Origin of the sequence: Photorhabdus luminescens subsp. luminescens, from assembly GCF_001083805.1 — a bacterium.
Lineage (GTDB): Bacteria > Pseudomonadota > Gammaproteobacteria > Enterobacterales > Enterobacteriaceae > Photorhabdus > Photorhabdus luminescens.
Map to the genome: position 1 here is coordinate 115344 of NZ_JXSK01000008.1, position 57671 is coordinate 173014.

Sequence of the window (57671 nt, forward strand, 5' to 3'; positions counted from 1 at the left end):
GTTCCCAAACGGCTATCACGCATAATCTCTAACATTTTTTCCCGCTTACGGGCAGAAAACACGCCATCACAGGTATCTGCTAAACCATCAAGATGGAGCGCTCCCGTTAATAACGCCAGCGCTAATACGTAACCCAACGCCGCCAAGGGCGCGCCACACCAAGGCGCCAGCAAGGTAAAAACCACCGCCGCAAGCATACCGATAATCAATCCAACCAATGGGAAACTCGCTATACCACGCACGTACTGATCTATGTCTAATCCCTGTGTCCAGCGCGATGGTACCGGGATGCGAGTCATAAATTGTAAGCTGGCAAGAAACAAGCGCAGATTCATTTAATTTTTACCTCAATTCCCGATACCATCAAAAATACTTCACTGGCAGCCGCCGCCAGCCGCTGGTTAACCCTTCCGGCAATATCGCGGAAATGGCGGGCCAGACGGTTCTCCGGCACAATGCCCATTCCCAGTTCGTTAGTGACCAGATATACCGGGGAAGTCATGCAAGTACAAGCCGCTAATAGATCGCTAATTTGCTGCTGAATTCCCACCTCCAAGACAGCAAAATCCATGTGTTCAGGTAGCGTCTCCCCAGCTTGCTCAAATAATAGGTTGGTAATTAAGGTAGTGATACATTCCAAGATAACCGCTTCTCCCGGTCGGGTTTGTGTCGTGATAACGGCACCGAGATCACGATAGCCCTCCCATGTGCGCCAATGGGCTGGCCGATTTTCACGGTGCAGTTGTATACGTTCAGCCATTTCACTGTCTGTCACCACGGCAGTCGCAATATACAATACTTGCTCACTCGCTTGTGCCGCTAGTTTCTCCGCCAGCACACTTTTACCACTACGGGCGCCGCCAGTGATCAAGATCACGGAGCCGAACCTTGTCGATGGGTTTTCATACACTGATAAATCCGTTCTATATCCAGATGTTCGCGCATCGCTTTCGCCAGAAGGTCAAACTGAGTCTGTTTGTAGTGGGTATAATCCAGTGTTTCCCCTTGATAAGCCGCTAATCCTTTGCGCTGACGTAGAGCATTAAGCAGAGCGCGAGTAAAATGAGCGCTATCAAATAAGCCATGAATATAACTGCCTATCACATTGCCCTCTCGATTAACCGCACCATCACACCAGCTACCCGACTGGCCATTACGCTCAGTAATACAGGCAAACGGTATTGCATCTTCCCCCAGTAATGAATTGCCCATATGAATTTCATAACCTCGTATAGGCTGCTCAATGCAATCTGATAGCAAACCCGGCAATGCCGACAAGCACTTACCCTTTACTCTGGTTGTCACTTTTTCATCGGCAAATCGGGTTTCCATATCCAGCAATCCAAGGCCATCCATCTGTTCAATGCCCGATTCCACGCCATCAATGATCCGTTTCCCCAACATTTGATAACCACCGCAGATACCGATAATCGGAACACCAGCCTGATGTGCCGTTAACAAGGCATCCGCTAACCCGTTCTGCCTCAGCCATTGCAAATCTCCCAATGTGTTTTTGCTACCGGGCAAGATAATCAGATCAGACGGCTGCAACGCGGATGGTTGAGTCACATAACGCAAGCGAACATCCGGTTGCACCGCCAGCGCGTTAAAGTCAGTAAAATTAGCAATATGAGGCAAACGAATCACCGCAATATCCAGCGCCTTTTCTGTTGCGCCATCATATTTGCCGGTTTGTAGCGCGACACCGTCTTCATCTTCCAGATCAATATTCAACCAAGGCATGACGCCTAATACAGGCACGCCAGTCAAGGCTTCAATCTGTTCAATACCCGGCTGGAGCAGGCTGACGTCACCTCGGAATTTATTGATGATCACCCCTTTTACCCGCGCTTTCTCCTCCGGGCGTAGCAGTGCTAATGTGCCATAAATAGCGGCAAATACACCGCCGCGATCAATATCCGCGACCAACAACACAGGTGCGTCAACCATCTCCGCCATTCCCATGTTGACAATATCTCGATCCCGCAGATTGATCTCCGCCGGGCTGCCAGCGCCTTCCAGCACAATGACGTCATATTCACCAGCCAAACTGTGAAAAACCTCACAAATTTGCTGCTGTAAACTGGGCTTGTATTGGTGATATTCCACCGCATTCATGCTACAGGCTACTTTTCCCATCAACACAACTTGCGCCTTACGCTCGCTGGTGGGTTTAAGCAATACCGGGTTCATCCGCACATCAGGCTCGATACCTGCCGCCTCTGCCTGAAAAATCTGCGCCCTTCCCATCTCTTCACCGTTAATAGTGATACCAGAATTCAGCGCCATATTCTGTGATTTAAACGGCGCACAGCGATAACCATCCTGAACAAAGATACGGCACAATCCCGCAACCAATACACTTTTCCCAACATCAGATGCCGTACCCTGCAACATTAAAGACAAGCCCATCACGCTATCTCCTTTTATTGGTGTAGCAGAGCAAAAAGCTGCTCCTCAGTTTTTACAACCGCGATTCCATTCGCCATGCAGCTTTAGCTGCCTTTCAAGCACTTATTTCTCAGTATGCCACTGTTTATTCACCAAAATGGTGGAGAAATAAGGTAATTTCTGATCGACGTCCACCTGATCCAAACGGCGCCAGCACTGCTCACTTGGCAATGTCGCATCCGCCATTAATAGGGCATGTTCAAATAAATTCAGGCGCTCCAACAATGTACTCACTGTGGCAAAACGGTTATAAACTTTCATCAGCACCACGCAATCATGCGTTTGCAGCGCCTGTTCCAGCTCAGCTTCCGGCGCAGTGCAAGACATTATCGCCATTGATTGCTGTTCCATCGCCAGTGGTAATACGGTACGCGCGGCAATCGCGGCAAAAGAGGTGATACCCGGGACAATTTCCAGCCACTCTTGCTGACCAATTCGCGCCAGCAAAAAGACCCACGTACTAAACAGCATGGCATCACCCAACGTGATAAAACCCACTTGCTGCCCTTTTGCTACTTCATCTTGCAACTGTTGCGCCACTTCATCCCATACCGCCTGTTTTTCTTCGCCATTACTGTTCATTGGAAAATGGCAGGTACGAATTTCCGTGTGGGGTAACAGGTATTCACGCACGATGGAAAGCGCCAGACTATCTCCTCCTTTACGTCCAGAGGGTGCATAAAGCACATCAAGACGAGCAAGTATTCGAGCTGCACGAACAGTAACCAAGTCACTAGCGCCCGGACCGACGCCTATCGCATAAAGTCTTCCATTCATCACACCACCTCCTGCGGATCTGCCTGTAACGCGTCTGCCAAGTGTTGAACGAACATTTCACGGATCAGCGGATTTTCACCTAATCCCTGTAACCAGGATTGGGTTTTGATCCCAACAGCTTCCAGTTGAGAACGCCACGAATCCGGCTCGTCCGATGCCATATCGTTAATCGCATGATCGCCAGCCACCATCATTAATGGCATCAAATGTACCTTACGTACTGCCTGCCGCCGTAAGCGAATGATGATATTGTCGATTTCCGGGTAACTTTCCACCGCGCCGACCAACGCCGGGAAATTATGAGAATTCATCAGGTGATCAAGGCACGCATAGGCAGAAAAGGCATGGTGACTGGCGCCATGCCCCATAAACACCACGCGCTCATCCTCATCTAATGGCGGCATCTGACTTTTCAGGGCGATAAGTAGCTGTTGATAATCAGCAAAACTGTTGAGCAACGGCGTACCGACAACCAGACGCTGGAAACGATCACTAAAGGAACGCACTTCGTTGACAATCTTTTCATATTCGTCGCCGTTGATGACATGCAGGGATTGAATAGCCACATCCTGATAACCCTCGTTGGCTAAACGCTCCAACGCCTGACGTGGGTTATCCACCTGTAGGCCATCACGTCTTTTTAGTTTACGGATGATCATTTCTGAGGTGAATGCACGATACAGATCGCGATCACGGTAAGCCGCTGCCAGTTGTTGTTCACAGACATCAATATTTTTTTGTCGAGTTTGATGGTAGCTGGTACCAAAGCTGATGATTAATAGTGCTTTTTTCATTTTATTGCCCTCATTATTCCTGCCAACTGGCTAGGTGTTGGACAAACTCATCCAGCGAACTAATCTGCACTCCTTCATCTCCCTGTAAAGTCTGTGTCGGACGACACACCACAATACAGGGAATATTAAGCGCCAGACAGGGAGCGACTTTCTGTTGATATCCTCCCTCGGCTCCAGACTCTTTTGTGATCACCACATCAGGGTGACAAAATTCATACACCGCATGATTGAATTCAGCCGTAAATGGCCCACGCAACGCGATAATATGATCGACTCCCAATCCTAATGCTTCACACTGAATCAACACCTCGGCGGTCGGCAATACCCGTACCAACAACGTTTTTCCCGGTAGTAAACGCTGATACAGCTCCAGTTGCTTGCTGCCGGTGGTGAGCAAGATCCGTTGCCCTAACGTCCGGGCAACGTCGCAAGCCGCCTCTATGCTATTCACTTTGTACAACAGTGGATGGCTCAGTAAGTCAATTTCACTGGGACGCTGATAACGCGTAAGCCGCAGTGACAAACGACGACAAGCTGTAATCACGTTGTGGCTTAATGCATTTGCGTAAGGGTGAGAAGCATCAATCACCCAACGTACCTTATGCCGATCAAAGTAATCCACCATCGCCTCGGCATCCATTCGCCCCACCACCACGTCTCCCTGAATATCACCCGCCAGTTGTCTCCCTGCATCTGTAGCAACAGAGAGTCGGTAACGCGCTCCTGCTGCGTCTAATGCCTGACAGAGCAACCGCGCATCACTGGTACCGCCGAAAACATGGATTGCCGGATGGCTCATAATTCATACCCCCGTGGCGTGATCATTAATCCATCACGGCAATAGGTCGTTTGATTGCCAACGATCACCAAACTGGTCATATCCACCGGGGAGAAATCCATCTCGCCGAATGTGGTGATCCATTTATCCTGTTTTTTACGTCCCGCCGCTTTTACTACGCCAACCGGCGTCTGTGCTGCTTTCCACGGCCGCATAAGTTCAAATGCTTTGGCAAGATGCCCTTCCCGGCCACGGCTACGTGGGTTATAGAAACAAATAACAAAATCGGCTTGCGCGGCGGCAATAACACGCTTCTCAATCATCGGCCACGGCGTTAGCAGATCACTTAAACTGATATGACAAAAATCATGCATCAACGGCGCGCCCAACAACGACGCCGCAGCAATACTGGCGGTGATCCCGGCGACCAACCTAACTTCAAGATCACACTGTTGCTGGCAAACCAATTCCAGCACTAAACCGGCCATGCCATAGATTCCCGCATCACCGCTGCTGATCAACGCGACTTTACGGCCGGACAACGCTAAATCGATCGCCTTCTGGCAGCGTTCAATCTCCTTGCACATACCGGTCTTAATCACTTCTTTATCCATCGTCAGATACTTAACTAAATGGGTGTAGGTTTTATAGCCGACAATAATTTCAGCTTCGCGGATCGCCTCAATGGCCTCCTGCGTCATCATGGATTCATTGCCTGGCCCAATGCCGATTACGGTTAACATGATTGTGATACCCCCAAAGTGATAGTGACGCCCTGCTGACGCAAGGTCCGACCAACCAATTTTCCTTCGCTCATCAACCAAGCGACGGGTTGTGAAACACTGCCAACCCCTACCGTCTGGCGTACAAAATCGGATGCAGGAAAACGTTGCTCATGAAGACTTAATTCATTAACACTGAACAACTCAAACGGTACACGCCAACGCTGTGCAAGCTGATTTAGCGCTGGTTCATCCTTTTTAATCACAACACTGCCGATGGCACGCAACGCCATCAGATCGAAATGGTTTTCCGCCATCTGTTGCTGCAATAGCTCAATCACGGTTTGCAATGGCGTATCTCGGCGACAACCAATTCCGGCGACAACCCGTTTCGGCACCAGTTTGTAAACCGGTAGAGATAATTCCGGCAACGAATCTCGCAATGTGACACACACCAGCGCATCCAGCTCAGGTAACTCCTCCAGACACGCTACCGGGACAAAACCCCGGATATCACACTGCTCACGTTCGTTAAGTAGTGGCTCCTCCCACCACAGCCCCACTTTTTGACCACTGACCAACATTTGATTTATTACCTTCACCACGTGGCGAAAATCCTGCATATCGGCATCTAATTGAGTGGCAAGAGTGTCCAGCGCCGCCATCCCGTTAACATCCGTGGCGGTTGTAATCACCGGATCAGCGCCTAACAACTCAGCCAAATGGTGAGTCAATGCGTTAGCCCCACCCACATGACCGGATAACAGGCTAATAACATGCTGACCACCTTCATCAATCACCACCACGGCGGGATCATGCATTTTGTCGTTTATCAGTGGCGCAAGCATGCGTACCGTGATGCCAAGCGCCGCCACGACCACCAACGCCGAATAGCATTTAAATGCCTCGCGCAACGTGTCGCCAAAGCTGCCGTTAAAAGGCGTAAACCCCGGTTCCAATAACTTTTCGCTGGTAAAACAGGTCAGAGGAAGATGCGTTTTCAACCGACGTACCAATCTGACCCCTCCCGGCGTCAGACAGAACACCGCAATTGATTCATGCCCGGCGATATTCATGGCTAAACCCCGCATCGTAAAGCTTGGAATAGTGGTACTCCTCTCCCAAAAAAGCACCAACCAGAATCAACGCGGTTTTACGGATACCCGCTGCCTGTACTTTTTCAGCAATATCCGCCAGCGTACCGCGCACAGTAAGGCTTTCAGCCCAAGTCGCTTTGTATATCACCGCAACCGGCGTAGTCGCCGGATAGCCGCCAGCTTGAAGACGCGCAGCCACATGCCTCATCTTCTGTACAGAAAGATAAATCGCCATTGAAGTTTGATGAGCAGCAAAGGATTCCAACTGTTCGAGCGGCGGCACCGGTGTACGCCCTTCAATCCGGGTAATGATCAAACTTTGCGCTACTTCCGGTACGGTATACTCCACCCCTAATTGCGCTGCGGCCCCAAGGAAAGCACTGACACCCGGGATTGAGACAAAACCAATGCCCGCCTCGGTCAAAGCTTCCCCTTGTTCGCGTATGGAACCGTACAACGAGAGATCGCCGGTTTGCAGTCGCACCACCAATTTACCTGCATGTACGCCATCAACCATCAGTGCGACAATCTGTTCCAACGTCAGACCGGCGCTGTCATGACACTCAGCTTCTGGCGGGCAATAATCCAACAGTTCGGTATTAATCAATGAACCGGCATAAATCACCACCTGCGCCTGTTGCAGCAAACGGTAGCCTTTCAGGGTGATCAACTCCTTGTCACCCGGTCCGGCCCCGACAAACCACACTTTTCGGGGATCAAAATAGTCAGACATCGATCTTCTCCTTGTAACAGGAAATCAGATAAGTCGGATTATTCGGTTTGAAATAGTGACCACTACCAAGGGATGCCAGAGTAGAAGCTTGTAACTGGATGCATTCCAAATCACTGATCTGACAAGTCCGCAAATGTTCCAGCGCATCATTCAGGTTATTCAACAAAATGAAAGTCAGTACCAGACGGCCGCCGGGGTACATGTGATCCAGCGCCCAGTCGATCAAGGCGGTCAATTGCCCGCCGCTGCCGCCGATAAATACGGCATCAGCCATCACATCCAATGCTAACGGAGCTTCTCCTGCAATGATCTCCACATTATGACAACCTAGTCGTTGACGATTCTCCTCAATCAAGGCCAATGCCGCCGAGTTACGTTCAATGGCAGTGACGGTCAACGCCGGAAATCGTAATGCCGCCTCCAATGCCACACTGCCCGTCCCCGCTCCCACATCAATCAATTGGCTGGCATCACTGAGTTCCAGCCGCTCCAGCGCCAGTGCGCGTACGGGTTCTTTGGTCATTGGCACTTTCTGTCCGCGTAAAAATTCATCATCTCTCATTTAGGATCACCACCACATTCATGTCATAGTCAGTCGCCACCGCTTCCGGCCGCAGACGGTGAATACGCTCATTAGGCAAAGAGAGGTTTTCACCAATAATCAATGTACGGTTCAAGCCACGTTCAATAATGGCCTCCGCAATTGCCCGCGGACCGACGCGCCCATCAGTTACCATGCCTACTTTGTCGTGTTGCAAAAGCCAGCCAAAATCCGGGGTACGCCCGTGACTGCTGGTCAGATAGATATCGTTCATATCCAGCGCAGCTTTAGCGCATAGATATTGAATTGAACTGATACCCGGAATGATGCGCAGATCATCTGCGGTAAAATATTCCGACAATAATTTGCCAATGCCGTATAACAACGGGTCACCGGACGCTAATACCACAATCTGGCGTTTACTGTTGTTCTGTAGCCAAACAAGCAAACTGGCAAGATCAGCATCCAATACGCGTGTTTCGTGGGTGACGCCGCTAAATATCTCCAGGTGGCGTCTACCGCCAACCAATACCTCCGCCTCAGTGATATAGTGCTGTGCCTGCGGTATCAGATATGCAGTATCGCCGGGACCAATTCCCACTACGGTGATCATCGCATTGCCTCCAAAATGTCATTCAATGGACGACTGGCGCCAAGTATCTGATTATCAAAGGAGAACATGATGGCATCACAGCACGGTGGATTAACCGCAAAACGCAACATCTCACGCATTCGTTCACAAATACGTTCGGCAATCCGGTCATAAACCGCTTGCAAGCCATGTTCTGCAATCAGTTCCATCGCCGCTTCCGTGGTATCGCAGCGGCTCACCGCCAACAACAGTTCCTGCGACGCCCCCATCAATGCCAGATAAGCAATCAACGTTTCCATACGGCCATCAGCAATATGGCTGTGGGTATGGAAAATTCCGGCGGCCACTTTCACCAACTTGCCGGGATGCCCCACTAGCATGATATGGCGGAACCCAAGCCGTACCGCTTCCTGCAACATGTAACCGACGAAGTTACTCATGGTTACCACTAGTTGACCATCAAGCCCCAATTGTTCACGCACAAAACGCTCACCGTGATTGCCCGGCACCAAAATGACCTTTTCAGCCCCCGCCGAACGTTTCATTTCCAGCTCCAACGCCAACGAACGTTTCCAACTCTCTTCCGACATTGGCGTGACAATGCCGGTGGTGCCAATGATGGAAATACCGCCCAGTATCCCTAATCGCCCGTTGTAAGTTTTCTTTGCCCGCTCTTCACCCTCCGGTGCGAAAATTTCCACCTCCGCGCCCCGTAGAGGACCGATAGCTTCCCGTACCGCTGCTTCAATGGTTTGACGCGGCGTACGATTAATCGCAGAGCTGCCTACCGGCAATCCCACTCCTTTGCGGGTAACCGTGCCGACACCTTCCCCACCACGCAGATGGATCTCACCGTGGTCACACAAGGTGACACGGGCAAAAATCAGCATGCCATGAGTAGCATCCACATCGTCGCCACCATCTTTACGGATAGCGGCGGTCGCCTGCTGCCCTTCAATCAGTGGCTGTTCAACGTTAAGGCGCAATGTCACACCAGAAGGCGTCACAATAGAAACATGATCAATAACTTGCTGACGCAGCACCATTAATGCGGCAACCTTGGCGGCCGCGGTAGCACAGGAACCGGTGGTGTAACCTTTGCGATACTGCTTACCGTTATGCCAGATGCTGTCTAGTTGCGTGGCGTCACTCATAACGCCTCCCGCAATCGGTACAGAATGGCATTGATAATCGCCGCCGCGATATTACTTCCCCCTTTACGGCCTGCGGCGGCAATACAAGGCAATTCACTTTGCATCAAAGCCGCTTTCGATTCCGCCGCGCCGACAAAGCCAACAGGCACTCCAACTACCGCCAATGGCGAAGCCTGCCTTTCCAACAAACGGAACAGAGCGGTTGGAGCGTTACCAAACACGAAAATTTTGTCACCCTCTTCCGCTAATGCGACGTCCACCGCAGCCATAGAACGCGTGATGCTCTGTTCTTTCGCCATCGCTACCACGCGTGGATCACTGATATAACAGCGGCATTCACACCCCATCTGATGTAACAATGCTTTGTTGATACCGGACTGAGCCATTGTCGTATCGGTATATAAAGTGCATCCTCGACTTAATGCCTCTGTAATGCAGGCCAGCACACCCGGCGAGAACCATAAAATATCCAACCAGTCAAAATCTGCGGTGGTGTGGATCACTCGTTTAATTACCGCTTCTTGCATCTCATCAATAAAACGATAATCGGGGCGCTCACTGGCAATAATATCGCCAATGATTGCAAAGCTATTCTGTTCAATTTGCTGAGGTTTCTGGAGGTAGTTCATATTGTTGCCCTTTTCTAAGCCATTCCGACCAACAGTAAACGCAACAGCGCAAACAACAGTAAGGCCAGTTGCGAAGCTATCATCATCAAATGGATACTGCGCGGGATATCCGTCAGCGCGATTTTTCGGCGTTCATCGCCAATCCAAGGTTTATCTACTCGTTCACCAAAATAACAATTCGGACCACCAAGACGAATACCCAACGCTCCCGCCACCGTCGCTTCCGGCCAGCCACAGTTAGGACTGGTATGCTGATGACGATCACGCCAGCCAATACGCAACGCCTGGCGAAAATCAAGCCGGATGAACCAGGCAGCCGCACTCAATAACAGCCAACTCAACCGCGCCGGTAACCAATTCGCCAAATCATCCATGCGAGCAGAAACATACCCAATAGCGCGGTATTCCTGAGTTTTGTATCCCACCATTGAATCGAGGGTGTTAACTGCTTTATAAGCCATTGCCAACGGCGCACCACCAATCATCAGGAAAAACAGTGGAGCAATAACCCCATCAACACTGTTTTCCGCCACCGTCTCCACTACTGCGCGGGTGATTTGCGGTGTATCCAGTTGAGAAGTATCTCGCCCGACAATCCATGACAATTGCTGGCGACTCTCATCCAGGGAGCCCTGTCGTAATACGCTATGTACCTCTAGCGCGGCGTCACTCAGGCAACGACCAGCCAACAGGGTATAAATCATCCACACTTCAACCAACCAGCCGACCCAAGGATGAATGGAGTTCATCAGCCACAAACATCCCCAACTCACCAACCAAGTCAGCCCAACAACCACTATCCATAGCCCTGCTCCGCCAACTTTCAATGCCCGTTCACTGTGACAACAGCGCCGAACCGCCCGTTGTACCAGAGAGATCAGCTTACCAATCCAACGCACTGGATGAGGCCAATGTGGCGGATCGCCTAACCAGCTATCGAGCAAGAAAGCAGCAAACCAGGCAGCAAGTGTCACAATAGCCTCCTTGCAGACTTCAACCAGCGATCAAGCAGACTAGGACGCTGAGCAAAATGGATATGAAGATAACTGGCTAGCGTCTGTTGTACCTGATAGCCTCCGGCCCATTGCTGTATCGCCATCCCGTCACGCCATTTAGTACAGTCAAAGACTGAAGGCACTGAGCTGATAAAATCAGAATAATGAAACTCGTGACCCCGTAAAATCTCGCCTTCTGCGGCCAGCAAAGTGTCAAAACGGGCCTGTGCCTGACAGTAACCAAAGCGCATCAACCGCGTCCCCATATGACTTTCTCCCGGCAAAATACCAGCCATTTGGTGGCTCTTCCCCTCTCCGTCAGTCAACGATTTGCCAAGGTACATCAGGCCGCCGCATTCAGCATAAATGGGAACTTGACGATAATGAGCATCCTGTAAGGCTTCCCGCATGGCGCTATTAGCAGCCAACTTAGCAGCGTATATTTCTGGATAACCCCCACCGAGATAAATCATCTGACAATCGGGTAAACGGCGATCATGCAACGGACTAAAACGGTGAATACGCACTCCCACCCGTTCCAACATCTCCAGATTATCTGGGTAATAAAAGTTAAAGGCTTCATCATCTGCCAACGCTAACGTCAAGCCATCAGCTAATGCGGGATCAGGCAATGAGGGTGTCTCACCCTCTGGCAAAGTAGAACAATCACAAAGCGCCAACAGACGATCAAGATTGATATGCGCCTCCACCTGTTGCGCCAGCCGCTGCCAGCGAACATCATTGTCAACCTGCTCCTGGGCAGGAATAAGACCAAGATGACGAGACGGTAACGACACATCCTTCATCACGGGTAAACGTCCTAGCACCGGAACGCCACAATAATGTTCAATCGCATGACGAATAAGTTCGAAATGATTTTCAGAATTGACGCGATTAACAATGACGCCGGCAATCGTTAAAGAGGGATCAAAACGACAAAAACCCAGCACAGTTGCGGCAACAGAAGTCGATACTGCCTTACCATCCACCAACAAAATTACCGGGCATCCCAACTGCTTAGCCATTGCAGCACTACTGCAATAGTTTGGGTTAGTACCATAACCATCATACAACCCCATCACACCTTCAATGACCGCTACATCAGCATGACGCATATGCTCATTATAAAGACCATTAAGCGTCGCTGTCGGCAGCATAAATGCATCAAGATTACGAGATGCTACGCCACATACAGAACTGTGCCAGCCACTATCCAGATAATCCGGCCCCACTTTAAACGGCTGGACAGCCAACCCTCTCAGCATCAATGCCCGCAAAATGCCAAGGGTAACCGTAGTCTTACCACAGCCGCTGCCGGTACCTGCGATAACAAATGCCTTCCTGCCTGACCATTGCATAGAAAATTCCCGATATGTCGATCGGAAAAGGAGCGCCAATAAGACGTGCCAATACTGCGCACACCACTCGGATGACAACTCGCTTCCCACCGAAGGAGTTAATGTCTCGTGCCTGTCAGGTCGGTCTTCTGGCTTAGCGTCACCCTTCCCCGCCACCTTCCCAGTCTTTCCGACCAGTGGTATCAGCGGAGTTGTCAGCATCACAGCAGCGGGGGCTGCGGAGGATTTTCACCTCCTTCCCAACCACACTATTAAGGTGTGGTATTAACCCAACGGCGATTTATACCCGTCATCTTTCAAGTTGCCTCTTTGTTGGCTGCACTCACTCACCCCGGTCACATAGTTCCCTATGCTCCCGGGGATTCGCTCCCTTGCCGTCGCGATGCATCTTGAAATCCATAGGGTTTATTTATTTTTAACGTGGCCTACTTTTCAAGTTATTAAACCATTAGATAACTAATGATATATATTCACTTTTACCATAATAACCTTATTAAATTCGTTGAATTTAAATGCAGATTAAATATATTTTCCCATATCAATAAAGCGGTTAATTTTATTATTTTCGGCGATAAACTTATGCGCTTTATAACAAAAATCACCGTCAATCTGGTGATAAAGATAGTAGCAACACCACAACAGATTAATCGTTGATCATAATCAACTATCTATTCATATAATATAAGATTATGATATTGTTTATCGTAGAATCTCTACTCACACCACCGGTATAACTAAATCATAATGAGAGCTTTCCATGTTATTAGATACCGCTGTACCCCGCATTATTGGCGCCTGTTTTTATTACTCACCGAAATCAGAACAAGTCCGCCCGCTAATTCCATTATTTGTCGATATTGATAAATTATTTCCCTGGTCAAATAACCGCAACATAGAAAATCTGACCAAAAAACTCGCTACTTTCTCGGCTGAATCTCTACAATATGACTACTCCATCTTGTTCGAAGGACAAGGTGTTATGCCAGCGCCACCTTGGGGATCGGTTTATCTGGACAGAGAAAACTCGCTATCCGGTGAAAGCACGCTGGCTTACCGGGAATTTCTGGCAAAACAGAATATCGTCATGTCCAGTGAACAACGGGAACCCGAAGATCAATTTGGTCTGATGCTGCTGGCCTTAGTTTATATTTTGGAGCAAGGACATAAACCTGCCGCACGTATACTGTTAGAACAGCACTTATTACCGTGGGCCTACCGTTATCTGGAATTGGTTCAGACAACTAAGCTGGAAAATGATTTTTATTCCATTTTAGCGACTATTACTATTGACTATTTAAAAACCTTGCAAACTGAATTGAAACTCATTCCGGCAAGACCAGAATTATTTCGCTAACACTTTTATTATTCCACAACAAATGCTCCGGGTAATAAATTTAGTAACAACGAATAAATATACATTCTCCCGGAGTTTAACTCTCACTTAATCAATTCATCCTTTATAACCACGAATTTATACCAGAAAAACCTTTATAGCCAGCTCTCGTTCCATTGAACGTTATAGCCCTATTGCAGTATATAAAACTATTTATCTGATTTTTATGTTACTTATTATTGGCTATGGATAACAGGCACCCAATGGAATGATTTTATGCGCTAAAAAAACTGTCTATTAATTCATAAATTAATAAACATTAAATACTCATATAGAGGATTTATTGAAGCTTTAAAAACATTTCTTCAATTGAATGTCTGTTTCCATTACATGGAAAGATTAAAAATGTAAACAACATGAGGTAAAAACATGAGAAAAACCTTTTTAGCTACACTTATTACAGGGATTATGTCAACAAGCTGTTTCGTACAAGCACTTCCCGAAAATAAAAGTGAACATATTGCTGATCTGCAAGACAATATCGGCAACGAAGCTCCGCTATTAAAATCTACCGATCCGGGCGCTGATCGATTTAAACATGTGGGAAAACTAAGTGGTCGTGGTCTGTGTACCGCGACACTTATTGCCGGTTCAGAAACCCCTGATGCCAATCAACAAGCCCTTATTCTTTCCGCAGGCCATTGTTTTGATTCTTCATTTGATACTAATGAAGTCGTGATTGATCAACCTGTAGGTCCTGGTTGGACATACACACCAAATTACTTTATTGACTTAATCAATAAACATCAACCTGTTGGTATTGATAGGGTTTTATACGCAACCATGAAAGGCGGCGACCTTGCAGTTTTCAGACTTAAAGCAACTTATGGTGAGTTAGCGAATCGCGGAATACTGCCGGTGACTTTACACAAAGATTATAAACCATCAGTAAGTCAGCCGATTGAACTTGCCCACATTCCGGCCAATGGCATAGCGGGTGATAAACGCTATCTACGCTATTCGGCTTGCTCCATTACTGGAAAAACTCCTCTCGTGTATGAAGGTACATGGGTTTGGTCTCCGGCCGTTTCTGTTGATTGCGCCGGTGTTGCAGGAGGAACTTCTGGTTCACCGGTTATATTGAAAGATAACCCTCAGATAATTGGTGTATTAAATACCACCGTCGATCGAAATTACACGGGTTGTGGTGTTAATCGGCCTTGTGAGTTGGTTAAGGATAAAGGTTTTTCACGTGAAGGTGACAGTTATTATATTCCTGTTGATAAAATTGCACGTGCATTCACCCCTGATGGAAAACTGGATTTAAGTCAATTTGATGATGGCAAAGGGATCACTATTAACGCTGGCGGCCCACTAATTACTAAGAGCACAGTTAACAACAAACCTGCCACCTGGAATTTACATCTTGAAGAGCAAGGTTTTGATAATATTCGCTATAAAGGAGGACTTGCGAGTAATATTGATTGTTCAGATCCTAAAGGATACAGCAAACCTATTCCAGTCACGACACAACCGCTGGATAAACTTACCGTTCCTTCCAAAGAAGGGGTTTACGCTATGTGTGTCATTGGACAACATTCTGCAAATAAAAGCTGGCAGAGTACGTCTAACGCATCAATAAAATTACGTGAAATTGATGACACGCCTCCGACAATAAAACCAGCAACAAGATTAGTTTTTGAAACAGAAGATAGTTGGATTGTTGATCCTATTTTTAACCCCTATGAAATTGTTGACTTACGTGTAAAATCAGGTCCATTAAAATCCACAAAATGCGACGATGACACAGGTTACTCTATTTATAGAAGAATCCCGATTTCTCTTAAAAAGAAAGATTCCCCAGTACGCTTCTGTGTATATGGCTTAGATCAAGCGGGTAACAGAAGCCCAATATCTTTTAGTGATTTTAAAGTTAAAAAATAAATTTTTAAAATTGGCCAGCATTCGCTGGCCTTCTTTATTTTCACTGATAAATATCAATTCAATTAAAATCTCTCATTTTTAAGAGAGTTTAATATGATAAGCGTCACCTCTAATTATATTAAGACAACAAAAATATAGACGATATTTTTTATAATTGACGGAATTATTTTAAAGTTAAAAAAACCACTCGTTATTATTTACATAATAAATCACATCCGTAAAATATATATTCGCCAATATTTCACTAGGTTACATCCCAACATATATCAATAAGTTAATTTTCCACAAAAATAACTCAACATATAAAAATATGAATTATACTTATAATTATCGTTACGATATCAATAACGTTCAACAACACTTGCTTGAGTGTAAATAAAATAATGCTAATGGGATGAGCTCTTAATATCCTATATAAGCTATCTGATGGGTGAAAATTGACTCACAAAAATCACCTAATGAAGTTCCGAATAATCTCATCAAAGGAGTTTATTAATATGATCACTTTGAAAACTTTAATTGGTACAACTATTGTGATTTTAGCTTCGTCAACACAATTAGCTTTAGCTGCTGAGACAAGAGAAAACATTACCGATAAGGAGGCAACATTAGAAGTTTCAGAAGATAAAATTTCCAATCTATCAGCCACATATGCACTACAAATCAAAAACTCATCAGCGACAAAGAGTATTACCCTTGTTACACAATCATCTAATTGCATGTACGATAGTGGAGACGAAAAAATACGTTTAGAGGCAGGTCAAACTTATCTTGGAAACTTGAAGGATAATAATAACTGGGCAGATGGATGTACAAATGCAACTAAAACTGTAGATTGGAATGTTAGTTATATTAATGTCGCCAATACAGACACAAAAAATTGTACACTAACATTTCGGCATGGCCGTGGTCATGCAAATTCAGATGGATCTGGCCCAGAATGGTATACATTAATTAAAGGGTGTCCTGATATAGTTGAAAATGCTATTTGTGGAGGCCAGATTTGTTATAATAGCCAAGCCTACTGGGTAAGAAATCGAAGTGTAAATATAGAGTTTTCTGTCAAATAAATTTGGATGCGTTAGTTGCAACTTTACCCTAATAACAAATCTTCAGAATTGGAATACGCAAAGTAGAAAAAGACAATGACTGATATCGTTCATAGCCAATCCGTTTCCACCATAATTGGGGAAGATGCGTATCTTGCCAATATATGTGATCTGTTATGACTATTTATAGGTTGTTTTATATCCAATATTTGCTCATAATTTCATCGATCACAATTCTATTTCCCATAATCGCCATTCTGGTCATTTATTAATACACAGATATAGCCAGTTTTTACCTTTTCCATCCCCATTTAATGCCCTGGCACACTGCTTCAACATAGGGTTACTGTTAGTTTACTAATTCTATAAAACCTTGGTTTAGTGGAAACCGTGGCGTTGGCGAAAAGTGCGTATCCAAAATCAGGCGGTGTTGTAAATGGGAATGTGGATGCAACGGGATATGTTTCTGGTAAAGGAGTATATGAAGTACCGGGTATTCGGGTATATAGTGCTGTAAACAAACCGTCACCGGGGGAAATTGGGGCTTATACCACAGGTGAATGTGATGGACGATTTCAACTCAAGGGCAGTGGTCTTTTGTCAATAGATTCAGATAACGCAAGATTCAATGGGCATGTGTTGGCTTGGTTAGATGAAGTTGACAGAAAGTACCAACCACGTGGGAACTACCAACCAGCAGGGAATTATGCGGTGAGAGGGGAATGTTATACGAAATTGGATAGTGACAATCGGTATGTTCAAAGAAACCAGAATTATTTTACTAATTCTATTCGGGTCTGGTCAGGAGTGCCAGTATGGGCTGAAGATGGGGCGAGATTTGCTTGTTCAAAGCCGTTGAATGGTAGAACAGTGGCGTTAAGACATGATGCACCTAACCATAATGACATATACCATATAGTTATATTCCCACCAACCCTAGGTATGCGCATGCATATTAATACGAGCGCTGGCTATACAGTTTTGGTTTTAGTTGATGCTGACACTATTGTTGCACTAGATGGTGGTGGTTTTAAAATGCGTGAAATTTATGTATTGAGCTGACTTGGTATATATTGTTACCTGGAGAAATTATAACTTTAGGTAACATAATATTTAATTTGTACTAGCTCAGACCAGATCTGACAGTTACCGGTTATTTATACAGGTGTCTGTCAGATTAAATCCGGTTCAAATTTTTCTCTGCCCAGATTCGTTTACCATCAAATAATGTTTCCATCGGTGTACGCCCACAGCATATTTTCCCCTGATACGTCCGTTCATTATTGTAATTCTCCAGCCAGATATCAAGATCTGCCTGAAGAGCTTCGAGCTCTCCATAGAGTTTCTTACGGAACGTGACCTGATAAAACTCCTGTAAAATCGTTTTATGGAAGCGTTCACAGATACCATTCGTTTGCGGTGACATCGTCTTCGTTTTCGTGTAGTCAATATCATTAATTGCCAGATAAAGCGGGTAATCATGTTGCTCAATTCTACCACAGAACTCTGTTCCTCGGTCGGTCAGTATTCTCAACATTGGCAAACCCTGAGATGCATAAAACGGCAGAACCCGATCATTAAGTAGGTCTGCCGCCGTAATCGGCGTTTTGCTGGTATACAGCTTGCAGTGCGCTACTTTCGAGTACGTATCGACAAAAGTCTGCTGGTAAATTCGTCCTACGCCTTTCAGGTTGCCAACATAGAACGTGTTCTGCGACCCTAGGTAACCGGGATGGGCTGTTTCTATTTCACCATTGGCTTCGTCATCATGGGCTTTTCTTTCCAGCGCTGCAATTTGGGCCTCAACGTATAGTCTGGTTCGCAGTGGGGTATTAATTATGTATTATTATAGTGCAACAACTAACGCATTTTATCCAGTCGAATGGAAACAAGACTATATCAATGCCGGTTCATTTCCAAGCGATGCAGTGGAAGTCAATGAGGTTGTTTTCATTGAGTTTGCCAGCAGTATTCCTCCAGAGGGTAAATATCGAATAGCGGGTAAAAATGGTTTACCAGAATGGGCAGATATCCCTTCCCCCACGAAAGAAGAATTGCAGCAACAAACCAAATCGTACCATTACAAGATGCGATGGATTTAAATATGGCAAATGACGAGGAAAAAGTACAGTTAGTCGCTTGGAAAAAATACCAAATATCACTGAGCCGTATTGATGTCACATTAGCGCCAGACATAAACTGGCTTGGAAAACTATGATGAAATCAGGGGTATCACGCCCCTCTGACCGTTGACAAACCTCATTAAAAATAACTGGGTTTGGTCCTTTCATTGGCCCTAGTGTATCCATATCTCACTTTGTGGGTTTGGTCATTGCTGATGAAGCAACCATAGGAAAAAATTTTCATATCCGCCAAAACACTACAATTGGGATTGTCACTTCAACTCAACAAGGCCGAATCCACATAGGCGATAATGTCACCATTGGAGCTATGTCATTTATCAACAAAAAAATACCTGATAACAGTATCGTATATACACCTAAAAACAACAATCTCATCAGATATTCTGCTGACAGTAATCGATTGATTTGGTAGGCAGCACACAAAAACTACAGAGCAATAATCTTGAGTGCTGCCAAAACAAACTAAACAGATAATTAATTATTACTCGTAAATATCTATTGCTGACGTGAATACGCCTGTTTTGGATATGGTCAAGGTAGTACCCGTGCTATTCAACCTAATAGCAATCCACCCAGTTCCAGAAAGAGCAAAAATATCAATATTGGGTGCTGGTATTATAACAGTATAGTACCAATTTTGATTAGGATCGTAACAATACAAAGTCTTGCCCAATACATTGTGAGATAATCTAACCGTTCCGTTTGTAATAGGCCCACCTGACCACACTCGAACTCTATTACCCGAGCCTGATTTCAAATATCGACTATCACTCTCCCCTCTGGTATAACACTCCCCCCTCACCGCATAATTCCCGGCAGGCATGTAGTTCCCCAGAGGCTGAAAACGCTGATTGGCCTCTTCTTTGTTATAGGCCCCCACATCCCCGGCATTCAAACTGACATCCCCACTCAGCGCCTTGCCGTTAATCTTCCGACTACTCGGTACCGCACTTTTCGCCAACTCCACGGTTTCCACTAAACCAATGTTTTCTGTAGCCCATTAACTGACGGTAATCTTTGTCAAGGCAGCTTTTAAAAGCATTCAATGTGACTCAATATGGTAAAAATCGGGTGAATCTGGGTATCAATAAATAACCAAAATAATGATTGAGAAAGAAATATATTAACCATGATGGAATTACGAACAATAATTGAGTGATAAATGAACAAAAAATAGCATCACCTTGCAAAGTTTCATTACAACGCATCTCAAGTAGTCACTCTTTGTAGACCTACCGTAACGCTATATTTTGCAACATCACGTATTAGCGAAGTTCACTTGAGATAAATAAATTCACTTTGTGTGTATGCGTGCGTATGTTGATGTCAGGTTGGGAGGATATGAAATCAACTGACCTGATAAAAGAGCTGACTGCCGTTGGATGTGAATTTAAAAGGTATAACGGAGGTGACCACCAAATTTGGTGGTCACTTATAACCGGAAAAACATTCCCGGTTCCGCATCCCAAAAAAGATCTGCCTATCGGTATTGTCAAATCTATAAAAAATGGCGAGAGTTTAATCCCCGCCGACTTTGGAGGTCATCATGTTTTTCTCAGTAGGTGTTGAGTTGCCGAAAGATGAAAACACCGCGTATGGTCTAGTTATTCCTGCGCTGTGTACCGAAAATTATGGCTGTTTTTCTGCCGCTGATAATAAAGAAGACATTGCGATAATGGCGCATGAGGCTATCTTGCTAACAGTAGAAGATATGGTCGCGAATAATAGAGCAGTTGAACGTATTCAGGATGCTGGCTATCTGTTTTATGCGAAAAATGCAGAATATCAATATGTTGATAGCTGGTTTGTTATTGATGTTGATTTGTCTGAATTTTCTGGAAAGCAGCAGCGTATTAATATCTCACTGCCTGATACGCTCATTCAGCGTATTGATAAACGTGTCAAAGAAAGTCCGACACAATATCGAGACCGAAGTCACTTTTTAGCAGAAGCTGCAAGACATGAACTCAGCTAATACCAGGCGCACGGATGCGCCTAGTGTTAAAAAGCTCTTAATTGACGCCGTTTTTATAAATCCCTACGATATCGGTATGAATGTAAGGATGAAATCATAAGCTCTTCACCGTTTTAGTTGATATGTGATTCCTCCCGAAGGCCCATATTTAGTAAGGTGAAGCATTACACAACAACTAACTATTGGCGTCATGACCCAAAAACTAGCCATGATTCAACTTTGATAGTTTTTTCTAAATCACATAGTTCCATACCACCCCATTAACTTAATAAATGGGTTCGTAACGTTAATTGGGGTTCCATCACTCATATTAGATATTGTTCCATTAACAGAATAACTATGAACAACTGAGTTTCATTATTTCGTCTTTAAAGAACTGTTTTCAATTTACTGTTTTGGCTATTTCAACATCTAGTTCTAAGGATGATGCTTGCTGTAGAATAGAATATCTTCGTTCGATATCTGATTCTAAATTAATGATAAAAATTTTCATTCTTTCACCTAGCAATATTGGGAAGGAATCTGAATAAAATAAACCGTGAAATTTCAAACGTCTAATATCGAAATTGATTGAGATAATAAAGTATTTCTAATACTCCAAAATATCTTGATAACACTATTACACTACATTACAACTCAGGCACTAAGATTACTGGGAAATTAATATTGTTATTGTATTTATTCTTCCATATGAAAGGTTAAAACCACCGACTTTAGTCGGTCAGCTTTAGCTGAGATACTGTGTTGCATGGGAGGTGGAACATGGATTACAGATACGGTAGTCACACAGTATTTCAGATTGAATACCATTTTGTGTGGGTAACGAAATACAGGCACAAAGTGCTAATAGGTGAAGTAGCAATACGGGTGCGCGAGTTAGTTCGTCAGACATGTGAAGCATTTGAAATCAGGATATTAAAAGGAGTTGTGAGCAAAGATCATGTTCACATACTGGTGAGTAGTCCCCCGACATTATCTCCCTCAGAAATCATGAGGAGACTGAAGGGAAGGACAGCGAGTAAGTTGTTTGAAGAGTTTTCGCATCTAAAGAAACGCTACTGGGGTCAGCATTTTTGGGGCAGAGGCTATTTTTGTGCGACGGTGAGTCAGTTAACGGAAGAGATGATAAAGGTTTATCTGGAGCATCATTTTGAACCAAACTCGGATGATAACTTCAGGATGGACAATTGACGCATCGTTCAGCCGATGCGTATCCGGACTTTCAGTCCGTTAATCACTAACACACCGACTTTAGTCGGTGGTTGTTGAGTTGTCAGGAAAAGGTTATCTCTACAATGGTAATATATATTAATCACAACTTGGGTGATAATACCTACTTTAATGTAAGAAAACATAAATTTTCCCACTATTTGAAATCCTATTTATTTCTTGTTTTTAGAAATTTCCTTTTAAAACTAAATCTAATATTATGATCTAACATAAAACTTAATATTGAAAGGTCTTTTACTATCTTATGGATGGAATTAGAATATTCTTTTGACAGCTTATCTCCATATTTATAGATAAGATCTATAGCATGACAAGCTGTAAGGTTTCTGAATTTTCTGCCGAAAGTTTTATTTGTTATTAAGATAGCCTTTGCCATTATATTTACCTTATGTTCATTAATAGAATTAGACAAACTGCCTTCTCTTTTTACGTAGTTATAGTATTTCATCTTAGTATAATGAATATTATCACATCTAGCTAAAAATAAAGGAAATGACAAAGCATCTTCATAGCAAGAAACCTCGGGAAAATTATTTCCACGGAATAATTCCTTCTTAAAAAATTTCCCTATTGAATGCGCTTGAAATTTCTTATGAATTAAAAACTCTTTTATTGCTGTATCTCTATGAAGTTTTATTGATGATAGTAATATCGACCTTTCTATTATATCCGAATCTTTTCTTACCTCATTTAACCCACTGATAAATATGTCTGGCTTTTTATACGCTAAAAAGTCTAAAATTTCCCTCATTGAGAAATCAGATAAAAAATCATCGCCATCAACGAAAGTTATATACTCTCCATGACTTACTTCTACCGCATATTTTCTTACTTTACCCACATTTCTAAACTCTTTTCTTATGTAAATAAAAGATTCATTTTCCTCTAAAAATTCTTTTAAAATTGATGTGGTTGAATCAGAAGAACTGTCATCTATCAGCAAAATCTCATAATCATCAGAAGAGACTTTATATAGGCATTTCTTTATGCTCTCTAAGCATTTTCCTATTAAATCTTCTAAGTTATGTACTGCAACTATGATTGATAACTTTTTGTCAGAGTGTAAATTTGGATCTTGCATTATCATACCTCTTGTATTATTTAATAGGTGCTTTTAAATGTTAAGTGCTGATTTCACTCTTTTTAAATAATTTGAATCATATAAATTGGAAATCGCCATTTTTATTTTATCGCTGTCAGATAGTTTTTTTCCATCAACTATATCCTGTAATTTATTTATTAATTCAGAGGGGTTATCAACAGGATATAACTCACCATTCATTTCATTGATTATAATATCAGCGGGACCAGTTTTACAGTTAGAGCTTATACAATATATACCTTGGGAATTAGCTTCACCTAATACCATAGGGAACCCTTCAAAATTTGAAGTTAATAACAGTGTTGTAATCTCTTTAATTTCGCTGATAATATAGCGCCACGGCTCATTATGCCAACCGTGCCATATTATATTGCTAGTTATACTTAGACTATCTGCTACACTGCGTAATATTTTTTCATCGCGACCACTACCAACAATATTTAATTCCCAATTACCATAAACTTGTGATAATGCTTTAAACATGCCACTAATGTTCTTATCATCATCAGTTAATCTACCTACATATAGAAATTTAGTTATACTCCCACTTGGTCGAGGGATAGTTTCGCTTTTCAGAGAAACAGGATTAAAAATAGTAAAGATTTTATTTGGATTAACACCTCTATCAATAAATTGCTGAGTTATCCCTGAACTAATGGAAAGGTGATAATCAGCTTTTGTTGCATAAATACTTTTATACAATTGATCAAGAGAAGAGTGAACCCATGAAAATATAGGGGTTTTGGAAAAAATTAATTTTTTCGCTAGACTTGTTATGTAGCAACTTAGTGGATCTATAGCAATAATAATATCCGGATTTTCTCTTTTCATAAATCTAGAGAATAAAAAAGCAAAATGTACTCTGCGAGCCTTTGTATTATATATCTCAGAGCGTATGCGATGAAATGACATGCCATTTAACCATCCATCATCTATTTCAACACATCCTTGGCGAATATCATTGATAAAGAGGAAGCTGATATCGACTGATGTATTATCTTTCGATAATAGAGTAACTAATTTTTTGCATACAGTTTCCGTTCCTCCAAAGCCTGACATATCGTAGCCTACAAGAATAATTTTTTTCGCTTTCATAAGTTAATCCAACCTTACCTTCGTTACTTATTCAATCTCATCTAAAAATCGGGTTCGATACAAATCCTGTGTGTATTTTTCATAATATGAAAATTCATTCAGGAATTTTATCTTCTGGTAATGAGCTATATTTCATGACATTATTATTAAAGTCCAGAACATCATCTTGGTTTTTACATATTTCATTAGACAATATTTTACAATTTTCGGGGATTGTAGACTCTTTAATACCTGTCCACTCTGAAAATAGTGTCAAGAAATTCATTGAATTACGTTGAGCGTTAATAATATTACGAGATGTATCATCATAAGATGTAATAAACATAGGAACCTGATAATTTTGTTTATATTTATCATTATGAGCAAGCCTCATCTTCTTAGTATCTTTCTCAAAGAAAGATACTCCGTGATCAGCAAAATACATCAAAGACCAGTTCTTCTCATTTTTTTGTACTTCATCAGTAATTATTGATAGCAAGTTATCAGTGTTTTCAATACTCTGTATATAGCAAGAAACCTGTTCTGACTTAAAAAACACTTTGTATTCATAATTTGTTCTGATACAAGCGGGGGAATGAGACCCCATTAAATGGATAACAATTAGCTTTTTTTCTCTCTTATCCTCTAAGGCTTTTTTCACAATTGGCATAACATTTGTGTCAGGCATATTTCTGTTAAGGCCAGAACTGGATTCACCTTTTTTAATAAATAATGGAGAATCAGCTCTTGCTCCCATACTGGCAACCGGAGTATCAAATACCCCTATAGAGCCTTGATTTGATATCCAATAAGTATAAAAGCCAGCTTTTTTTGCTAATGTAACAATATTATTGCTTAAAATATTTTTACCATCTTTGACCATTGCTAGTGAGTTTGCCAATGATATCTGGGTTGATGGACCTGCTGAGATATAATTCGTAAAAAGTGCCCCATTAGTAGTGCTCATAAAAGGTGTATTATGTATCGGGAATCCATAGGCATTCATAAAATCTCTACGTACACTTTCTCCAATCACAACGATATAGGTGCTATATTTTGATTTTGCCGATACCGTTCCCCACGTATCCTTCTCACTTAGTATTTGTCGCATTTTTTTATATTCACTTTTTACCCTTATAAAGTTGATAGTGACATCTTTGACTACTCTAATTTCAGGAAGTCCAGAGTCAAGGATATTAAATTCCTCATCCTGTATAAAAGCTTTTAAAGGGTGGTGTATTACCGTAATTAATGCAAAAGAGAACAGAAAAACATTAACATTTTTATGTAAATTAATGCTTGCTTTTAGAGAGAATAAACAAAAGATCAGGATAAACACACTAAAAAGATAATGCTCAACTGGAATAGAAGAGATGAATTCACTAGCCTCTTGTTCGTTTGTATAGAATAACGAAAGAATTGAGTTGAAGTTTGGTGAGCCATATGTAAGCCCGATAGGAGCATAAACGAGAGTTGCTATACCAAGAACGATAAGCAGGGGCCTATAAACTATTGTGACTTTGTTTAACAATAGAAAAATAGAGAATATAGCGAACACATACGCTATTTTTAAACGATAACCTAAAGCTATGTGAGCTAAAAGGCAAAAGATTAAGAGTGCAACAACTGGTAATAATTTGATTAAGTGGTTTTTTGTAAGTTTCATATTTATCTATTATATAGTACATCGTGTAGTAGTAAAACACAGCTTAGCTTTCGGAAAGTAGGAAAAACGAAGGTTCACTTTCTTCATCCAACCGAATTTTCTATTGATACTATACTATGTATTTTTCGTCATGTGAATAAGAGAAATTTTAGTTAACATTTAAACCAGAATACTTTGCTTCCAATATAAAAAACCATATAACACAGAAATATCACTATAACCCTCAGTGTAGGAAAATATACATAATATGCCACATGATAATGAATCATAGTAGCAGGAGAAAGTAAACAAAATAATCCTTAAATATATGCATGGCTAATTTTACCGTATTTAATCCTATTGAATATTTTTAAAAACTGGTTTACCAATATTTTTTGTAGCCCATTAACTAACGGTAATCTCTTTGTCAAGGCAGCTTTTAAAAGTATTGAATGGGATCAAGTATGGTAAAAATTGGGCAGATCTAAGCTAAGTGTCAATAAATAACCAAAATAGTGATGAAGAAAGCCGTGATGGAATCACGAACAACAACTGAGTGATAAATATATAGCAATTGGCACCACCTTGCTTTATTTGCTCAGAAATTTCATCACAATGTATCTCAAGTAGTCGCTCTCTGTAGACCTACCATAACTCCATATTCTGCAAAATTACACATTAGCCAATTCTCTTACCCATAGTTCACTTAAGATAAATAAATTTACTTTGTATGTATGCGTGCGTATGTTGATGTGAGGTTAAGAGGATATATGAAATCATACTGACCTAATAAAAGAATTATCGCCGTTGGATGCGAACTTAAAAGGTTACGGAAGGCGTCACCAATAACCGAAGGCACTGCCGGTTCCGTATCCTAACAAAGATCTGCCTATCGACACTGCCAAATCTGTAATACCTTGTAGGTTATTATGTTTTTCTCTAGTAGATATTGAGTTGCCGAAAGATGGAAAACACTGCGGATGGTCTGATTATTCCTGCGTTATGTACTGAAAATAATAAAGAAGACATTGCGATAATGGCTAGTGAGACTATTTTATTAACAGTAGAAGATATAGCCTAAAATAGTGTGTAAATTAAACATACTCAGGATGTTGGCTATCTAATTTATACAAAAAAACACAGAATATCAATATGTTGATAGCTGGTTTGTTATCGACGTTGATTTGTCTGAATTTTCCGGAAAGTAGCAGTGTATTGATAATCGTGTCAAAGATAGTCCGGTACAATATGACCAGAGCAACTAAAGTAATTACAGGGTTGTTTGGTCCTTTATTGACACACATTACCTAAATTTCTGCTAATACATAGTATGTTTGCCGCCGAATAGCAGTGGCTTTATAACCATAAACAGTCTAATATGTCGCTGGAAACATTTGACATGTGTGGCATTTATCACCATGAAAGATGGAGATTACCATAATTATAATCCATTTTAGATTTATATAGAGGTAGCATCATTGAATATTCTAAACATAAAGACTTATTTTTCAGGGTGGTCAGAAGCTGGAGAGTCTGAATACCGTTATTGTTATAAAAAGTTTGGCGGCAATTTTTCAACACATCCTGATGTACTTGATTATTTGCACTCACACGCAGAATGTAGAGAACGATTCTTTGTGAGAACTAATGGAAATGATGAGCTCACGGGAGCCTTATGTGTATGGCACAATAGATATCTGGCTAATGATTATTTCACTTCCGAAATTACTAAACATCTCAATTTTCCTGTGCCAAAAGATGAATTAATTTTGCCTCTATCTACTGAGAAAAAAAGCTTACTTCCTTTTAAAGGTAAAATTGTATCAGAGATAAACGCAAGCTCTATTATGAATGTTACTTACAAATTGAATGCCCGGCGACAAATTTGTTTGGCAAAGAATCCAGAGATGATGTCATCCAGTACGAAGAATTCAAGAAAAAGAGAAGTTAGACGATTCCTTGAGCAAGGGGGAGCGATAATAGACCAATGTGAATATAGTGCCTCTGAATTAGTAGATATTTATTTTGAACTCTTCAAGATGCGCAGAGGTGTATATCCAGGTCAAAGAGAAGAAAACATAAAATTCATCCAAAAGTTTCGCAGTATGGTGTTTGGTAGTATCCTTTTTTATCAAGGGAAACCAGCAGCATTTCAGCTAATAATGAAATCAGATAATCCAAAATGGTCAACTTTCGATTACATAAATATTGGGTTAAATACAGAGTTAGCCAAATTATCTGTAGGGACTATAATAATGTGGCTGAATACGCAAAATGCGTGGGAAAAATGTAACGAAGAAAATAAGGCAATGCGTTTTTCATTTGGAAAACCTACCTACGAATATAAAGATCGCTGGTGTATCAGAGAAAGCATTGGTCGATTACTTTTCCCATAATAATTCTGCCCGTAAATAGGGCAGTAATTATTAATATCATATACTTCTATATCAACCCTAAACTCTCTATGATTAATTATCTGAGAGGATGGTAGCAACAGGCGCATCAATATTTACGGGCGAAAATCTGACGACTTTCCTAGCGATCATGAGCCAATTTAAAGGTTAATCCAAAAATTCAAATAAACCGGTTAGCTGTATGGCTTCTTCAACGGGAAAGCGCTAGGAATTATTCACAATCTGACCAATAACCTTACAGGAACACCAGTAGTATACGAGTTATCCCCAAGGTATAGAATTTTCTCTTTAATGATGGGCACAATACGAACAGCTGGATTTTTGGGCACGGTTTGCTATTAATTAGTCTTTTTTCTCCTTCAACTTCATAATCTCTTTTCCAGTGCAAAAAAGTATTCCGATAGATTCCTTAGTAACAGCAAGTCTTACTGATATTATTAGTATGAGCTAATATTTTGAGTTTTCTTCTAACTTTCTGTCCTTCTTTCTTGTTCATATTACCTTCAATTAACATATGGCGGTATCGCATAGTAACACTGACATTCTCATTTATTATTTTTTTCCAGGGAGATAAGGATTCGAAAAATAGATATCTGTTTTTAATTTTTTGCTGATAATTTCATTATTCGCAAATTCTAAACCATTATCATACGTTATTGTTTTAAACGGGTATACAATACGGTAACTGACAATCCTAAGATGTTGCCATAAGTTACTTCTATCCCTTTTGTCTTTATAAATCAAGCTATAAATGGTTTCATGATGTAAAGAAATTCTTTTATACTTCTTAAGATAATCAACAACTTGTTCCGAGCTTAAATCCTGCCAGATTAACTGTTTTATCCATTGCTTTATTTAGTCATTTTCATGATTTTCTTAACAAAATGATGGAGAAAAAGCATTTGAATATGGGACTGTTTTAAGTAATATTCTTTTATTTTCTAATTTCTTCTCGATTATCTGATAATGGTTTATAGACTTAAATTGAATGACTTGCAATTAAATGTTGCAATAAATATTTTTTTAATATAAAAATCCAGTATGTTTGTTTTTTTTAGTTTTTTATATGGTACAATTTGTTTTCCTGTGTTGGTAAATGGGAAAGATGTCTATAGTATAGCAACTGGCCATCCCCTAAACAATTGTTCTTACTTAATAGTTGAATCTAGACTATATATAAATTTTTCTATATTTAAAGTATTCAGGTTTAAAAAATTCAATCAAAACTATTCAGATAGTTTTGATTCACATGATGAAAAATATATTGTATAGTGATAATAGTAGAATTCATTAGATATAGAAATTGCGTCTTAGTCTCATGTGCTCTTTAAAAATTAAACAAGTTCAATGTGCTTTATGGGCCTCTTCCCACTGTCATTGGTATTGCAACTTCCATTACCATTGCTACTTTATCTATACGGTGCATCTATTGCCAGTATGTAAGGTAAACGCTGATTCTTCCTGATTTACGAAACCTGGTAAATACCATTGTAGGTAGTTCAGTTACCAGTATAATGTTTTTTTATGGGCAGAGATAACGAAAAGGTAAAAATCAATAGTAATATTTTAGCTCGTGAAAACAATAAAGAAGTGTTCCTTAAAGTATGTCTCAAATTATGGTTTTTCTTCAAAAGGGAAATATCAAAAATGAGATTATTATTTGACGCTCATTTAAGACAGTAATATAAGAGGATTATCATCTATGACGACTGAAACTAACGATACTTATGGTTGCTTTTCAAAGAAATTATCAATTGTGGTAGCTGCACATAATCTAGAATTATTGATTTTCAAATGTATAAGTACCATAAAACATGTTTTATCTGACTGTGATCCTGAAGAATATGAAGTTCTTCTGATAGATGACAGTTCTTCTGATTCAACTCCATCAATCTTAAAAGAATTCTCAGAAGAAAATGAATCTTTTATTTACATAAGAAAAGAGTTTAGGAATGTAGGTAAAGTAAGGAAATATGCAGTAGAAATAAGTCATGGAGAATATATAACTTTCGTTGATGGCGATGATTTTTTATCTGATTTCTCGATGAGAGAAATTTTAGACTTTTTGACATCAAAAAAACCAGATATATTTATCAGTGGGTTAAATGAGGTAAGAAAAGATTCGGACATAATAGAAAAATCAAAATTATTATCTCCTGTAGAAATTCATAGAGATACGGCAATAAAAGATTTTTTAATTCATAAGAAATTTCAGGCACATTCATGTGGGAAATTTTTTAAGAGAGAATTATTTCATGGAAATAATTTCCCAGAGATTTCTTGTTATGAAGACGCTCTATCATTCCCTCCAATTTTAGTTAAGTGCAATAATGTTTATTATACTGAGATGAAATACTATAACTACATAAAGAGAGAAGATAGTTTATCTAATTCTATTAGCCAAATTAAAATAAATACAATTGCAGAGGTCATTTTAATAACTGATAAAACTTTCGGTAGAAAATTCAGAAACCTTACAGCTTGTCATGCTATAGATCTTATCTATAAATATGGAGATAAGCTGTCAAAAGAATATTCTAATTCCATCCATAAGATAGTAAAAGACCTTTCAATATTAAGTTTTATGTTAGATCATAATATTAGATTTAGTTTTAAAAGGAAATTTCTAAAAATAAGAAATAAATAAAATTTCAAATGGTGGGAAAATTTACGTTTTCTTACATTAAAGTAGGTATTAGCATCCAAGTTATAATTAATAAATCAGGCTGTATAATTCCTCTACACATGGTTTTCTTCAACAAATTGTTATAAATAGAATTGTATGTTATGTAACTTCGTGTAGCACTATTTTTGAAAGTTATTTATATTACCACCGTAGAGATGGTGCTTTTCTGACGAATAAATACAATAATAATATTAATTTCCCAGTAATCTTATTAGTGCCTGAGCTGTAATGTAGGTGTAATAGTATTGTCAAGATATTTTTGAGTATTAGAGATGCTTTATTATTTCAATAAATTTCGATATTAACCATTTGAAATTTCACGGTTTATTTTATTCAGATTCCTTCCCAATATTGCTAGGTGAAAGAATGAAAATTTTTATCATTAATTTAGAATCAGATATCGAACGAAGATATTCTATTCTACAGCAAGCATCATCCTTAGAACTAGATGTTGAAATAGCCAAAACAGTAAATTGAAAACAGTTCTTTAAAGACGAAATAATGAAACTCAGTTGTTCATAGTTATTCTGTCAATGGAACCCAATTAACATTACGAACGCATTCATTAAGTTAATGGGGTGGTATGGAACTATGTGATTTAGAAAAAACTATCAAAGTTGAATCATGGCTAGTTTTTTAGTCATGACGCCAATAGTTAGTTGTTGTGTGATGCCTCATCTTTTTATTGCTAACCATTGGTTACATGACCGATTTTTTTATTTTTTCATTATTAGCACATATTGTTTTTTCTTGGATATGGAATACCCTTAACTTTCATCTGTCAGTTACTCTAATCTTTACTAAGAGTGGACCTGCGGACGGAATCACATATCCACTAAAACAGTACAGAGTCTATGATTAGAGTTTTATATTCATACCGATATCGTAGAGATTTACAAAAACGGCGTCAATTGAGTGTTTTTTAACATCAGGCGCATGAATGCGCCTGATGTTAGCTGAGTTCATGTCTTGCCGCTTCTGCTAAAAAGTGACTTCGGTCTCGATATTGTGCCGGACTTTCTTTGACACGATTATCAATACGTTGAATGAGCGTATCAGGCAGTGAGATATTAATACGCTGCTGCTTTCCGGAAAATTCAGACAAATCAACGTCGATAACAAACCAGCTATCAACATATTGATATTCTGTGTTTTTCGCATAAACCAGATAGCCAGCATCCTGAATATGTTCAACTGCTCTATTATTTGCGACCATATCTTCTACTGTTAGCAAGATAGCCTCACGCGCCATTATCGCAATGTCTTCTTTATTATCAGCGGCAGAAAAACAGCCATAATTTTCGGCACACAGCGCAGGAATAACTAGACCATACGCGGTGTTTTCATCTTTCGGCAACTCAACACCTACTGAGAAAAACATGATGGCCTCCAAAGTCGGCGGGGATTAAATCCCCGCCATTTTCTTTATAGATTTGACGGTGCCGATAGGCAGATCTTTTTTGGGATGCGGGACCGGGAATGTCTTTCCGGTTATAGGTGACCACCAAATTTGGTGGCTACCTCCGTTATGCCTTCTAAGTTCACATCCAACGGCAGTCAGCCCTTTTTTCAGGTCAGTTGATTATATATCCTCCCAACCTGACATCAACATATGCACGCATACATACAAAGTAAATTTGTTTATCTCAAGTGAACTACGGGTAAGAGAATTGGTTAATGTGTAATGTTGCAGAATATAGCGTTATGGTAGGTTTACAGAGAGTGACTACTTGAGATGCATTGTAATGAAACTTTGTAAGGTGATGCTATTTTTCTGTATATTTATCGCTCAATTATTGTTTGTAATTCCATCATGATTAATATATTTCTTTCTCAATCATCATTTTGGTTATTTATTGACACTCAGATCTGCCCGATTTTTACCATATTGGGTCCCATCGAATACTTTTAAAAGCTGCTTTCACAAAGATTGCTGTCAGTTAATGGGCTACAGAAAACATTGGTTTAGTGGAAACGGTGGAGTTGGCAAGAAATTCAGCGCAGCAAAGTTTTGTTGATGCTAATTTCGCGCGCGGAAATGTTGAAGTTGTTAATACCAAGGGCATATATCCGCGAATTAATTTTTTCTCGCCGCAGGGAAAAGAATATCGTGGATTCTTTGCTATCGAAGCAGATCTAACTAATGATAATGCTCAGTCTATTTATTTATATAAGCGAAACGCTGCGGGTAATAATATTTATCTTGTTAATTTTCCAAATAAAAACGGCACATTAGCAACACTTGATGATATTGTACCGGTAGGCGTTCCACTGCCGTATCCTCACCGATACACCCCCGTTGGCTATCTCACATGCAATGGACAGACGTTTGATAAATCAAAATATCCAAAATTAGCAGAAGCTTATCCATCAGGGCAACTGTTTGATTTAAGGGGCGAATTTATCCGTGGATGGGATGATAGCCGAGGTGTTGATCCGGGACGAATGCCAGGCACATGGCAGGGTGATGCAATCAGAAATATTACAGGTCGTCTTGATGTGCGCCTGGATGGCTCATTTTCAATAGTTGATGCGGTGTCTGGGAGTTTTACAAAAACACGTGATACGTCATCGGGCCTTTATTGTCTGCAAGAAGCAAATTACGCGAGAGGGGCTGATAACGTGACATTTGACGCATCACGTGTCGTCCCAACCGCTAACGAAAATAGACCCCGCAACGTCGCACTTAACTACATAGTGAGAGCAGCATAATGACAGAACAGAAATATTCTTTAGAACATGAAACCGCCGTGTTGGGCAAAGATGGTTTAGCGATTCAAGCTGGCTGGATAAAGGTTTATCACTCGAATCAGATAACGAGAGAATTTACCAATTCAGATATTGAATACGTGATGCTCGGTGTCAGTCTGTCAGCCGGTGCTTATCCCGACGCGCCCAAACTACCAGGTTCTCCTGACGAGGCTGTCTGCCGCAGTATTGATGGTAAGTGTTGGGAAATGTTGCCCGATTATCGCGGAAAAATCGCGTACGACACGTTAACACAAGCACAGATTGAAGTTACAGAAATCGGTGAATTGCCGGATACATTAACATTCAAAAAACCTGATACCGACTATGATAAGTGGAATGGTAAAGAGTGGGTAGTTGATAAAGACCTCTTAAAATCCCATCAAATCAACGAAGCAAAACAGAAGCAAGCAGCACTGTTACAACAAGCAAATGAAACACTCTCATTGCTACAAGACTCTGTTGACTTAGAAGTTGCTACAGACTCAGAGAAAGCCGCTCTGTTGGAGTGGAGAAAATACAGAGTATTACTCACTCGTGTAGATGTTCTGCAAGCACCTAATGTTCAGTGGCCGGAAGTGCCGAAGTAAACGAAAGCCGGGTGACCGGCTTAATTATAGTGCTTCACTGTTTAATCGTGTGATATTACGTTGCTCTCTACAACCAGACATTAACTGGCCTGAAAAACCATACTGATATGTATTTTTGTTATCGGGCTGCATAAGCAGCCCTTATTGTTGTCATTCTGGCATCTCAGGCCATTTAATATCAGGGACCAATGAAGTGTCAACACGGTTCAATAATACCAGATATTTTTTCCATTCAAGTAACAGAGCCTGTTCCTCTTCCGAAGCCAATTCAGTATCAACGGCATATTGAAGTAATGTAATGGTTTCATTAGATTGCGTGCACAGAGTATCGCGTAGTTGTTCTGCCTGCTCAATCTCGCTGCCCTTTATTGCTGCTTTGTCAGTCACCCACTTTGAACCATCCCATCGATCAAAATGAGTAGCAGGCTGTTTGAATGTCAGAGTTTCAGGCAATTCACCCAGCTCAGTAATTTCTTGCGGTAATCGAGTCTGTATGTTGTAAGCTGTTTTTCCACGGTAATCGGGAACAATTTCCCAGAGTTCTCCATCTGCTGTACGCCTGACTGCCATAGAGTCGGATTTAGGCAGTGTTGGCGCATCTGTGTAGGAACTTGCCGGTATGCCTACCCCCTTCATCAAATATTCTGGTGTTGCACCGATAAATTCCCTTGAATGAGGTGCGGCATGGTAGATTGTCAGCCAACCCGCTTTTTCTGCTAACCCGTCTTGACCTAATATTGCTGCTTCCGGTTCTAAAGAATATTTTTGTTCAGTCATTATGCTGCCCTTACTATGTAGTTAAATGCAATATTGCGGGGGCGGGTTTCGTTACCGACAGCACCGCTATTTGTAAATCCTTGATAATCACTACCGTTATTTGTGAACGGTAAAGTTTGCTGTGCATCATCACGATACGAGCCAGGATGGCCGGCTAAATTTGTTACACCAAATGCTCCTTGCGCTCGGCCACCGTGACCACCAAGGTGCTGATGCCACTGAACTTGTTGTGGTTGCCACGACAAAATCCCACGACCATGATCCACGCCACGACCATCATCCCAACCACGGATAAATTCACCGCGCAAATCGGGTAACCTGCCACTAGGATAGGCGACAGCTAATTTTGGATAGGTGTATTTATTAAATGATTGGCCGTTACACGTAAGATAACCTGATGGAGGATTTGGTTGCGGCCACGGGATGGGGGCACCAACTGGGATGTTATTAGCAACATCAATTAAGCGGCTAACTTCATCAAGCCAAGCTAATACATGACCACTAAAACGAACATTGTCGCTATCTATCGATAGAAGACCGCTGCCTTTGAGTTGAAACTGTCTATCACAGTCACCCGTCGTATACGCACCTAACTCACCCGGTGATGGTTTGTTTACAGCACTATAGACACGAATACTTGGGTATTCATACACACCTCTACCGGAAATAGACCCGGTGGCATCCACATTCCCATTTACAACACCCCCTGATTTTGGATACGCACTTTTCGCCAACTTGACGGTTTCCACTAAACCAAGGTTTTTTATAAACTCACTTTTACTAGGGATATCTGCGCCGTTTTGGTTTTTTGCCAACCTGCTGTTGGCATTATCTGTAGCCCTATTAGCTTCATCATGAGCATTTTTAGCTGCTACATTTGCGGTATTTGCAAAATCGTATGCTTCCTTAATTGCTTTTGGCGTCGCAGCTAAGGTTTCACTTGTACTATTTGTCGCACTACTCAGTTGTACAATCCCCTTCTGAGTCAATGAGGCATCAGAAACACCACTCAATTTGCTCTCAGCGATTTTTCTAACATCGTGAACCGCTTTCGGCGTCGCCGCCTGATCTTCTCTGTCAGAGTTTGTCGCGCTGTTGAGTTGCGATATGCCTTTCTGCGTCAATGAAGCATCAGGGATTTCTGTAGTAATTTTATGTTTTAATGCTAAATCCAATTGCGCTACGAGTTTTTCCAGGTCTCCATCATCCATAACGTCTTCACCGGTTTTTTCTGCAATGTATTTCCCTATCACCGCTGCAATAACCGAAGATTGGCGCCAAACTTTATTTAATCGTTCACTCCTCGCTATTCCTGATTTAAATCCCTCCTCAATAAAATCTGCACTTTCATATTCTTCTTGCGATAAAGTATTCGCGTTTTCACCAATGGCAAATGCTTTAAAGTCATTTTTAGCCATTTCTAACCCTCCACTATATGGTAATTAACCGTTATCCCCATAGGTTTAAGCGAGAGATAACCCTGATGGATGATTTCTTTAGTAATAGTACTGATTGATTTACCTTTAATAGTCACAGTGAATGACATATCCAAGTTATCTTCGAAAGATACAGACAGGCCATTATTTGAATGAATAAAACTCAGGATGTTATTAAATGACTCAGCCGTTCCATCCCAGTTATTTGTGCCTATTTTAGCTTTTATGACGATTCGATAATTATCATCATCCAGTTTGATATAACTTTTATCACTGTCAAACCGCCCTTTCCACATGCCGCTATCAAATCCCAAATCATTAATATCAAAGGAGAAGTAATAAGATTCAATTGGAGTCTGAATCATTCGATTCCTTCCTACCCATTCTCCAATAATATCAAGCTGTTTACCCACCGCTTTATCCAGGTCAAAACTGCTAATCAGTAAATCTGTTGTCAGCGCATTCTGGTTGAAAATATCCGTCACAGCTTCAAGCATCCTGACATATTTTTTACCTTCCATGTGATATGCAGGAATCAGCTTCATATATTTGTTCATTCGAGCACCGTTACTATTTTAATATTTTCAGGTGAACACGTCGGCGCTTCATTAAAAGCTATGTCAATGTTCGTCGTTCCGGTTGTCGATGCTGATTTCCCCACTTTCACAGATAATACTTCATATGTCTGACCTCCATTTTTATTGCATAAGTTTGCCGGTACAAATAAGCGAGTAACATATACTCCATCACCAATATAAAGGGATTTTATATAGTTAGATATTTCATTACGAATATTATTGCCAATATCCGATGTATATCCGATAAAGGGTTTAATATGTATTTCAACATAAATTGGCACCAGTGTAGGACGATAGAAGTTAATCGTTTTTTTATTGCCATAATCATCGGTAATGGTTTCAGAGGTGGTGCCAAATGTCGGTATACCCGGCGTTTTCTTCACCAAAATAGTCCGGGCAATCTCTTTCGAGTCTCCACCATCAATGACAAGTGCAATGCTATGAGCGGGTATACCATTTTCATCCGTTTTATCCGAGTCGTTGTCATATCCCCGGTAACGTGAAACTCCATGCAGATTGGCAATTGCCCCCACCAGCCCATCCATAATGGTTCTCGAAGGCAACGCAACTGAAACCGCTTGCCGTATTCTCAGTTCTATATCGGTTTCAATTCCCCGACCAAGTGTAGCCGCAACCGGGTTCGTCACGGTTTGCCAGCCCAATGTCGGCGTGGCAATTTGGTTAACCGTGTGGGGCAATGCGCCAATAGCCCCCGATTTTTGACAAACCGCCGTTACAATAGCTTGACCGTGTGTGTCGATAATCACTTCATCCGGCAGCGACCAGGTGTTTCCCGCATCATCCCGCACGGAAGCGTTGCGGATTACGGTGCCAGCCCGACCAGTAATCAAAACATCCACCGTTGAGTTGCTGGAACTTTTTCGGGTAATACCGTTGATTTTGACATTACGGGAAAGCCCTTCCCCCACCGCTGTTGTCGGGCTAAATGAGTTATAGGAGGCAATGGTTGCGTTATTACAACCGTGAATAACGTATGCTATCAGTGATAAAAAAACACCGTCTTTGCTGTCAGATTCAATGTAAATATCGTCCCCATAAATATCCCTGAATATCGTCTTCCAGCTATTTAAGATGGTTTGATAATCAGGCGCATTGATCCCGTTTTTGTCAATGGCAGGTAACATTGTGTTGATAATACTTTCATACATCAGCAGTTACTCCTGTCTGTCCATATATCGTGTCAATCGTGACGGTAATAGTGATTTTTCTTGTATTGGGGTTTCTTTCACTACGGTAGTGGATAATGTTCTCTACACCCGGCGTTTGTAGTATTCGCTGTCTAATAATCAGGTCATAAAAACCCGATGTGCCTTTACCCAACACGTTGTCGTAATCGGTCCCTTCCCGGTTATCAAGAAACCATTCGCCATTACGCAGCATCAGGCGAGTTTTTACCGCTTGTGCGACCGCTTCCGGCGTATTGATAAGAAAACTCGCCTCTCCACGACCAAATACATAATCGTTGTCAATTTCTCTTCTGTATCTCATTGAGGTTTCCCCGTCTTACCGCCACCTGATTGCACACCACTATGTACATGGTTTTTAAGGCTAATCCCTGTTGCTGTCACATCGTTACTCACCGTGACAGGGCCTTGCATGGTTGCAGTGCCACCACCAGCGCCCATGCCCTGTGATAAGTTGCCGTTAATGGTGACGTTGCCGTTCAGAATGATTTCAGGTGAAGTGATTTCAGTACCGCCATTAGCTGTGGCGGTAAGTTTTGCCGGTGTAATCACCGTGATGTTATGACTATTGGGATCGAGTTCGATATACGCCGCGCCATCATCACTTCTTAGTTGCGCGGTGTTTGTGCTGATATTCGATATTTTTTGTTGCTGAGATTGTGGGCCAATAAGCGCAAATCCATCGGATAGGTTGTGCTGCCGGGGATCAACCGGTTCTTGTACCCCACCCGATTGCCACCAATAATCAATGCAACGATCAGCAAACACGACCAGACATTCATCACCGGCTTTTACCGGGAAGGTTAGCGTCACTCCACCGCCTCTTGGGAATATAACCGGCACATCCACTAACAGCGGCAAGGATACGGATTCCAGTTCCCCGTCTTTTTTCCTGATTTTCCATCTAATAGCCGGTTGGGCTGTAACGGTTACCGCATCAGCATCAAATGATTGAATAATGCAAGGCAAAGAGACATACAGTCCGGCGCTAATGACTTCTTGCATAGCAAAAAAGACCGCTTCGGGTCTATTTAGTCGTTCATCAGTATTTATCATTCGCTCTCTGCCTTATCCTTATTGTGAGTTGATTGATTCAGCAAAGTATGATCGCTCTTAGCGATACACATTATTGTCATGTACCACTCTACTTCGCGGGTATCGCCGGAATACTCCACATTGAAGACAATGTAATCACCGTCAGCGTCCAACATTGCCGGTTGTGCTTTTGCATCCTTATGATCGCCAGACTGAGCGGCTTGTTTAGTCGCTGGATCAACCGGTTTGATTGAGCGGTTATCCAGTCGAATTAATGTACCGGGGCGAATATTCGGATTAATTAAGCATGTAACGTTAATACCTGAGCCAATAGTTTGTTCAGGCATACCAATAAGACCGGTTTGTGAAGTAAGGATAATGGCTTCAGTTAAGTATTTATTTTTGGGCACAATATGCAATTGGTTATCTTCATAGCGCCAATTGGCATCACATTGTTTTGCCAGATTAGAAACTTCATTGCGGTGCATGCCAAAAAGCACTTTTCCTCTGGGTGATGCTGATTTGCTAAATTCAGGGCGTAGGCCTGCCGTAATACCATATTTGGTAATATCACGCATTAGCAAATGATCTAAATCTGCTTGTGAATATCCCGCTGCAATGGTGGTATTTACGGTCGCGTAATTGTGTGCTTCATCCCCGTCCGCTGCATGAATCACAACACAAGTATCCGTTGCGTTGTCTCTCTTTACATACGTGTACTGAATTTGGCCTGAGAATATTTGTCCTGAGTTCTCCTTATAACCCGCCACAAATTTAATTTTTTTAAATTCATTTTTACGTAATTTATTACTGGTTTCGTTATTAAGGTTATATAGGGTAAAAATACCAGTAGCAGGGTTGGAAGATTCCGTTCTGCTAATATTAAATGTGATTTTCAGGTCTGATAAATTTACTTTTTCGCCATCTTTGTCTACAACGATAAGGTGGCATTCTCTTATCCATTGTTTTGACATAATTCACCTAATTATATAGAAGTAAAATTAATAAAAATAAAATTAATAGAAGTAAAAAACCGCAATTAAGCGGCGTATGTAATAAATCATGTGAAACTAAAAATTTCAGGCTTATAAACGATAGAGGGCACTATTACTAATGCCCATTAATAGGAACGATAAGCTTGTCATCACCTCTTTGCTGCACTTGATTTCCTGTTCCCAAGAAATTTATCCCCCCAAAGAGACATATTATAAAAACTTATGCTACTGCTTTTTTGCTATCACGCAACTTTCCCTGCTGTTCACAACATGCAACCTTGCATTCAAACGCATCTGGAGCTGCTTTCTTCAAAATATCAACAGCCTCACCCATTCTTGCAAATACACCTCGTGTATCGAACCTGACTTCTTTCTTGGATACGCTTTGCTCTTTCATCTGTACCTCTCAGAGAGTCTCTCTAGCACTCTTTATTAAGAGTGATCGTCTTATTACACTACAGGTCCATTTACTATTTTCATAACAAAATATTATATCGTCATTGCAAATGACAGCCATTCTCGTTACTGGGAACAATTTTTTATCATAACCAATTTGAAATGATGTGTTACTCTCATCCAGTTAACTTATTACAAAGTATAACCTGTCCTCTTTACCAAGATTATTCCTGAAAGGTTTCTCCTGATTTATATCACCATAAAAAATTAATGAGCCGTTAAAACCAAGATGACGATATTGTTCCAGTAAGTCAACCCCAAAAACCAACGGCAAACCTGTAACGATCAATTCACTGTCCGGCGTCATAATATCCAAAATCCAACCCGCAATATCACGCCACATTAATCTCATTTTATAGTTAATGCCATTTAGCTGAATATCGAATTGCTGATTTTGGGGTGATAAAGGAATCTCTACAACCCTAGCCATTTCTTACCTCGCTCTATAATAAAATCAAGAATAATCTTTGGCATCGATGGCTTCACCGTGACTTTGGCTCCCATATTAACTACAGGTGCTGTATCTTCAGGATTTTTCATATTTTCTGCTGGTGCAGCCTTATTTGGCGACGTTTCAACAATAACAATTTCACGTAGGTTTAACACCACCGATAAAACATTTTCACTGGTTTTATCGGTGGTGACACTGATATCTTTAATCAACATATTTTTATATAAGCGCTTTCCCGTGACGACATCAAACGGTTTATGTGATGCCCTCAGGTCAAGTAGCTGTTGATATATATCACGCGGGCTGGTTCCAAGGCTCAGTCCGGTAGAAATATCAAATACCTTTGTGGTATCAATAATATCAAGTAGCGAACCACCACCCGCGAAACCTAAATCCATTCTTACTTCCGATGGACTGTCATAAGCATGATCACTGAATGTCACTCCCTGCTGAACCGGATGATCGGTGATATTCGATACATCGGTATGTGTTTCTGAAATAACGACACTCGGTACAATGACACCTATCTTTCTCTTTTGTTGAGAAAACATGACTGATAATATATCCATTGTTATCTCACCTGTGTTTGCATATTTCTAAGCAGCATACTGTGAGTGCGTTCTACCGTTTCTCCAACCAATCTTGCTGCTTCTCTAGGGGACTCAACACCATTGACTTCAATATGATAATTTACTTCTCCTATTCCCTGCATATTATTGCTGGCAGATATTGGCGCACGATGTAATAAAGCGGGAGTAAATTCCTGATGATTCACCATATTATTGATATTTGTCACCGCACCATTGATCATTCGGTGATCAATGGACATATTCCGCAAAGAATGAACCACATGATTTAAATGTCCAGCCCGCTTTGGCGGTTTATTCGCTGGCTGTAGCTCTGCCATAATCGCTGACCTAATAAATTCTGGTGAATAGGGATTACCACCACTTTCCACTATCATCATGCTATCAATCAGCCGTTGCATCACATCAGGAGCAGTGAGATCAAGGACCGTATCCTTAGAAACTCCCATCATTTTAGACACATTAGCAATGTACTGTTTGGTTTTATTATGATCTTTCTTTGGCGCCCATACCGGCACAATACTTGCAATAGTCTGTAGCTTTGTTCCTGTAGTTTTACCATGAAAATAACGACTCAACTGGTGAGCAGTAGCCCTTAATCCACTGAATGCATCTGGATACTTAGCAAATCTGGGTTTTGGGTTATCTTCAGGTACCGCTCCTGTCTGATGTACAAAGTTCATATTTAATGGATTGTTATTCCGTACCCCTCGCGAAGACTTTAATCTTTTTAGTTTTGCTGCTGTAAGCTCACTATTAAAAATATTCGTTGGCGGATTAACTGGAGTATTTAATCCCTTAGGAGCATTATGATGCTCAACAATTCCAGCCTTAAGATACTCCTTATTTAGTTGCTTATGCTGTCGTTTCTTTGTTATTTTACTTGTTCGTTCTGATACTTTATTGGAAATATCAGCAACTTTCTGGCTGTGTGCTTTGTCGATTATCGTTTTTTTACCATCAATTTGTTCTTGGTATTTTTCATATTTATCTTTACTGAAAAATGGAGTCCAGTCAGAAGCAATATAGATCCCATGAGTTGACATCCAATTATTGAGTTGATCATATGTTATCAGTGGTTTTTTATTTGCTTCATGTTCTCTTTGCCGCCGTGACAATGTTTCAGCCATTGTTTCGTGATTTTTCTTTGCTTCTTCCTGTAATGCATTTAATCGACTATTAAAATCAAATAATACCCCCAGAACAATTTTTCTTCCTGTAAATTTCCACAACTCATTCAATGTCGCCAATAAACCTTTCGCAGAAATTTCTCCTTTGTCTAACCATTTGACTAATTCCTCAATGGCATTAAATATGTCATCACTATCAAGTATGCTAGTATTTTGATTAGTACAATCCGTTGGTATTTTTAATAATTGCTCACCCATTGATGCGACCAAGGAAGCAGTATTTAAATGGCGACCATTTGTAGCATGGGATTGAACATCAATACACGGCAGAAATGTCTCTACACTTCCCACAACTCGGCTGACACCACCATTAATAGATTTAATTTTTTCAATTGTTGCGTCTGTTTTTTGCAACTGTCCGCAGAGTTTGTCCAGCCCATTAGCGGCTTGAGTAATAAAATTAACCACCGCTAATGTGGCTTCTTCAATTTCCGCCCTCATGTTGAGAATACTAGACGTGATTTCGGCAGTAACAGCCATAAATTTACGCTGCCCTACTTCATCAACATCAAACTTAAGCGATACCAGGAAATCTTTCGTTATTTCAGCATTACTGCTCACTTCGCCACCTCTCTATCACGGCTTCATTTTCTGATTTAACATCAAGGGCATCATTCATCAATGCAATATCAGCCAGGTCAAGAACACCATTTTTCAATGATTCATAACGGCACATGCCCGCAATGACCGGGCGTAACAGATAATCACGCCCTTTCGGGAGGGTTTCAAAATTTAAACTGGCTTGTCCTGGGATTACATTGCGCTCTCTAATGGGGCGGGAAAAAAATTTCCCAATGAGTCTCGGATAATAAAACCGACAATTTTCAACAGTTCAAAACCGTTGATGTCATCAAACATCAATACCTGTCCATCAGGATCATAAATCCGGCTCCATACCCCATTCTGCTCACGAGAAACTACTGATAAGCAAATATCATTAATTTCATGCCTGTTAGATTTTCCTAACGCGTTGATGGATTCAACCAAATAAGGAAGCACTTCTTCAAAGCCCGCTACCCCATCATCACTTTTAGCTGTCACGATCTTTTTCATCAGCGGCCCAAGTGCCGGAATAGCCGGGGCTAAAGCCACTGCTAAATCCTGTTGCTGAAAAGCGTTTAGTTTACCACCGCGATATTTTTTACCCTCAATTTCAAATTCCATAATCACTTATCCTCAAGCGCACTCAAACTACCGCAGCATCAGTCCGATGTTAAAAATACAGACAAATGCTCCGGCAGATTTGACGGTGATTTAAATGTTTGTGAAGTAAGTTGGTTAGAATGTGCCTAACATGATGTCGATTTTTCCACAATCAAATACCCAAGCAACGGTATTACCGGCTTTGCTATTCTGCAAATCAGGCTGTTTCTGAAAGGCGACGGAACGTGCAACAGCAATGTCGTTACTTTGTTTATTTCGAATAACAATCACGTTATTGCCCCATGCTGCTGATGAAAGTGATTGCGCACTGAGCATCGCATTCAGTTTGGCGTTGACTGAACTGGTCTTAAGTAAATTAACCGTAATGGTTCCAGACTTGGTTGCATGCAATGAATGCATGACTTCTCCGTCTGCGCCAGTGGTCATGGTGTTTTTACTCTCCGACATGGTGACTGTAATCCCCTCATCCGAGAGCGCGGCGCCGTTACCAAGATCAAAAGAGCCGCCGACTCCCGTAATAGAAGCGGAAACATCAAGAAAAGAATATGTAGCCATTTTCAACCCTTATCTGTTTACATTAATAATGACATCAGCGTAGTGAACAGCGCCTGCTAATTTGATTGCACACTGAATAACTGGCGCTTTTCGAGCTTCCCGATCAGCCTGTGCCTGTGTCGCAATCGGCGGTGCGTAAACGTAATAACCTTTGGTTAATGTCGCGCCAGTATCCAATGCGCCGATTGGATCACCTCCCCATACGCCATGAGCGACTAACCCGTTTGTCACCGCCTGAGAAAGTGACTGTTCAATATTGGTGATTAAACGTGTAACCCCTTCATCAGTCTGTGGGATCTTGCTGGTGCTGGTGTAAAGCAGGTTATAAAGATTGTTCTGAACGTAGTTTTGTAACCAATCCAAGCCATGACGCTCATCAATAAAATCCCCATTCGCCATGACACCTTCCTGAATAATGGCAGTATCATTGCTGTATTTAACAAAAACGTTGCCGTTTTGATTCTTCAATATATTGGCTTGCGTTGCGGTGAGGTTTTCTGCGATTACAGCGGGTTCCTGTTTAAATTTCAGGGTAATAGTGGTGTTATTACCGTTGAAATTGACGGTAAACATACGTCCAAATAGAGAAGCAACGGTATAAGGTTTACCGGTTGAATATTGCCAGAGTGTGCGCTGATAGTTTTTCTCTTTCAGTTTTGAACCAATATCGGTTTTAACCTCAGCATCCAATACGTCTGCTTTTTGCGCTGTATGTCCATAGATACGGGAAACAGATGCAGACTCGATGTAATCAGCAACGGACAGAATATCTTCATCCGTTAGAGAATCATCAGCGATAACCAGCCCATACCAGCCGCTGGATGCTGCGCCCAGCGTCGCTACCGCCTCAGCAATGGTTTCGGCTTTGGTAGATTCGATAGCGGTAGCCCCCGATATTTCGTCCAGCTTTAATAAATCGCCAATATAAGTTCCCGTCGTTGCCGGTGAAATATAACCAACAATATTCGCTGAATTCGGCATAATAGCGAAACGTGAAGAAGAGCTATCATATGTGACTGAACAATCTTTCAATTTATCCGCCACCCGTTGAGCGACTCCATTTAGATTGGTCTCTTTACTCAAATCGATGCCGTTGTATACCGTTTCTTTACCGTTAATCGTCAACTTAAAAGAACCATCGGTGATAGCAGCAAATTTGCTAATAATTTGCTGCTGTTTATCCAATACAGCTCCTTGTAAAGAGGAGACCACATTGTCCTTAGCCCACCGACCAATATATAAATCAACAGGACGTGGCGACTGGGAATAATAAAGCGCTGCGGCCTGATATTCTGGTGAAGTCAGTCCAAAATCAGCACCGACGCCATCAATATCCGAATACCGGCGTAAACGTTCGTGAGGATTGATCACGTTGCTTGCGCCAATGATCAATAACGCACCGAAGTTCCGGGACTGAGCCGCATGAGGAGCCATATTCAACGTAACATTGATAATGTTTGAAACAGGTAAACCCTGCATAATTTAATCTCCTAAGAATTTGACAGGCGCTTCCACCAGTGATTTAACACCGTATTCACGCACTACTTTTCGCTGCAAGGTGATCGTCATGTCATAACGACGCACCTTCTGGTTATTGATAAGTTCCGGTAAAGACGTCAGCCGGCTGAGTTTGTCTACTGAAAGGCCGAAACGCTCCAACTCGTCGTTGTTCTGACTGACCGCCAGCCCATCACGAAAACGGGCGCCGTACCGCTGGCTGTTCGGGCCATAAAAGGAAATCAAGCACACAATTTCTTCATGACGCCATAACTTGGTTCCTTCATCAGTCTGATTCTCAAAAGCAGGCGAGGCATCCGCAATAAAATCCGTGATAACAAAATCACACCCGTCATCATCTGCCGGTAACGGAGGCAGTTGTGCTGATGTCCATCGAGAACGCACTTTATCGTCAGACAAACCAGAAACACCGCTCACCCAACGACTCAGTATGCGCTCCAGCTCATCATCGTACTCAGGCCCAGGCGTGACAGGTGTTAACCAACCCGCTTTATCACTACCGTTGCTCATCAAAAATACCTCCATCAAACAGCAATAACTCGCCCTGTGCTTGGGTAAACCAAGCCTGTATAAGGGCTTAGTTCTCAGCACTAAGTTATGATTGATTTAATAGGGATACCGACCGCGAAAAAGGTAAAAAAATAGGCGTAAGCGATTCGCGACGGCAAATGCGAAAAAGGCCGCAATACAATGCGACCTCAAACATAATGCGACTTTATTATCTGCAAAATCTGAATAAAAAAAGCCCCGATATTTCTATCGGGGCTTATTCGCAACTTTAACTAATTAGTACACTACCATAGCTTTTTGCGTACGCGCAAGCTTTTTGTGTTTTTGTATTTCATCATCCATTTCTAACTTAATATCAAGCATAGCCAAACATCCCTGAACAAAACTTTCACCCTTTTGCAATCGGGAACGTACTTCAATATCAGGCACTTTAATTAAACGCGCGATGGATCGTTTAGAAATCCCTAAAGCGTAGTACATAAATAAGACTTCAATTTCTTCAGACTTATCTACCGTCTGCAACTTTGCGATACAAGCATCAATGATCAAGCCATCGTTATCACAGCAGGAAGGGCGTAATGAACGGGTTGACGCAATCAGACCTTTAAATCCAGCAGCGATCGGCGGCCAATTAACACCTGTAGCATCATCAACCCAACCGCCCCAACACTCTAAAACTTGTTGAATATTGCGCATATATTTTGACCTTAACTTTTAGTAACAAATAGTAGTAAAAATTATTTTCATGATGGTCTCATGCATCCATGCATTCGGCATTATAACAAATTTCTCATTCCCTATTTTTGTGTTTCTCTGCTACGTAACTACATCGTTTAAATACACATGCTTACTTAGTCTATTAAACACAAATAGTAAATAACCCCTATTCTTGACCAAGCTTAGTTTCAGAGGAAAACACATAAATATCGTTATTAATACGGATGGTCATAAGGTGTTTATCTTCCTCATCTACGTATTTATTATACAAATTTATAATCTTCATTTAATCCTCTAATGTACCTTCCTTTAAAACGCTTAGCGCCTAAAGCAACACGCATGTTCTTTATTATTTATCAAAATTTTTCAAACAACATAACACCCCCTTTTTATTATGAGATGAAAAATGCATTAAATAAAAAATAGCACATATTTTTTGCCTCATGGATATTTGAGTGTAAAAAATATTTTAGTTCCACTTTGAAACCCTTCGTAAAATGCCGATTAAGAATGGTTCCTACACCTATGCCGAAGACCACAGAAATCGGCCTGTTTACAGAGTGATAGACAACCAACCGGGGAAAATGTGAGATCTCAACAACTCTATTCCAAATATCTCCACCAGTTCAAATCAAACATTTAAGATACCAACAGGATTAATGTTGCTAGCGATAAATTACCGATTATCAGGTAAATATCTACGTGAAAAGTTTTAACACTGTCAGATTATATCCCCTTCTAATCAATGAGACTTTTAAACTCATGCTATTCAGTAGATAATTAGCAAAAAAATATTCTCTTGAGCTGAAATTACTTTTATCTGATACTCTTTTGCAACATCAATATCCTCTGCTATTTTCTATCCTGCCCCATCTTATTTTCCGCTCTCGCCAGACGAATAGATAGATACATGCCGATAGCAAATATTTTTTCATGCTGGAAAACTGATACCCCAAATGCCAATATTTTTCTCTGTTAGCTTTTACAAGCGAAAATAAATCTGCATTATTTAAACGTTTGACATCTTTTATTCTTGGTTACTCTGTTCCATTCCGAACTGCCTGACAGTAAGTTTAACTATACGATAAATTCAGATATCGATTTAAACAGGGGATGAAAATAGCAAATAGCAAAAATTACTGGATATATAAACAGAAAAATCCGAAATGGAAGCAAGAAAAAAGCCGTTACCTTCTGAAAAGGTAACGGCTTCTTATTTGATTTGGTGCCGGCTACCGGAGTCGAACTGGTGACCTACTGATTACAAGTCAGTTGCTCTACCAACTGAGCTAAGCCGGCGTATTTCAGGGGCTAGCCCCCGAAAGCGTGCGCAGTATATTACAACCCAACGCAAACAATCAAGCATAAATAATAGATTATTTTAAAATATTACCAAAACACTTATCATTAGTGACATGCTCAACGACATATCATGACTTGAAAGCCCACTGATGCAAAGCTACCCCCACGAATCCTCAGAATTACTTTAATTCCTTGTTATGATGCCACTGACGATCAGGTTATTTTTAACATCAAAAAACAGCTCATTTACTGACAAATCAGAAATACCAACAAAATGTTTTATGACTGTTGCTACCTATTAGAAAATAACCACTGGTCATAAAGCAACCTTATCGTCCAAGGGCAGTGGAAAATTAAGACACACAAGAAGCAAGCCATAATAGCCTTCTTACCATTGTCAGAATCACAATTTTTTCACTTTGATTTGAATTATTACCATTGGGAAATAGTTGACTGCTATAAATGCAATATGCTATTTAAATTAGACGCAAATCAAAAAAACTAAACTAGGTATGCGCTAATATTAAGTGTAAGTTAAATCATTTCTATAGGTTATTATAACTCAAAATCATTAATTATGAGGTAAATTATGCTGGGCAAAAATAGCTTAATTGCACATCAAGTCTTATTTACCTTCAAGGATGGAATAAGCTGGGATAGTGAAAAAGCGATATTAGCAGAGAAGGTGACTTTAAATCATATAAATGAGATAAGTGAAATAAAAGGATGGTTTTGTGGTCGCAGTACGGTAGACAGAAAACAATCAGTTGACTTTAGTTTAATTGGTTACTTTGAAAGTTACGAAGACCTGAACATATATATGCATCATCCCGATCATATAAAAGGTGTAGTGCTATGGAAAGAAATAAGTACATGGGCAGTCTCTGATATTATTATCGATGTAAATAAGTTGATAAATTTCACTCAGTTAATAGGAAAGTCGTATGGAATTTGACGAAAACCTACATAAAAGTGTCGTCGTTATCGCTGATAGTCTGCCGCTTGGATTAGCTATGAATGCATTGAGCGTCATTAGTGTTTCAATTGGCAGAAATATTAACGGCATTGTAGGGCACGATGTCTTTAGTAAAGATAGCATTTGTTATCCCGGTGTCATTAAAACGCCTTTGCCTATTTTAAAAGCAAGCCATGATGTACTGGATGCTATTCATAATGAATTAAAATCTAACGATAATTTTAAATTGAGTCCTTTTTCCTGTTTAGCGCAATCATGCAGAACATATGAAGAATACGAAGGAAAATTATCTGCTGAACATTCGGATGAATTGAAATTATCCGGCATTGGCATAGTTGGGCCAAAGAAAGATATCAATAAACTCACTGGCAACTTACCACTTTATAAATAACCAGGTAGCATATATGTATTCCATTTTTAGAACTGATCTTCATGAGTTAGGGCTGAAGTATCTTACTGAGTTAAAAAGATATCTATCTGGCGAGATAGATATTTCTGCATTGGAAAAAATACAATATGAAAAGCTGAAAGAAATCATAAATTATACGAAAAATGGGTCAACTTTCTATCAAGATCGCCTAAATACAATAAACCCAAATAATGATGACAATTTATCCTCATTTATTGAAAAACTGCCCTTTACCACAAAATTAGATTTAAGTAAGGCAGGAAATACGATATCTTCAGACAGACTAAGTAATGCCTGGATATATTATGAAACCACAGGAACAACTGGGCCATCCACGCCCTGTCCTCGCAATGAAATAGATTCTTTAGTCAATAATAGTTTTCTGACTCTGCAATATGAGTCTATTTTTAATCAAGAAGGCAAACAACACATTATTGGCGTAATGGGTCCAACAGAATTGCACTCCACTGGAGATACATTTGAAGATGTATTTCGCAGTTTAGGACATACTGTTATCAAAATGTGGCCTCGTTCGCCCGTTGTTGGTATGCACAGAGTGTTAAGGCTAATACAAGACCTCAAAATAACCGCTTTAGTTTGCACACCCGCAGTCGCCGCTGAGTTGCTAAAATATTGCCGGGACAATGCATGTGATGCAAAAGAATTAGGTATCGAGATCATTTTAGTCCTTGGCGAACTTATTACGCCAAATAGACTAAGGAACTTGTCTTGGAATTGGGGCGCCAAAATTTACAACTGTATGTATGCCTCACAAGAAACGTCAATTCTGGCAGCTTGTAACGATACCAACAAGCTTATTACTATTCCATACAACAATTATTACGAACTCATTTGCCCTTTCACTCAGCAAAAACTCAATGTTGGTGATAATCACGTCGCTGGTGAATTAGTGATTACCCATTTATATAAAGGGAATAAGCCTCTGATTCGATACAAAACAGGGGATATGGTTCGGTGTAAAGCAATAGGCTTAAATCAATGGGAAATAGAACCCATTGGCAGAGTAAAAGATGTATTAATATTAAACAATGCTAATGTCTATGCTTTTGATATCGAAAATGCCATCTTTGAAGAACTCGAATATTGTTTCGAATACTTTATTGAAATCAACAATACAACCGGTACAGATGAACTTAAGATCACTTTAGAGCCATGTGATGAATTAAATAATGCGTCACTCATTAGCAAGATAAAACAAAAAATGGAATCCAAATTCAATATGCATGTCGATATCCATGTAGGAGATGTCGGTGGACTGATTGGAACCGCAGCAATGGTAAGCTGGAAAGCAGCACGTATCCATGATCTGAGAGATGATACCAACAATATTGAACGAAATTCAGCTTTAGAAATCATGAAAAAGAGGGCAACTAAATGACAAACAATATCGTTAGCCCAGTTAATAAAGATTGGATCGTATTTCTAGACGGGGGATATCTCAATTTTAGCAATGCGACCTTTCTTGCCAATACACAAGCTTTAAATTATGGCACCGGTACATTTGAAGGAATCCGGGCCTATTGGGATCAAGACAATAACCAACTTAATCTCTTTAGAGTACATGAGCACTATGAACGGTTAATCCAATCAGCTAAGACATTAAAAATTGAATTGCCCTATACCAGTCAGGAGTTAACCGATATTACTAAAAACATCATCATTAAAAACGGTTTCAAACAAGATATTTATATCAGGCCATTAGCGCTTAAAAAGTCGTTAATGCCGGGTGAGAAATTTGGCGTTAAGCTAAGCGGCGTCAATTCAACCCTCTGTATTAACGCTTTACCTATGGGCGCTTATGCCAAAAAAGCAGAGTTTAAATGCCTTATTTCAAAATGGCGACGTGTATCAAATGCAGCAATTCCATCATCTGCCAAAATTACCGGCACTTATGTTAATTCCGCACTTGCTCATGAAGATGCCAAAGAAAATGGATTTGATGATGCTATCATGCTGAATGAACAAGGCATGTGTGCAGAAGCCAGTACATCAAATGTTTTTATTGTTAAGGATAATTGCGTTATTACACCATCGCTTAGCGCTGGCATACTCAATGGAATAACCAGACAATCTGTTTTCGATATTTGTAAATTCCGCAATATCCCCTGTATTGAGTCAGAAATTCAACAAAAGGATCTCTATGAAGCAGATGCCTGCTTTTTAACAGGCACGGGCCTTGAAATATCAATTGTTTCGCAAATAGACAATGTATTATATATACAAAAAGAAGATTCTATAGCCAATGTTATTGCCAAAGATTACCAAGAAATCATTAGAGGCAGAATAGATCAATTCTCACATTGGTTAAACCCGGTTTATTAGTGTAATTCCAGGAGAAACATCATGGAATGTGTTTTTTTTAGTTTCAACAAAGATACATTTGATGTTCTAAATATTGCTACCTTAGGCCCATCAGGTACAAGTAGCGAACAATCCGCTATTCGTTTTGGTGAATTCGCCATTAAAAATAGAGTCGCCAAAAGTTACCAAGTTGCTTTATGTAATACTTACGAAGAAGCGAGTAATCAAATTATTTTAAACAACTGTCAGGCATTGGTGGTAGCCAATGCTTATTACAACATTAGTGAGTTTTATATGGATAACAGGTTTAACTTGTCATCCGCATTTTTAAATTACACGCCTAATTACGGTATCGCTATTCGTGATGAATTAACTACAGATAATATCGTCATTGCAACCCATCCGGCGCCAAAGGCTTTAATCCCCGAGTTGTTGCCTGATAATCTAAAAATTGCAGACATTATCTTTAAAAATTCAACCAGTTCAGCGGCAAAAGCCGTCGCTAATTCAGAGGTGGATGCCGCACTCACGACAGAAGTGGCAGCAAAATTACACAATTTAAAATTTATTTCTCATATTCGACCGATTCAAATGCTTTGGTCAGTATTTACAGCCACATAAAAGCTAACCTTGCTTTAAAATAAGAAAATATATAGATCTATTTAAAATTTCAATATAAAATACAGAGGTTATTATGTCTTTACTTACTCTACACACTATTGCTACCACACCTGAAAAAAGTAAAAAATTACTCCAAAGTTCTATTGATGATTTCGGCTGGATACCTAACCAAAGTGGTTATATGTCAGAATCACCTTCACTATTAGCCGCTTACCAACGAGCACACGACCTATTTATTGATAGTTCACTGAATGAAGAGGAAAAAGCTGTGGTGTGGATTACAACCGGGATAGAAAATGGTTGTAATTATACAGTTCAAGCACACGCTTATATTGCAATTCATAATGGTGTGGACAAAAAAACGGTTAAAGCATTGATTGAAAAAACCAACGATCTTTCCCCACGATTATTGGCGTTACGTGAATTTACCATAGAGGTTATTTACTGCCGAGGACAATTGAAACGAGATGCCATTGATCTATTCTTAAGCCGTGGTTTTAGCAAACAGAATATGTTGGATGTCGTGTTAGGCGTTTCTCAAAAGAATATGTCAACAATTCTCAATAGCATTGCCGGAACTGAAATTGATGATAAATTCAAGCTGGACGATCTATACCCTATGGATTTCAAGTTGCATCGCGACGGCAAGGGAGCGAATCCCCGGGAGCATAGATAACTATGTGACCGGGGTGAGTGAGTGCAGCCAACAAAGAGGCAGCTTGAAAGATAATGGGTATATAACTGATATTGGAAGGCATCAACATGCTTTATGTCGATAAAGAAACCGTTGCACGTTATTTGACAATGGAACTTAGTCTTAAACTAAGTGAAATAGCATTTAAATTGCAATCGGAGAGAAAAGTAGAGCAACCTTTACGCAATATCGTTAAAGGTGAAGACGGCTTAATGGGCACTATGCCGATTTATATTAAGGAAGGACCATATAAAGGGTTTGGATTAAAGTCGGTGGTAGTAAGATTTCAAAGCAACAGCGATAAACCTTCACACATCGGTAGTGTGTTGGTTTACGACGAGCCAGGTGTTTCAGGGATTGCAGCGGTAGATGCCGGCGCTATCACAGAAATTCGCACAGCCGCCGCCTCCGCCTATGCAACCCATCTTCTTGCCGCAAAGGATGCCAGCCGGTTGGCAATACTTGGCACTGGCTTACAAGCAAAAGCACATTTGCAAGCCATGTTATATGTGCGCCCAATAAAAGAAGTCACTTTATGGGGTCGTAATACAGAAAGATGCCGAGAATTTGCTTCATGGTGTGATAAAACATTAAATCTTCCCATTTCTATCAAAGCCTCACCTGCTGAGGCTGTACTCAATAGTGACATCATTTGCACAACCACAGCATCACGTGTCCCTATACTCAATAGAAAAGAGTTGCCGGTTAAATGTCATGTCAATGCTATTGGCGCTTCGGCCCTGGGGTTTCAGGAACTTAGCGAAGATATGTATAGCAATACCACCCTATTTACTGATTCCAATGAATCGGTACTTGCTGCCTCTCAATCTGTTATTAAAGCAAGGGAGAAAGGTATTCTTAGCGGATCAGACATTGGAATAGAAATTGGCACCGTTTCTCAATCTCATTCCAATTTGTGCGATCAAGGTGTGACTATCTTTCAATCCGTTGGTTTGGCCGTTCAAGATATGGTATTTTCCCGGGAAGTCATTCGGCAACTAATAAAAATGTCTTAATTATTTTGGAAGAAAATATGCCAAACTTAAGACGTTCAACATTAGAAAAATGTCGTTATTGTCTATACTAAAGAGTCCATTTGTCACTTGCATACGCAAGTGACATTTTTATGTTCTGTTACTTCAAGGTGTTATTTTGAGAGGAAAGATATGCTAGAAGTGTCACAAATAGTAACCTATACAGCGGCATTGACTGTTGCTGCGGCGATACCAGGCCCAGGAATGGCAGCATTGGTTGCCAGAAGTGTGAGTAGTGGCGCGTTAGCGGGATTTAGTGTGTTATTTGGTCTGATTATCGGCGATCTCACTTATTTATCTTTTGCAGTCTTTGGTTTGTCTGTTATTGCAAGTAGCTTTGATACCTTATTTGTTGCTATAAGATGGGGAGCGGCACTATATTTGAGTTATTTAGCATGGCAATTCTGGTTTGCCGATCATCAACCCATTGGCGAAGACCAACCCATTAAGAAAAAGGAGTTGGCTGCGGCTTGGTTATCTGGGCTCACTCTAACGTTAAGCAATCCTAAAACTATTGCCTTCTATCTCGCGTTATTACCTTTGGTGATTAACATGGAATCTATCTCGTTGCAAAACTGGGGATTCATGTTAGTGCCGCTGACGGTGCTTGTTTTATTCAGCGTAGGAGCGGTATTTATTCTCGGCGCTCTCAGTATTCGACATTTGTTATCAAGCCAACGGGCACAACGGATGTTATTTAAAGGTGCAGCTATTATTATGTTCGTAACCGCTGTAACTATGCTGTTCAAAGCCGATTAAAAACTTTAATTCCTGACTATCCCCACGGTTTTGTTGAATAAGAATCGACCCTGAAAAACCTTTCTTATCAATAAATCGTGGACACAATCTTCCCCCAGAAACCGCAGCATAGACTTATCGTCGGAACTTGATAGATTTCAAGTCAACCGGGCTGCGGGCTTTCATCACGCAGCAATGACCTTTAAAGAACCTAACAATAACAGAAATGAAAAATATAGCTCATCACCTGAATGGCTCATCGGAATGAAAAAAACCTCATGCACCAGAAGTGCATGAGGTTAGTATTTGGCGGAAGGATAGAGATTCGAACTCTAGGATGGTTTCCCATCGGCGGTTTTCAAGACCGCTGCCTTCGACCGCTCGGCCATCCTTCCATGACGCGGGATTATGCTCTCAACATGATAATATGTCTAGTCTCTATCGTAAAAATTCTGTGATTCTTTTACTGTTCGCTCAATCCTCAATCTACAATATCCTTTCTAGCCCCGATCCTGCTAAAATTAGCCTGAATACATCGAATCATGAGATTCACCAATTTAACGAGCTCGCTAAACAGCCAAGCAATTATTAAGGCTTTTACTCAACGAATGTATAACAAACAATTTTCTATTAATTCATCAACCATAAACCGTTACTACGGTCTGTTCATTATTCTGCTTTTCGTCTCCCTGTTTTTATACAGCTATAACTACTTCAATGCCTGGTTAATGGGGAAAAAGTATGCGCTAAATAGTGTTGCAACCAAAATAGTATTACAGATAGAAGATTATCGTTACCACGCTAATTCTATCTTCAAACAAGCCAATAGCGCATCTTTTAAACCGCAAGAATCCGTCACACCGATGAAGCTACGGCCTGATGTTTACTGGCTTGAGAATCATTATCAAACTATCGACACGATTGTTTTTGGTCACCACAGCGCTGCAAGTGTAGAGTTGGCACAACGCCTTTCCAATTATATGGAGATTTTGTGGGGCACTCGCAATGAATACAACTCCATGTACTATCTGAACGGTAAAGATAACAGTCTGTTTCTGATAACAACTCACTCTATTCTTAAACCAGAATTGAGATTTAAAGAGAGTTATCTCACACTCACCGCCGAATCAAAACGTTCAGAAATGCTAATGCAATCCACCGCGCTAGATGAACGGGAAAATATTTCATCAATCCGTAAGTTAAATAGCGAAAATATCTATTTTTATACTTACCGGGCAACATTCAATTCACCGGGTCAATTAGCAACAGTTATCGCTTTTGATTTACCTATTTGCCATCTTCTTCCTATGGATATGGCAGCCGCAAATTTCAGTTTATTGTCGGATGATGAACAACCCCCTCATGAAATCAATAAAGTCAATATTTCACAAAATGGTTTCTGGCTCGAATTTTCTCAATCACTCAAAGGTACGCAATACAAACTGTTGTATCGGATATCCCTCAAAGATTTGCTAATCGATTTGTTATACAGAAACATCTGGTTGTTACTGGCTGATTCAGTATTTATTATCCTGTCTTTAGGGGGGCTTATCTACATTCGTCGAAAATATATCGCTCCAAACGCCCTCATGAACCACGAGTTACAAGTCAAGGATGCGTTAAGTCACGATATTATCTCTAATATCCCGATTGGCCTATTAATTTACGATTTTTCAGTAAATCAAATAATTATGTGCAATAACATTGCCGATCATCTGTTACCGAATGTCGATTTAAATAAAATTAAGATGATGGCAAAGCAACATCATGGTGTCATCCAAACATCAATCGACGATTCAGTCTATGAAATTAAAATGTACAGCATGCGCCTGTTGCCGGAAACTTA

The 57671-nt window shown here is 40.8% G+C and carries 60 protein-coding genes, 2 tRNA genes, 3 pseudogenes and 1 riboswitch (2 of these 66 cut by a window edge); of the genes and pseudogenes, 22 read left to right on the plus strand and 43 right to left on the minus strand.

Annotation, left to right across the window (positions count from 1 at the left end; translation table 11 throughout):
• The 15 genes from cobS to TI10_RS17550 form a co-directional block, all read right to left on the minus strand.
• On the minus strand, nucleotides 1-335 hold the beginning of the coding sequence (gene cobS / locus TI10_RS17480) for an adenosylcobinamide-GDP ribazoletransferase (RefSeq protein ID WP_049584672.1). Its footprint begins 412 nt before the window's first position; 335 of the gene's 747 nt are visible here — the first part of the coding sequence; its start codon is at nucleotides 333-335; its stop codon lies beyond the left edge, outside the window.
• Nucleotides 332-877, minus strand: coding sequence for a bifunctional adenosylcobinamide kinase/adenosylcobinamide-phosphate guanylyltransferase (cobU, locus tag TI10_RS17485; RefSeq protein ID WP_049584673.1), 546 nt, complete (start codon nucleotides 875-877; stop codon nucleotides 332-334). Before cobU ends, cobS begins: the two co-directional genes overlap by 4 nt.
• Complete coding sequence (locus TI10_RS17490; RefSeq protein WP_049584674.1) at nucleotides 874-2412, minus strand: cobyric acid synthase; 1539 nt, start codon at nucleotides 2410-2412, stop codon at nucleotides 874-876. Before TI10_RS17490 ends, cobU begins: the two co-directional genes overlap by 4 nt.
• Before the next feature lie 102 nt (nucleotides 2413-2514).
• Entirely contained in the window at nucleotides 2515-3228 is a 714-nt protein-coding gene (locus TI10_RS17495; RefSeq protein ID WP_049584675.1) for a cobalt-factor II C(20)-methyltransferase, read from the minus strand.
• Entirely contained in the window at nucleotides 3228-4022 is a 795-nt protein-coding gene (gene cbiK / locus TI10_RS17500; protein WP_049584676.1) for a sirohydrochlorin cobaltochelatase, read from the minus strand. The genes TI10_RS17495 and cbiK overlap by 1 nt, the downstream gene beginning before the upstream one ends.
• A gap of 13 nt (nucleotides 4023-4035) precedes the next feature.
• Nucleotides 4036-4821, minus strand: a complete 786-nt coding sequence (locus TI10_RS17505) for a cobalt-precorrin-6A reductase (RefSeq protein WP_049584677.1) — start codon at nucleotides 4819-4821, stop codon at nucleotides 4036-4038.
• On the minus strand, nucleotides 4818-5543 hold the full coding sequence (locus TI10_RS17510; RefSeq protein WP_049584678.1) for a precorrin-3B C(17)-methyltransferase: 726 nt from the start codon (nucleotides 5541-5543) through the stop codon (nucleotides 4818-4820). Before TI10_RS17510 ends, TI10_RS17505 begins: the two co-directional genes overlap by 4 nt.
• The gene (gene cbiG, locus TI10_RS17515) at nucleotides 5537-6598 is read right to left on the minus strand and encodes a cobalt-precorrin 5A hydrolase (protein WP_049584679.1); all 1062 of its coding nucleotides are present in this window, start codon (nucleotides 6596-6598) and stop codon (nucleotides 5537-5539) included. The genes TI10_RS17510 and cbiG overlap by 7 nt, the downstream gene beginning before the upstream one ends.
• Entirely contained in the window at nucleotides 6579-7352 is a 774-nt protein-coding gene (locus tag TI10_RS17520; protein WP_049584680.1) for a cobalt-precorrin-4 methyltransferase, read from the minus strand. Before TI10_RS17520 ends, cbiG begins: the two co-directional genes overlap by 20 nt.
• Complete coding sequence (locus TI10_RS17525) at nucleotides 7345-7914, minus strand: decarboxylating cobalt-precorrin-6B (C(15))-methyltransferase (protein ID WP_049584681.1); 570 nt, start codon at nucleotides 7912-7914, stop codon at nucleotides 7345-7347. The genes TI10_RS17520 and TI10_RS17525 overlap by 8 nt, the downstream gene beginning before the upstream one ends.
• A complete protein-coding gene (locus TI10_RS17530; RefSeq protein ID WP_049584682.1) occupies nucleotides 7904-8506 on the minus strand; it encodes a cobalt-precorrin-7 (C(5))-methyltransferase in 603 nt (200 codons plus the stop codon). The genes TI10_RS17525 and TI10_RS17530 overlap by 11 nt, the downstream gene beginning before the upstream one ends.
• Entirely contained in the window at nucleotides 8503-9639 is a 1137-nt protein-coding gene (gene cbiD / locus TI10_RS17535) for a cobalt-precorrin-5B (C(1))-methyltransferase CbiD (protein ID WP_049584683.1), read from the minus strand. Before cbiD ends, TI10_RS17530 begins: the two co-directional genes overlap by 4 nt.
• Nucleotides 9636-10268 (minus strand): cobalt-precorrin-8 methylmutase, encoded by a 633-nt coding sequence (locus tag TI10_RS17540; RefSeq protein WP_049584684.1) that lies wholly within the window; start codon nucleotides 10266-10268, stop codon nucleotides 9636-9638. Before TI10_RS17540 ends, cbiD begins: the two co-directional genes overlap by 4 nt.
• 14 nt (nucleotides 10269-10282) lie before the next feature.
• A complete protein-coding gene (cbiB, locus tag TI10_RS17545; RefSeq protein WP_049584685.1) occupies nucleotides 10283-11242 on the minus strand; it encodes an adenosylcobinamide-phosphate synthase CbiB in 960 nt (319 codons plus the stop codon).
• Nucleotides 11239-12621, minus strand: coding sequence for a cobyrinate a,c-diamide synthase (locus TI10_RS17550; protein ID WP_049584686.1), 1383 nt, complete (start codon nucleotides 12619-12621; stop codon nucleotides 11239-11241). The genes cbiB and TI10_RS17550 overlap by 4 nt, the downstream gene beginning before the upstream one ends.
• Before the next feature lie 14 nt (nucleotides 12622-12635).
• Here TI10_RS17550 and TI10_RS26410 point away from each other — a divergent pair, with 14 nt between their 5' ends.
• The 5 genes from TI10_RS26410 (at nucleotide 12636) to TI10_RS17575 (ending at nucleotide 18009) form a co-directional block, all read left to right on the plus strand.
• A complete protein-coding gene (locus TI10_RS26410; RefSeq protein WP_279615333.1) occupies nucleotides 12636-12758 on the plus strand; it encodes a hypothetical protein in 123 nt (40 codons plus the stop codon).
• A riboswitch (cobalamin riboswitch) is annotated at nucleotides 12723-12909 on the minus strand. Its footprint overlaps the gene before it by 36 nt.
• 469 nt (nucleotides 12910-13378) lie before the next feature.
• Nucleotides 13379-13975 (plus strand): Tat proofreading chaperone DmsD, encoded by a 597-nt coding sequence (dmsD, locus tag TI10_RS17560; protein WP_049584688.1) that lies wholly within the window; start codon nucleotides 13379-13381, stop codon nucleotides 13973-13975.
• Nucleotides 13976-14383: 408 nt separating this feature from the next.
• Nucleotides 14384-15898, plus strand: coding sequence for a trypsin-like serine peptidase (locus TI10_RS17565; protein ID WP_049584689.1), 1515 nt, complete (start codon nucleotides 14384-14386; stop codon nucleotides 15896-15898).
• A 497-nt stretch (nucleotides 15899-16395) separates the two neighbouring features.
• Nucleotides 16396-16968 (plus strand): hypothetical protein, encoded by a 573-nt coding sequence (locus TI10_RS17570; protein ID WP_049584690.1) that lies wholly within the window; start codon nucleotides 16396-16398, stop codon nucleotides 16966-16968.
• Between the two features lie 369 nt (nucleotides 16969-17337).
• The gene (locus TI10_RS17575; RefSeq protein ID WP_049584691.1) at nucleotides 17338-18009 is read left to right on the plus strand and encodes a hypothetical protein; all 672 of its coding nucleotides are present in this window, start codon (nucleotides 17338-17340) and stop codon (nucleotides 18007-18009) included.
• A 115-nt stretch (nucleotides 18010-18124) separates the two neighbouring features.
• On the opposite strand, the pseudogene TI10_RS17580 reads toward TI10_RS17575, so the two are convergent.
• A pseudogene (locus TI10_RS17580) lies at nucleotides 18125-18751 on the minus strand (IS481 family transposase); the annotation flags it as partial.
• Between the two features lie 34 nt (nucleotides 18752-18785).
• Here TI10_RS17580 and TI10_RS23215 point away from each other — a divergent pair.
• A pseudogene (locus TI10_RS23215) lies at nucleotides 18786-19165 on the plus strand (tail fiber assembly protein).
• 407 nt (nucleotides 19166-19572) lie between these two features.
• Here the strand turns inward: TI10_RS23215 and TI10_RS25710 are convergent.
• Entirely contained in the window at nucleotides 19573-20058 is a 486-nt protein-coding gene (locus TI10_RS25710; RefSeq protein ID WP_049584693.1) for a hypothetical protein, read from the minus strand.
• 374 nt (nucleotides 20059-20432) lie between these two features.
• Here TI10_RS25710 and TI10_RS24140 point away from each other — a divergent pair, with 374 nt between their 5' ends.
• The 3 genes from TI10_RS24140 to tnpA all read left to right on the plus strand — a co-directional run bounded on the left by TI10_RS24140 (nucleotide 20433) and on the right by tnpA (nucleotide 22257).
• Entirely contained in the window at nucleotides 20433-20660 is a 228-nt protein-coding gene (locus tag TI10_RS24140) for a type II toxin-antitoxin system HicA family toxin (protein ID WP_080985102.1), read from the plus strand.
• Nucleotides 20638-21066, plus strand: a complete 429-nt coding sequence (locus TI10_RS17605; RefSeq protein ID WP_049584694.1) for a type II toxin-antitoxin system HicB family antitoxin — start codon at nucleotides 20638-20640, stop codon at nucleotides 21064-21066. Before TI10_RS24140 ends, TI10_RS17605 begins: the two co-directional genes overlap by 23 nt.
• A gap of 762 nt (nucleotides 21067-21828) precedes the next feature.
• The gene (gene tnpA / locus TI10_RS17610) at nucleotides 21829-22257 is read left to right on the plus strand and encodes an IS200/IS605 family transposase (RefSeq protein WP_049584695.1); all 429 of its coding nucleotides are present in this window, start codon (nucleotides 21829-21831) and stop codon (nucleotides 22255-22257) included.
• A gap of 8 nt (nucleotides 22258-22265) precedes the next feature.
• Here tnpA and TI10_RS25250 read toward each other — a convergent pair whose 3' ends face one another.
• The 4 genes from TI10_RS25250 to TI10_RS17625 all read right to left on the minus strand — a co-directional run bounded on the left by TI10_RS25250 (nucleotide 22266) and on the right by TI10_RS17625 (nucleotide 26138).
• Entirely contained in the window at nucleotides 22266-22421 is a 156-nt protein-coding gene (locus TI10_RS25250) for a hypothetical protein (RefSeq protein WP_155416495.1), read from the minus strand.
• Between the two features lie 23 nt (nucleotides 22422-22444).
• A complete protein-coding gene (locus TI10_RS17615) occupies nucleotides 22445-23377 on the minus strand; it encodes a glycosyltransferase family 2 protein (protein ID WP_244161645.1) in 933 nt (310 codons plus the stop codon).
• A 33-nt stretch (nucleotides 23378-23410) separates the two neighbouring features.
• Entirely contained in the window at nucleotides 23411-24493 is a 1083-nt protein-coding gene (locus TI10_RS17620) for a glycosyltransferase (RefSeq protein ID WP_049584697.1), read from the minus strand.
• Nucleotides 24494-24587: 94 nt separating this feature from the next.
• Nucleotides 24588-26138, minus strand: coding sequence for a phosphoethanolamine transferase (locus TI10_RS17625; protein ID WP_049584698.1), 1551 nt, complete (start codon nucleotides 26136-26138; stop codon nucleotides 24588-24590).
• Nucleotides 26139-27595: 1457 nt separating this feature from the next.
• Between TI10_RS17625 and TI10_RS17635 the strand changes: the two genes are divergently transcribed.
• A complete protein-coding gene (locus tag TI10_RS17635; protein WP_049584699.1) occupies nucleotides 27596-28513 on the plus strand; it encodes a GNAT family N-acetyltransferase in 918 nt (305 codons plus the stop codon).
• Nucleotides 28514-29054: 541 nt separating this feature from the next.
• On the opposite strand, the pseudogene TI10_RS26815 reads toward TI10_RS17635, so the two are convergent.
• A pseudogene (locus TI10_RS26815) lies at nucleotides 29055-29386 on the minus strand (hypothetical protein); the annotation flags it as partial.
• 847 nt (nucleotides 29387-30233) lie between these two features.
• On the opposite strand from TI10_RS26815, the gene TI10_RS17640 reads away from it, so the two are divergent.
• Nucleotides 30234-31178, plus strand: a complete 945-nt coding sequence (locus tag TI10_RS17640) for a glycosyltransferase family 2 protein (protein ID WP_049584700.1) — start codon at nucleotides 30234-30236, stop codon at nucleotides 31176-31178.
• A gap of 991 nt (nucleotides 31179-32169) precedes the next feature.
• Here the strand turns inward: TI10_RS17640 and TI10_RS17645 are convergent.
• Both TI10_RS17645 and TI10_RS24145 read right to left on the minus strand, forming a co-directional pair.
• Entirely contained in the window at nucleotides 32170-32598 is a 429-nt protein-coding gene (locus TI10_RS17645; protein ID WP_049584701.1) for a type II toxin-antitoxin system HicB family antitoxin, read from the minus strand.
• 24 nt (nucleotides 32599-32622) lie between these two features.
• A complete protein-coding gene (locus TI10_RS24145) occupies nucleotides 32623-32790 on the minus strand; it encodes a type II toxin-antitoxin system HicA family toxin (RefSeq protein ID WP_244161653.1) in 168 nt (55 codons plus the stop codon).
• A 410-nt stretch (nucleotides 32791-33200) separates the two neighbouring features.
• On the opposite strand from TI10_RS24145, the gene TI10_RS26185 reads away from it, so the two are divergent.
• Nucleotides 33201-33929 carry a phage tail protein gene (locus TI10_RS26185; protein WP_244161646.1) on the plus strand — a complete coding sequence of 243 codons (729 nt, stop codon included), beginning with the start codon at nucleotides 33201-33203 and terminating at the stop codon, nucleotides 33927-33929.
• Nucleotides 33929-34555, plus strand: coding sequence for a tail fiber assembly protein (locus tag TI10_RS17655; protein ID WP_049584702.1), 627 nt, complete (start codon nucleotides 33929-33931; stop codon nucleotides 34553-34555). Before TI10_RS26185 ends, TI10_RS17655 begins: the two co-directional genes overlap by 1 nt.
• Before the next feature lie 150 nt (nucleotides 34556-34705).
• Here TI10_RS17655 and TI10_RS17660 read toward each other — a convergent pair whose 3' ends face one another.
• The 18 genes from TI10_RS17660 to TI10_RS17735 all read right to left on the minus strand — a co-directional run bounded on the left by TI10_RS17660 (nucleotide 34706) and on the right by TI10_RS17735 (nucleotide 49028).
• Complete coding sequence (locus TI10_RS17660; RefSeq protein WP_049584703.1) at nucleotides 34706-35332, minus strand: tail fiber assembly protein; 627 nt, start codon at nucleotides 35330-35332, stop codon at nucleotides 34706-34708.
• Nucleotides 35332-36750, minus strand: coding sequence for a tail fiber protein (locus TI10_RS23220; RefSeq protein WP_053093475.1), 1419 nt, complete (start codon nucleotides 36748-36750; stop codon nucleotides 35332-35334). Before TI10_RS23220 ends, TI10_RS17660 begins: the two co-directional genes overlap by 1 nt.
• Nucleotides 36751-36752: 2 nt before the next feature.
• A complete protein-coding gene (locus tag TI10_RS17670; RefSeq protein WP_049584704.1) occupies nucleotides 36753-37325 on the minus strand; it encodes a DUF2612 domain-containing protein in 573 nt (190 codons plus the stop codon).
• Nucleotides 37322-38515 (minus strand): baseplate J/gp47 family protein, encoded by a 1194-nt coding sequence (locus tag TI10_RS17675; RefSeq protein WP_049584705.1) that lies wholly within the window; start codon nucleotides 38513-38515, stop codon nucleotides 37322-37324. The genes TI10_RS17670 and TI10_RS17675 overlap by 4 nt, the downstream gene beginning before the upstream one ends.
• Nucleotides 38508-38855, minus strand: a complete 348-nt coding sequence (locus TI10_RS17680; RefSeq protein ID WP_049584706.1) for a hypothetical protein — start codon at nucleotides 38853-38855, stop codon at nucleotides 38508-38510. The genes TI10_RS17675 and TI10_RS17680 overlap by 8 nt, the downstream gene beginning before the upstream one ends.
• The gene (locus tag TI10_RS17685; protein ID WP_049584707.1) at nucleotides 38852-39607 is read right to left on the minus strand and encodes a phage baseplate assembly protein V; all 756 of its coding nucleotides are present in this window, start codon (nucleotides 39605-39607) and stop codon (nucleotides 38852-38854) included. The genes TI10_RS17680 and TI10_RS17685 overlap by 4 nt, the downstream gene beginning before the upstream one ends.
• Nucleotides 39604-40560, minus strand: coding sequence for a phage protein (locus TI10_RS17690; protein WP_049584708.1), 957 nt, complete (start codon nucleotides 40558-40560; stop codon nucleotides 39604-39606). The genes TI10_RS17685 and TI10_RS17690 overlap by 4 nt, the downstream gene beginning before the upstream one ends.
• Before the next feature lie 241 nt (nucleotides 40561-40801).
• The gene (locus TI10_RS25645) at nucleotides 40802-40978 is read right to left on the minus strand and encodes a hypothetical protein (protein ID WP_167337843.1); all 177 of its coding nucleotides are present in this window, start codon (nucleotides 40976-40978) and stop codon (nucleotides 40802-40804) included.
• A gap of 183 nt (nucleotides 40979-41161) precedes the next feature.
• On the minus strand, nucleotides 41162-41467 hold the full coding sequence (locus TI10_RS17695) for a phage baseplate plug family protein (RefSeq protein ID WP_049584709.1): 306 nt from the start codon (nucleotides 41465-41467) through the stop codon (nucleotides 41162-41164).
• Nucleotides 41452-42057: a phage baseplate protein gene (locus tag TI10_RS17700; protein ID WP_046395661.1), complete on the minus strand. Its 606-nt coding sequence runs from the start codon at nucleotides 42055-42057 to the stop codon at nucleotides 41452-41454. The genes TI10_RS17695 and TI10_RS17700 overlap by 16 nt, the downstream gene beginning before the upstream one ends.
• A gap of 2 nt (nucleotides 42058-42059) precedes the next feature.
• Nucleotides 42060-43826 carry a hypothetical protein gene (locus tag TI10_RS17705; protein ID WP_049584710.1) on the minus strand — a complete coding sequence of 589 codons (1767 nt, stop codon included), beginning with the start codon at nucleotides 43824-43826 and terminating at the stop codon, nucleotides 42060-42062.
• The gene (locus tag TI10_RS26415) at nucleotides 43816-43941 is read right to left on the minus strand and encodes a DUF6889 family protein (RefSeq protein ID WP_254921029.1); all 126 of its coding nucleotides are present in this window, start codon (nucleotides 43939-43941) and stop codon (nucleotides 43816-43818) included. Before TI10_RS26415 ends, TI10_RS17705 begins: the two co-directional genes overlap by 11 nt.
• 77 nt (nucleotides 43942-44018) lie before the next feature.
• Nucleotides 44019-44429, minus strand: coding sequence for a phage tail assembly chaperone (locus tag TI10_RS17710; RefSeq protein ID WP_049584711.1), 411 nt, complete (start codon nucleotides 44427-44429; stop codon nucleotides 44019-44021).
• 114 nt (nucleotides 44430-44543) lie between these two features.
• Nucleotides 44544-44984, minus strand: coding sequence for a DUF3277 family protein (locus TI10_RS17715; protein ID WP_040153957.1), 441 nt, complete (start codon nucleotides 44982-44984; stop codon nucleotides 44544-44546).
• Between the two features lie 9 nt (nucleotides 44985-44993).
• Nucleotides 44994-46463, minus strand: a complete 1470-nt coding sequence (locus TI10_RS17720; RefSeq protein ID WP_080985096.1) for a DUF3383 domain-containing protein — start codon at nucleotides 46461-46463, stop codon at nucleotides 44994-44996.
• 3 nt (nucleotides 46464-46466) lie between these two features.
• Nucleotides 46467-47015, minus strand: a complete 549-nt coding sequence (locus TI10_RS17725) for a phage neck terminator protein (RefSeq protein WP_422615678.1) — start codon at nucleotides 47013-47015, stop codon at nucleotides 46467-46469.
• Nucleotides 47016-47288: 273 nt separating this feature from the next.
• The gene (locus TI10_RS17730; protein ID WP_036781013.1) at nucleotides 47289-47708 is read right to left on the minus strand and encodes an antiterminator Q family protein; all 420 of its coding nucleotides are present in this window, start codon (nucleotides 47706-47708) and stop codon (nucleotides 47289-47291) included.
• 1244 nt (nucleotides 47709-48952) lie between these two features.
• Nucleotides 48953-49028 (minus strand) — tRNA-Thr (locus tag TI10_RS17735).
• A gap of 592 nt (nucleotides 49029-49620) precedes the next feature.
• Between TI10_RS17735 and TI10_RS17740 the strand changes: the two genes are divergently transcribed.
• From TI10_RS17740 to TI10_RS17775, 8 genes are all read left to right on the plus strand, one after another.
• Nucleotides 49621-49986: a Dabb family protein gene (locus TI10_RS17740; RefSeq protein WP_049584714.1), complete on the plus strand. Its 366-nt coding sequence runs from the start codon at nucleotides 49621-49623 to the stop codon at nucleotides 49984-49986.
• The gene (locus TI10_RS17745; RefSeq protein WP_036814954.1) at nucleotides 49976-50398 is read left to right on the plus strand and encodes a DUF2000 domain-containing protein; all 423 of its coding nucleotides are present in this window, start codon (nucleotides 49976-49978) and stop codon (nucleotides 50396-50398) included. The genes TI10_RS17740 and TI10_RS17745 overlap by 11 nt, the downstream gene beginning before the upstream one ends.
• Nucleotides 50399-50411: 13 nt before the next feature.
• Nucleotides 50412-51815 carry a phenylacetate--CoA ligase family protein gene (locus tag TI10_RS17750; RefSeq protein ID WP_049584715.1) on the plus strand — a complete coding sequence of 468 codons (1404 nt, stop codon included), beginning with the start codon at nucleotides 50412-50414 and terminating at the stop codon, nucleotides 51813-51815.
• On the plus strand, nucleotides 51812-52759 hold the full coding sequence (locus TI10_RS17755; RefSeq protein WP_049584716.1) for a branched-chain amino acid transaminase: 948 nt from the start codon (nucleotides 51812-51814) through the stop codon (nucleotides 52757-52759). Before TI10_RS17750 ends, TI10_RS17755 begins: the two co-directional genes overlap by 4 nt.
• A gap of 21 nt (nucleotides 52760-52780) precedes the next feature.
• On the plus strand, nucleotides 52781-53359 hold the full coding sequence (locus TI10_RS17760; protein ID WP_049584717.1) for a prephenate decarboxylase: 579 nt from the start codon (nucleotides 52781-52783) through the stop codon (nucleotides 53357-53359).
• Nucleotides 53360-53432: 73 nt separating this feature from the next.
• Nucleotides 53433-54035 (plus strand): carboxymuconolactone decarboxylase family protein, encoded by a 603-nt coding sequence (locus tag TI10_RS17765; protein WP_244161648.1) that lies wholly within the window; start codon nucleotides 53433-53435, stop codon nucleotides 54033-54035.
• An 86-nt stretch (nucleotides 54036-54121) separates the two neighbouring features.
• A complete protein-coding gene (locus TI10_RS17770) occupies nucleotides 54122-55069 on the plus strand; it encodes an ornithine cyclodeaminase family protein (RefSeq protein ID WP_049584718.1) in 948 nt (315 codons plus the stop codon).
• Between the two features lie 150 nt (nucleotides 55070-55219).
• Nucleotides 55220-55846, plus strand: a complete 627-nt coding sequence (locus TI10_RS17775; protein ID WP_049584719.1) for a LysE family translocator — start codon at nucleotides 55220-55222, stop codon at nucleotides 55844-55846.
• Nucleotides 55847-56132: 286 nt separating this feature from the next.
• On the opposite strand, the gene TI10_RS17780 is transcribed toward TI10_RS17775, so the two are convergent.
• Nucleotides 56133-56220 (minus strand) — tRNA-Ser (locus TI10_RS17780).
• Nucleotides 56221-56433: 213 nt separating this feature from the next.
• On the opposite strand from TI10_RS17780, the gene rcsD reads away from it, so the two are divergent.
• Nucleotides 56434-57671 carry the beginning of a phosphotransferase RcsD gene (gene rcsD, locus TI10_RS17785; protein ID WP_049584720.1) on the plus strand. The gene runs 1453 nt beyond the window's last position, so 1238 of the gene's 2691 nt are visible here — the first part of the coding sequence; the start codon lies at nucleotides 56434-56436; its stop codon lies off the right edge, out of view.

Coding starts and splice junctions, on each gene's coding strand:
- TI10_RS17740 (WP_049584714.1), top strand. CDS start 49,621: ATGCTGGGCAAAAATAGCTTAATTGCACATCAAGTCTTATTTACCTTC.
- cbiG (WP_049584679.1), bottom strand. CDS start 6,598: ATGAATATCGCCGGGCATGAATCAATTGCGGTGTTCTGTCTGACGCCG.
- TI10_RS17530 (WP_049584682.1), bottom strand. CDS start 8,506: ATGATCACCGTAGTGGGAATTGGTCCCGGCGATACTGCATATCTGATA.
- TI10_RS17770 (WP_049584718.1), top strand. CDS start 54,122: ATGCTTTATGTCGATAAAGAAACCGTTGCACGTTATTTGACAATGGAA.
- TI10_RS17750 (WP_049584715.1), top strand. CDS start 50,412: ATGTATTCCATTTTTAGAACTGATCTTCATGAGTTAGGGCTGAAGTAT.
- TI10_RS17605 (WP_049584694.1), top strand. CDS start 20,638: ATGTTTTTCTCAGTAGGTGTTGAGTTGCCGAAAGATGAAAACACCGCG.
- TI10_RS17495 (WP_049584675.1), bottom strand. CDS start 3,228: ATGAATGGAAGACTTTATGCGATAGGCGTCGGTCCGGGCGCTAGTGAC.
- TI10_RS17720 (WP_080985096.1), bottom strand. CDS start 46,463: ATGCAGGGTTTACCTGTTTCAAACATTATCAATGTTACGTTGAATATG.
- TI10_RS17640 (WP_049584700.1), top strand. CDS start 30,234: ATGACGACTGAAACTAACGATACTTATGGTTGCTTTTCAAAGAAATTA.
- TI10_RS17565 (WP_049584689.1), top strand. CDS start 14,384: ATGAGAAAAACCTTTTTAGCTACACTTATTACAGGGATTATGTCAACA.
- TI10_RS17570 (WP_049584690.1), top strand. CDS start 16,396: ATGATCACTTTGAAAACTTTAATTGGTACAACTATTGTGATTTTAGCT.
- TI10_RS17670 (WP_049584704.1), bottom strand. CDS start 37,325: ATGAACAAATATATGAAGCTGATTCCTGCATATCACATGGAAGGTAAA.
- TI10_RS17675 (WP_049584705.1), bottom strand. CDS start 38,515: ATGTATGAAAGTATTATCAACACAATGTTACCTGCCATTGACAAAAAC.
- TI10_RS24140 (WP_080985102.1), top strand. CDS start 20,433: ATGAAATCAACTGACCTGATAAAAGAGCTGACTGCCGTTGGATGTGAA.
- TI10_RS26410 (WP_279615333.1), top strand. CDS start 12,636: ATGTCGATCGGAAAAGGAGCGCCAATAAGACGTGCCAATACTGCGCAC.
- TI10_RS17645 (WP_049584701.1), bottom strand. CDS start 32,598: ATGTTTTTCTCAGTAGGTGTTGAGTTGCCGAAAGATGAAAACACCGCG.
- TI10_RS17520 (WP_049584680.1), bottom strand. CDS start 7,352: ATGTCTGACTATTTTGATCCCCGAAAAGTGTGGTTTGTCGGGGCCGGA.
- TI10_RS23220 (WP_053093475.1), bottom strand. CDS start 36,750: ATGGCTAAAAATGACTTTAAAGCATTTGCCATTGGTGAAAACGCGAAT.
- TI10_RS17710 (WP_049584711.1), bottom strand. CDS start 44,429: ATGGAATTTGAAATTGAGGGTAAAAAATATCGCGGTGGTAAACTAAAC.
- TI10_RS17505 (WP_049584677.1), bottom strand. CDS start 4,821: ATGAGCCATCCGGCAATCCATGTTTTCGGCGGTACCAGTGATGCGCGG.
- TI10_RS17685 (WP_049584707.1), bottom strand. CDS start 39,607: ATGATAAATACTGATGAACGACTAAATAGACCCGAAGCGGTCTTTTTT.
- TI10_RS17730 (WP_036781013.1), bottom strand. CDS start 47,708: ATGCGCAATATTCAACAAGTTTTAGAGTGTTGGGGCGGTTGGGTTGAT.
- cbiD (WP_049584683.1), bottom strand. CDS start 9,639: ATGAGTGACGCCACGCAACTAGACAGCATCTGGCATAACGGTAAGCAG.
- TI10_RS17615 (WP_244161645.1), bottom strand. CDS start 23,377: ATGCAAGATCCAAATTTACACTCTGACAAAAAGTTATCAATCATAGTT.
- TI10_RS17745 (WP_036814954.1), top strand. CDS start 49,976: ATGGAATTTGACGAAAACCTACATAAAAGTGTCGTCGTTATCGCTGAT.
- TI10_RS17715 (WP_040153957.1), bottom strand. CDS start 44,984: ATGGCTACATATTCTTTTCTTGATGTTTCCGCTTCTATTACGGGAGTC.
- TI10_RS17540 (WP_049584684.1), bottom strand. CDS start 10,268: ATGAACTACCTCCAGAAACCTCAGCAAATTGAACAGAATAGCTTTGCA.
- TI10_RS17525 (WP_049584681.1), bottom strand. CDS start 7,914: ATGAGAGATGATGAATTTTTACGCGGACAGAAAGTGCCAATGACCAAA.
- TI10_RS17510 (WP_049584678.1), bottom strand. CDS start 5,543: ATGTTAACCGTAATCGGCATTGGGCCAGGCAATGAATCCATGATGACG.
- TI10_RS17690 (WP_049584708.1), bottom strand. CDS start 40,560: ATGTCAAAACAATGGATAAGAGAATGCCACCTTATCGTTGTAGACAAA.
- TI10_RS17695 (WP_049584709.1), bottom strand. CDS start 41,467: ATGGCTAGGGTTGTAGAGATTCCTTTATCACCCCAAAATCAGCAATTC.
- dmsD (WP_049584688.1), top strand. CDS start 13,379: ATGTTATTAGATACCGCTGTACCCCGCATTATTGGCGCCTGTTTTTAT.
- TI10_RS17755 (WP_049584716.1), top strand. CDS start 51,812: ATGACAAACAATATCGTTAGCCCAGTTAATAAAGATTGGATCGTATTT.
- TI10_RS17625 (WP_049584698.1), bottom strand. CDS start 26,138: ATGAAACTTACAAAAAACCACTTAATCAAATTATTACCAGTTGTTGCA.
- TI10_RS17620 (WP_049584697.1), bottom strand. CDS start 24,493: ATGAAAGCGAAAAAAATTATTCTTGTAGGCTACGATATGTCAGGCTTT.
- TI10_RS17775 (WP_049584719.1), top strand. CDS start 55,220: ATGCTAGAAGTGTCACAAATAGTAACCTATACAGCGGCATTGACTGTT.
- TI10_RS17660 (WP_049584703.1), bottom strand. CDS start 35,332: ATGACTGAACAAAAATATTCTTTAGAACCGGAAGCAGCAATATTAGGT.
- TI10_RS25645 (WP_167337843.1), bottom strand. CDS start 40,978: ATGAAAGAGCAAAGCGTATCCAAGAAAGAAGTCAGGTTCGATACACGA.
- cbiK (WP_049584676.1), bottom strand. CDS start 4,022: ATGAAAAAAGCACTATTAATCATCAGCTTTGGTACCAGCTACCATCAA.
- TI10_RS17550 (WP_049584686.1), bottom strand. CDS start 12,621: ATGCAATGGTCAGGCAGGAAGGCATTTGTTATCGCAGGTACCGGCAGC.
- TI10_RS17655 (WP_049584702.1), top strand. CDS start 33,929: ATGACAGAACAGAAATATTCTTTAGAACATGAAACCGCCGTGTTGGGC.
- TI10_RS17490 (WP_049584674.1), bottom strand. CDS start 2,412: ATGGGCTTGTCTTTAATGTTGCAGGGTACGGCATCTGATGTTGGGAAA.
- tnpA (WP_049584695.1), top strand. CDS start 21,829: ATGGATTACAGATACGGTAGTCACACAGTATTTCAGATTGAATACCAT.
- TI10_RS25250 (WP_155416495.1), bottom strand. CDS start 22,421: ATGTTTTCTTACATTAAAGTAGGTATTATCACCCAAGTTGTGATTAAT.
- TI10_RS26415 (WP_254921029.1), bottom strand. CDS start 43,941: ATGTGCCGTTATGAATCATTGAAAAATGGTGTTCTTGACCTGGCTGAT.
- TI10_RS17765 (WP_244161648.1), top strand. CDS start 53,433: ATGTCTTTACTTACTCTACACACTATTGCTACCACACCTGAAAAAAGT.
- TI10_RS17680 (WP_049584706.1), bottom strand. CDS start 38,855: ATGAGATACAGAAGAGAAATTGACAACGATTATGTATTTGGTCGTGGA.
- TI10_RS17760 (WP_049584717.1), top strand. CDS start 52,781: ATGGAATGTGTTTTTTTTAGTTTCAACAAAGATACATTTGATGTTCTA.
- TI10_RS17700 (WP_046395661.1), bottom strand. CDS start 42,057: ATGGATATATTATCAGTCATGTTTTCTCAACAAAAGAGAAAGATAGGT.